This window comes from Azospirillum sp., assembly GCF_035627195.1.
Classification (GTDB): domain Bacteria; phylum Pseudomonadota; class Alphaproteobacteria; order Azospirillales; family Azospirillaceae; genus Azospirillum.
This window is the reverse complement of sequence record NZ_DASPMG010000254.1, coordinates 1-43,458: the sequence shown is the minus strand read 5'-3', so window position 1 is coordinate 43,458 and position 43,458 is coordinate 1. Positions and strand designations below refer to the sequence as shown.

The following is a 43,458-nucleotide window of genomic DNA, read 5'->3' as shown; positions in this document are numbered from 1 at the left end:
CGTCACAAACTCCAGACGCAGGGACATCTTCGACACCTCCTGGAATGGCATGGCCAAGCCCTCGCTAAGCTTCGTCCACGCCCATATGTGTCAATGATGTCCCCGAACACCTGTAAAGGATGTCTCCGGTCTATACAGCTGGCGCTCAACCCAACCTACGACAATCCCTACGCCGGCTGGATGAGGTTCCGGCGTGCCTGCTCCCCGAACACCTTTTCCACCAGGAAGTCCGGCAGTTCGTACTGCGGCAGGCAGAGGCTGGTCGAGCGGTTGTGCAGCACGTGCAGCGCCAGCCCGTGCGTGTCCGGGCGCGCGGTGAAGCGGAAGCGGTCGCGCGCCGCGCGGGCGAAGGGCGCGTCCTCCAGCGCCGGCAGGGGCGGGAAGGGGTTGGCCTGCCAGACGGACCGCCGGTAGGCGTAGCAGAAGCCGTACCCAAGCACGTTGTCGTCGCTGGCCGGCGCGTCCTCCACCACGAAGCTGCGCGAGCGGCGCGCCCAGCGGTAGTGCGGCCCGCCCCGCGCGCAGTCCCAATAGCCGAAGCAGCCGTGCACGGCGGTGTAGAGGAACCACGCCGACAGCTTGGCGAAGTCGTACCCCTCCTCCAGCCAGCCGACCAGTGTTTCCACATAGTCGGGGGCGTAGAAGTCGTCGTCGTCGAAATGGACGATGTACTCGCCCTTGGCGTGCTCGGCCAGAACGTTGCGCTTCTCGCCCACCGGCACGCGGCGGGAGGCGTGCAGGTAGGTCAGCCGGTCGCTGATCAGCGGGCGCAGCGTGGGCGAGGGCTCCGGACTGTCGTCGAAGACCAGCCACTCGACGTTAGGGTAGGTCTGGGCGGCGACGCAGGCGTGGCAGAGCTGGAGGAAGCCCTCGCGCAGGAAGGTGGGCGTGACGATGCTGACGAGCGGCCGGTCGGCCATGGGCGGTTTCCTCGGACGAAGCTTTCCGCGGGCATCCTAGCATAGCTCTTGACCCGGAGCGCGCACCCCGTCAGCTTCTGCCCCGCGCCTTCCGCGGATCCGGCGACGGTGATGAATCGACTCCAACGGTACCTCTTCCGCAACCTGCTGGTTGCGACGCTCTATTCCACGGCCGGCCTGACCGTCACCATCTGGCTCAGCCAGTCGTTGCGCCTGATCGAGATCGTCGTCGAGGCGGGCGCGCCCATGCGCCTGTTCCTGTGGCTGCTGCTGCTGACCGTGCCCACCTTCCTGGGCATCGTGCTGCCCATCGCGCTGGTGGGGGCGGTGCTGTTCACCTACAACAAGCTGACCATGGACAGCGAGATGGTGGTGATGCGCGCGGCCGGCGTCGGCCCCTTCGCGCTCGCCAAGCCGGCACTGGTCCTGGCGGGTACGGTGGCGGCGATCGTCTTCGTGCTGAACCTGTGGCTGACCCCGGCCGCGCACCGCGAGCTGGTGCGCATGGAATACGCCGTGCGCACCGACTATTCGCAGCTCTTCCTGCGCGAGGGCGTGTTCAACGAGGTGTCGGAGAAGCTCAGCGTCTACGTGCGCGAACGCGACTCCGAGGGCAACTTCCACGGCATCCTTATCCATGACTCCCGCGACCAGGAGAAGCCCGTCACCATCATGGGCGAACGCGCGGTGCTGGTGACCGGTGACGCCGGGGCGCGCTTCGTCGTCTACAACGGCGACCGGCAGGAGTTCACGCGCAAGACCAGCCAGCTGGCAGAGTTGTTCTTCGACCGCTACGCCGTCGACCTGAAGGTGCTGTCCAACAGCGGCGGCGAGCGCTGGCCGGACGCGCGCGAGCGTTCAACGGCCGAACTGTTCAACCCGCCGCCCGAGGTGCGCGGGAACGAGCGCATGATCCAGCAGATGATCGCCGAGTTGCACCACCGCTTCACCTCGCCGCTGCTGGCCGTGGCCTTCACCATGGTGGCGCTGGCCAGCCTGCTGTCGGGTGAGTTCAACCGCCGCGGCCAGACCGCGAGGGTCACCACGGCGGTGCTGCTGGTCGTCCTGCTGGAGGCGGCGATGCTGGGCCTGACCAGCCTGTCGGGCAAGAAGGTGACGTTCGTGCCGCTGATGTACGCGCTGCCGGTGCTGGTGCTGATCCCGGCCGGCTGGGTGCTGGGGCAGGGATTGCGGCGAGGGCGCCACCGGCCGGCGGCGCCGCACGGGGCGGCGGGCTGAAGGGCGGCGGAGTGCGGATTCTCTTCATCACGTCGAACCGCATCGGTGACGCGGTGCTGTCCACCGGGCTGCTCGCCCACCTCGTGGACGCCCACCCGGATGCCCGATTCACGGTGGCCTGCGGGCCGATCGCCGTGCCCCTGTTCCGAGCCGTGCCGCGCCTCGACCGGCTGATCCCGCTGGCCAAGCGCTCGCTGGCCCGGCACTGGATCAGGCTGTGGGCGGAGTGCGTTGGCGTGCGTTGGGACCTTGTGGTGGACCTGCGCAACTCCGCCGTGGGGCGGCTGGTGTGGAGTCGTCGGGCGGCGTTCCACCGGCGCGTGCCCGGCGTGCACAAGGTGACGGAGATCGGCGCCGTGCTGGGCCTGGACCCGCCGCCAGCCCCGCGCCTGTGGATCGATGAGGCCGCGCGCGCCGCGGCCGACCGGCTGCTGCCGACGGGCGTGCCGTTCCTGGCCATCGGCCCGACCGCCAACTGGACCGGGAAGGAGTGGCCGGCCGACCGCTTCGCCGAACTGGCGCGGCGCCTGACCGCGCCGCAAGGGCCGCTGGCCGGCGCCAGGGTGGCCGTGCTGGCGGCGGGATCGGAGGTGGAGCGCGCGCGGCCGGTGCTGGCGGCGCTGGGCGAGGCCGCCATCGACCTGACCGGCCGCACCGACCCGCTGGCGGCGGCCGCCTGCCTGGAGCGCGCGGCGCTGTACGTCGGAAACGACTCCGGGCTCATGCACATCGCGGCGGCGGTCGGCACGCCGACGCTGGGCCTGTTCGGGCCGGGCTACCCGGAGATGTACGCGCCCTGGGGGCCACGCGCGCGGGCGGTGACCGGCACGGTGCCGCGCGACGAGCTGCTGCGCCGCATGGAGGCCGGGTCCCAGCAGGGGCTGATGGACGGCATTTCGGTGGACGCCGCGACGATCGCCGCGCAGGAAATGTTGAGCACGTTTGCTTTTTGGTCAGACTCTTGTGATGAAGTCGGGATGCGCGCCGGGAACCCGGCGGCGGCCGGCCCGTCGCGTTGACAAGACGGTACGGATCACGGACAATCGCAGTTCGCTGGCCGGTGGCGCCGGCGGTATCGACCGCGCCACGCTGGCACGAGGATTTGGAATGAAGCCGACACCGAAATACGCAAGCCGACCGGCCTCGGACGATCCCCGTGACGTGGAGGCCTGGGCGCTGGCCGAGGCGGCGCGCCGCCTCATCGACGCTGGCCACAACGCCGACAAAAACCCGGAAGCGCTGCAGGCAGCGCTGCAGCTCAATCAACGCCTGTGGACGATCTTTCAGGCGGCGATGACCGAGGACGACTGCCCCCATCCGCACGAGTTGCGCACCAACATCGCGGCGCTGTCGCTGATGGTCGACCGCGAGACGATGGCCCGCTTGGCCGACCTCGACGGCACCAAGCTGGACGTCCTGGTGAACATCAACCGCAACGTTGCCGGCGGCCTGCTGGCGCAGAAGGAGAACGGCGCCGCGGCCGCCATCCAGGCGACGCAGCCCTCGGTGGCCACCGCCCCCGCACCGCCCCCGCAGGCGCCGCGCCCGGCGGCCCCGGCCACGCCGGAAGCCACGCCGGTCTCGCGGGAATCGCTGCGCATCTCGATCTGAGCGGCGGATTCCAGGACACGCGAGAAGGCGCGCCGGGACGACCGGCGCGCCTTCTCTTTTGGGGACTTGTCGGGCCGCGCAGCGCGGCCCAACACCCCCTTACGCAATGTAGTTGATCAGCGACATCTTCTGCGTCTGGCCAGCCACGGTGTAGGCGGCCTCCAGCGCGTTCATGCTGGCGCGCAGGCGGGCGGCGACCTCGGTCTGGTCGATGCCTTCGATGGACGCGATGCGCTCGGTCACCGTCGCCATCGCGTCCTTGTGGGAATCCAGGCTCTGCTGCATGGTCGCCATGTCGGAGGCGACCCCGGCGTGGACGTTGCGCATCATGTCCTTCGCCTGCGACATCAGTTCGCGTGACTTGGTGACATACTCCTCCCACTTGCCGGGGTTGGTGGAGGCGACACGCGCCATGCGGAAGGCTTCGACCAGCGTCTGGAACGCCGGGTCGGTGCTGACTACACCGTAGTCGAGGCCGAGCCCGTCGTCGGCCGTGACCTTCGACTTCTCCCACGCCTTGGCGTTCGTCTTCTTGGTCAGGAATTCGGTATCGTAGAAGGGCAGGTTGGGTGGCCCCTGGTAGGGAACGTCGGTGAGCGCGTTGGCCTCCGGCGGCAGGGTGGAGACGGTCACGCTGTTGTTGACCGAGCTGTCGATCACGCGGGCCGAGCTATTGAACAGCGTGGTGTAGTTCGGGTGCGCCGTCGACAGCGTGTTGGTCGAGGTCAGTGTCAGGATCCCGCCTGAATTGCTCAGAGTCACCGGTGGCGTCGGCGTCTGAGTGTTGAACTGCGTCTGCAGCTTGGCCGCCACCGCAGTCACGGTGTTGGTGCCGCCGGCGAAGTCAGCCGCGGTGACCGTGTACTTGTAGGTGTACTTCTGATAGGGCGGCAGGTCCTTCGGCTCGTTCGGGTACTGATTGTAGTATTTCTGGTTGTAGGGGTCGTCGGGGTCGCCGACCTCCACCGAGAATTCGAATGTATCGCCGATGTCGACGTTGACGCCGTTCAACGTGATCCGGTCGATCTGCGGCTGTGCCGGCGTTGGCGGAATCGGGGGTATCGCCAGTGGGTCGCCCGGCCTCGGACCTGCGTCCTGAGCCCGGACCGGCACGTTGACGGTGTTGTCCACGGTGGCGCCGTTCACCACGCGGGCCGAGATGTCGAAGGGCTTGCCCTGCTCGTTGGCGATGGCGTGGATCATGCCGTTCGCCGTCGTCACCGTCATCGGCAAGGCCGGGGTGGCGCTGGCGTTGATGTGCTTGGTCAGCGTCTGCGCGACGAAGGTGACCGTGTTCCTCATCGCCGGCGACAGCGGGCTCGCCACGGTCGTCGTCGTCGTCGTGACGCCGTCGTTGACGGTGACGTCGTGGGTCGCGCCGTTGTCCGTGTAGGTGGTGAGCACCCCGTTGGCGCGGAGCTGGTAGGAATTGCCGGACAGCGCCTGATAGCTGAAGGTCTGCCCGGCGATCGAAACCTCGAAATAGTCTTCGGTGTTGGTGTTGTAGCCGTTGAGGGTGACGACGCTGTGCTGCTTGGTGGCCAGCAGATCGCCGACCGGTTCGGTGCCGAAGCGCGAGCCGGAGAACAGGAAGCGGTCGCCGAAGCGCTCGTTCAGGAGCTGGCGCACGCTGGTCAGGGCACCCTCGACGCGGTCGCGCATCTGGTCGGCGTTCGGCCAGGTCACGGTGAAGCGCGAGTTGCCCGACGCTTCCAGCTTGTCGAAGGAGAGGTTGAGGACCGCGCCGGCGCCGGGGCCGCCGGAAATCTCGAAGTTGTAGCCGCCGTCCTGGGTCGGCGGGACGGTCTTCAGGTTGATCGTGCGCATGGTGCGCCCGCCCAGCCCGTCGGTCACCGTGATGTCGTAGCTGCCGTTCATGCCGGTCGCCGAGGGGATGGCGGTCACCGTGTACTGCGCGCCGACCGTGAACTTGGAGATGTCCTGGTTGACGCGAAGCTGCATGCCGTTGGCGTTGTCGTTGTAGGGCGAGGTGACGCTCGCCGGGCCGGGCTGGAAGGGCATCAGGTTGGAGCTCTGCCAGTCGCCGGCGAGCTTCTCCAGCTGCGTCATCGCCACGTCCGTCGCCTTCACGCGGGGCAGGGCGGTGTCGATGCTCTGGACGTAGTTGGTCCGCTTCACCAGCTCGGCGCGCAGGTCGAGGAGCTTCTGCGTCTCCGGCCCGTACGCCGCGAGGTCCACCGACTTCTTGCCGGTGGTCATCTGGCGCGACAACTCGTCCACACTGTTCTGGCCTGCCGACAGGTTGCGGACCAGACCGAGATAGCGGGCATAATTGCCCATTTGTGTGATCGTGCTCATGAGACGATGCGCTCCAACGCGTCAAACATGCTGTTCGTCACTTGCATGACTCGTGCCGAAGCGGCGTACGATGTTTGAAGCTGTTGGAGCTGGGCGATTTCCTCGTCGATGTTGACGCCCGTCTGGCCCTGGTAGCGCTCGACCAGCTGGTCTTTCGCCTCCTTGTCGAAGGTGTGCCGGTCGGCCACCGTCTTGGACGCCTGCATCAGCTGGCCGGTGATGGCGTGCGCCATGCCGCTGTAGGAGGTGTCGGTCGCCGTGAGACCGTCGGCGGTCAACGTGCGGCCAACGGCGTTCATCGCCACGACCACGCTTTTGGTGGCGGAATCCTTGAGTTTCAGCTCTCCCGTCAGGAGCCGTTCGTTCACCCCGATGGTGAAGCGGTCGGTGCCCGTGAAGAACTGCGCGTTCAGCTCGCCCTCCGCCACGGGCTGCGCGCTGTTGTAGGCGTCGGCGAAGCTGGTCGCCTCGCCGTCCTTGGTCTTGGCCACGAACATGCCGGCGTAGGCGTCGAGCTGCGAGCGCAGCTTGCGGATCACCTCGGTGGCGGGGTCGGCGCTGGCGGGCGTGGGCGGGTCGGTCAGCGAGCCGTCCTTGCGCATGTTGTACAAGGCGCCCAGCTTGCCCTGCTGGAGGTGGTCGGTGATGTCGTAGCGATTGTTGCCGACCGTCAGGTTGATTTTGCCGCCGTCGAAGGTAAGATTTGCCGGCTCGGCGTCGACCAGGGCAAAACCGGACGAGGTGAACAGGGCGACGCGGCCGTCCGGCCGCTCCACCCGGCGCACGCCGACGTATTCCGAGATCTTCTGGATCAGCGCGTCGCGCTTGTCGGCCGCCTCGTTCGCCGCGTCGCCGTAGCTGCGCAGCGAGACGATGTCGTCGTTGATGCGGTCGACCTGCGCCAGCATGTCGTTCACGTCCTTGAGCGACGTGCCGAGGTCCTGCTTCATCTCGCGGTCGAGCGCCTCCACCCCCTCCGACACGCGACGGATCTCGCGCGCGAAGATGTTGGCGGACTGGACGAGCTGGTGCTTGGCCACCTCATCCTCGGGTGAGGTTTCCAGCGTCCGCCAGGCGGCGGCGAAATTGTCGGCGTAGGTGTCGAGCAGCGGCTTGCCGCTGGTCGTGCGGAAGACGTCGCCGAGCTTGGTCATGTACTCGCTTCGCACGGCCGAGGCGCCTTCGCGGGCGATCAGGTCCTCGACCTGCCCGCGCAGGCCAGCGTCCATTTCGCGGCGGTACTCGGCCGTGACGACGAAGCCGCTGCGGTCGACCATCTGCTGCAGCGTGTGCCGCGTGCGGTTGGGGTCGTTGGCGCGGGCGACGTTGTCCGAGACCACCTTCACGTTGGCCTGGATCGTGCGCAGACTGGCGGTCGCGCTGCTCAGGGCGTCGAAGAGGGACATGGCCGGGGACCTTTCGCGGATTGGTGGCCGGGTCGGCGGTCACGCCGCCCGGCCGCTCAGGGGCCTGTGGCGCTTAGCGCTTCAGGCCGAGCACTTCCTGGAGCATCTCGTCCGAGGTCGTGACGATCTTGGTGTTGGCGGAGTAGGTGCGCTGAGTGACGATCAGCTTGGTGAACTCGTCGGCGATGTCGACGTTCGAGCCTTCCACGCTGTTGGCGATGATCGCACCGGCACCGTTGGTCTCGGGATCGTTGAAGTTCGGCTTGCCGGCCTCTTCGGTCTCGATGAACACGCCGCCCGCGTCACGCTGCAGGGCGTTGGGGTTGTTGAAGGTGACCACGGGCACCCGGGCGATGACCTTGCTTCGTCCGTTGTCGAAGTTGACCACCACGTCGCCGTGATCCTTGAAGACCACGTCCTTGAACTGTCCTCGTGGCGCGCCGTCCTGGATCAGCGTGTTCACGCTCATCTCTTCGCCGGCGTACTGTGTCAGGCCGCCCGGTTTCTGGAACTGGCCCATGTTCAGCTTGATGGTCTGCGGGCCGAAGCCGTAGTTCACGACGAAGGTGATCGTCGCGTCCTGTCCGGCCGACTGGGTGGCCGCGCTGACCGCCGTGCCCGTTCCGACGAGCGCCGTGCTGAGCCCGGTCAGCGTGCCCACCGTTTCCGGCGAGGTGCCGAACGTCAGGCCAATGTGCGCCGGTGTCTGGCCGGTCACGCAGGTCTGCTGCAACGAGAATTGGTCGGCGGCATCGCCGTCCGGCGTTTTCGATATGATGGTGATGACGCCGCCCTGGGCGGTGGCCGTCACTGGCAGCGAGGTGTTCTGGTTGATCTTGTTGGCCAGCGCCGCCGTGATGTCCTCCATCGTCATTTCCTTGCCGGTGGTTGAATAGGTCACCGGTGTGCCGTTGACGGAAAGCGAGTACATCGTGCCGATGTCGCCCGGCGTGCCCGTCAGCGTGACGGTGCGCTGCTGGCGCACGCCCGCGACGTTGGCCACCGAGAAGGCGCCGGTCAGCGTGTTGGAGGCGGTCGAGGAGTTGGAGACGCCGGCGCTCGTCGCGTCGATGGCTGTGTTGGCGCTGTTGTGCTGGATGGACAAGACGCCGCCGGTGTTCGTGGCCGTCACACCGATGTTCAGCGAGTTGATCTTGTTCGCAAGATCCTGCACCACACCGGTGATGTTGGAATAGGTCGAATAGTTCAACGCTGTCACCGTCACCGAGACGGTCTGGTCCGAGCCACCCGAGCCCGAGGTGTCGACACGGATCCGAAAGGTGTCGCCGATGTCGATCTGCGACTGTGGGAAGGTGAACTTCTGGATCTGGCCCGCGACGGTGGTCGGGGCGGTCGAGGTCGGGCCGGTCACCGTGTTGTTGGTCGGTGCCGTGCCGTCCACCTGCTGGCTCACCTTGAAGGGCGTGCCAGGGTTGGCGGCGATGAGGCGGATGATGTTGCCGTTCACCGTCTGCGCCCGCACAGGTGCCGCGGGGGAGGCCGAGTTGATGGCGTTGGCCAGCGCGCCGGCCATGCCGGTGAAGGTGCCGAGCGAGGCGACGTTGTCCGACGTCACCTTGACGCTGTAGGTGGATCCGTCGATGTTGACGCTGTAAGTCTCGCCGATGCGAATGTTGGCTTGGCCGTTTGTGGACTGGCCCGACACGGTGATGGCGTTGACCTGCGCGATCGGCGTGACGCCGGCGATGTTCTGGCCGAAGGAGACGGTGGCCGGATAGCCGGCGAAGGTGCCGTCCACCGGCTTGCTGCTCGACCCCGGCGCGTCGACGGTGAGGCGCCAGTTGTTGGCGCCCTGCTGGCGCCAGTTCATGTTGATGGTGCGCGGGTTGCCCTGCGTGTCGAAGATCTGAACGCTCGACGGCGGGATGGATTCACCCTTGGCCGGGGTGGCCGGGAGGTTGGCCGAAAGGTCGATGCTGGACGTCGATACCGGCTTGTCGATCAGGGTGTTGACCTGGATCGGCGACAGCTTGTCCTTCTGCAGCGTGCCGCTGACCGGATCGACTGCCCAGCCGTTCAGCGCGTAGCCGGCGCTGTTCACCAAGTAGCGGTTCTTGTCCAGCTCGAAGTCGCCCATGCGCGTGTAGAAGGTGCTGGAGGCGCTGACGGTGCCGGTCTGCGTCTGCACTTGGCCGTTGCTGCCGGTCCCCAGCTTGCTGACGCTGAAGAAGCCCTGGCCCTGGATGCCGATGTTCGTCGGGCTTTGCACCTGCGAGAGGTTGCCCTGGATATTGTTCATGAACACCGGCTGCGCGGTGACGCCGCCAGGTGCATGCAACCGGTCGCTCGACTGCAGGACCAGCGTCTCGAACGCGGTGTTCACCCGCTTGTAGCCGAGGGTCGACGCGTTCGCGATGTTGTCCGAGATGTGGCCGAGCGCGCGCGACTGGGCGTTCAGGCCGAGGACGGCGGTTGTCATCGAACCGAAGATGCTCATGGCCGCGGATCTCCACGCTGAAGGGCAAAACGAATTGCCTTTCTCAAAGCAAACCCGATGCCAACTTCGGCCACAGCCTTAAGCGCTTGATTTTCATGGGGTCCCGCACCCTGGGGGACGGTGCCGCGCCGGTTTTTGCCGGGGGTGGGGAAGTTTTGCCTAGTGCGACTCGCCCGCCGGTTCGGGACGGGCGGCGCGTTCTTGCCGGGCGGCCACGGCGCGCAGGACGGCGGCGGTCGTCGCCGTGACCGTGCCCCAGTCGCCCGGCCGCGACTGGCGGAACAGGCGCAGCGACGGGTACCAGGGGCTGTCCGCGCGGTCGAGCAGCCAGCGCCAGTCCGGCGCGTAGGCCAGCAGCGCCCAGCACGGCACGCCCAGCGCCCCGGCGAGGTGCACGACCGCCGTGTCCACCGCGATGACGAGGTCGAGGTTGACCAGCAGCGCCGCGGTGTCGGCGAAGTCGCGTACCTCGCCCATCACGTCCTCCACCGCGGCGCCGCCGGGCAGGGAGGGCAGGGTGGCGCGAGCATCGCCCGTCTGCAGGCTGAAGAAGCGTACGCCGGGCACCGCCAGCAGCGGCGCCAGATGGCGGACCGGCAGGGAGCGGTTGCGGTCGTTGCGGTGCCGCGGGTTGCCGGCCCACACCAGCCCGACGCGCAGTCCCGGTGCACCGTCCAGCCGACGGCGCCAGCGCTCGGCGTCCTCCTCGGCGGGGCGCAGGTAGGGCACGGCGGCGGGGATTGTCGCCAGCGTCGTACCGAAGGCGCGCGGCAGGCTCATCAGCGGGCAGTGATGGTCGGTGCGCGGCGGCGTCTCGGCGCGGGCGACGACCCGCACGTCCGGCGCCAGCGTCGCCAGCAGCCGCACCAGCAGGGGATGCACCTCCAGGATCACCCTGCCGCCGCGTTCCGCCACCAGCGGGGCGTAGCGGGCGAACTGGATGGTGTCGCCGAAGCCCTGTTCGGCGTGCAGCAGGATGCTGGCGCCTTCCAGCGGCTCGCCCGCCCAGACCGGACCGGGCAAGCGCTGCCAGCGCCACTCGAACTCGGCCAAGCCACCGGCGAGGTCACCTTGCAGCAGCCGGCTGACCGCCAGCGCCAGATGCGCGTCGGCGTCGGCGGGCCGGCGTGCCAGGACGGCGCGGAAGCAGATTTCGGCGTCACCGAAGCGGCGCAGGTCGCGCAACGCCATGCCGAGGTTGACGAGCGTCTCCGTCTGCTCGGGCCGCAGCCGATGGGCACGCCACAGCCACACGGCCGCCGCGGCGCATTCGCCGAGCGCCACCTGCGCGGCGCCCAGGTTGGCGGCAGCGTCGGCAAGGCCTGGGTCGCTCAGCAGAGCCCGGCGCGCCTCGGCCACCGCCTCGTCATGCAGTGCCAGCGCGCGCAGGGCGCCGGCGCGTTGGGAACGCGACGCGGCATCGTCCGGATCAAGGCGGACGGCGCGGCCGAGCAGCAGGGCGGCACGCGGTGGCACGCCGCGCTGGCCTTCCAGCACGCCCAGCAGGTGCAGCGCCTGTTGCACCGCCGGTTCCGCCGCGAGGACGAGCCGGTACAGCCGCTCCGCTTCGCCCAGGCGGCCGGCGACATGATGGTTGACGGCGGCGTCGAGAACTTCCACGAGTGTCGCCATCCGCCCTGTCTACACCGCGCCCCGGCGCGAAGCGAGGAGAACCATGGACGACGAGCGGTTGCCGACCGAGCTGTGGGTGATGGCGCACGTCCGCGCCGCCGACGCCCAGGGTGTGCCGATGACGGTGATGCGCAAGGGCGACCGATCGCGCGGCACCGTGCTGCTGAAGATCAACCAGCTGGACGGCCGCTTTGCCGTGCTCTCCCAGGTGCGGCGGGACGAGCGGCTGGTGTGGTCGCGCGCCACCGGCGTCGACCCGGTGGACGAGGCGGCGGCCGACGCCTACATCACCCGCCAGATCAAATACGATCCCGACCTGTGGGTGGTCGAGGTCGAGGACCGCCAGGGCCGTCCCTGGTTCGAAGGCAAGGTGGTGTAGGGCGTTCCCGGCGCGCCGGTCAGGATTTTTGACATTTGTCCGGTGCGCAACGAACGGTTGGGCGCTATCGTACGAACGAACGGCGTTGGCCGCACTGCCGAAGAGGTCGTTCGTGATCGGGCGCGTCGCACCGTACTGCATCGCCGCGGCGCTGTCGCTGGCGGCAGCCGGCGCCTTCCTGGCGCTGGACGGACTCGTGCGGCGCGGGCACGAGCAGGCTGCGTACGGCGAGATCCAGAACCGGCTGGGCGTCGTCCGCTCGCACCTGGAGGGGACGCTCAACACCTCGCTGCTGGCGTCGCGGGGCATCGCCGCCTTTTTGCAGATGCGCGGCGACATCGACGCCCGGCTGTTCGGGCACCTCGCCGAGCAGCTGCTGCACGACCAGCGCCACATCCGCAACATCGGCCTGGTGCGCGACACGCGCATCATGATGGCCTATCCGGAGCAGTCGGTGATCGGCACCGACCTGCGGAACTTCCCGGTGCAGTGGGACGCCTCGTTGCGGGCCATCGAGGCGCGCGGACCGATCGTCACCGGCCCGACGCCGCTGGCCCAGGGCGGGCTGGGCATCATCGGCCGGGTGCCGGTGTTCGGCCGCGCCTCCACCGGCGACGGCGACCGCTACATCGCGCAGATCTCCATGGCGATCGATGTGCAGGGCTTGCTCGACGCGTCCGGCGTGACGCCGGAGGCGCTGCCCATGGAACTGGCGATCCGCGGCTTCGACGCCGCCGGGACCGCGCTGCCCGCGTTTGTCGGCCCGCAGGCCCTGTTCGACAGCACGGCGGTGCGCACGGAGGTGATCTTCCCGGGTGGCCGGTGGGAGATGGCGGCCGTGCCGAAGGGCGGTTGGAACGGCATGGCCGAGGGCGTGCAGGTTCAGCGGGCGCTGGGCCTGTCCGTTCTGACGCTGCTGTGGGCGGCGCTGTTCTACGGCGCGCGCCGGGCGAGCGCGCTGCGCGACCTCAACGCCACGCTGGAGCGCAAGGTGGAGGAACGGACGCGCGCCTTGGCCGCCACCACTGCCGACTTGCTGGCCGCCAAGGAAGCCGCCGAGAGCGCCAACAAGGCCAAGTCGATGTTCCTGGCGCACATGAGCCACGAATTGCGCACGCCGCTGAACGCCATCATCGGCTATGCCGACGCCATGCGCCTGGGCCTGCTGGGCGAACGGCTGTCGGACTACAGCAACGCCCGGCTGGCCGACATCAGCAAGTCCGGCCAATACCTGCACGAGTTGATCGACGAGATCCTCGACCTGGCCAAGGTAGAGGCCGGCAAGCTCGACCTGGAGGAGGCGGTGGGGACGCTGGACGAGCTGGTGGAGGAGGCGCTGGCGGTGGCGGAGGCGCAGCCGGCCGCCGGCGGCGTGCGCATCGTCCCCGAACTGCCGGCGGGGCTTCCACCCTTGCGTCTGGACCGCCGCCGCGTGCGTCAGGTGCTGCTGAACCTGCTGGCGAACGCGGTGAAGTTCACGCCGGCCGGCGGGCGCATCACCATCGCCGCGCGGATGGAGGAGGACGGCCGCCTCGCCGTCACTGTTGCCGACACGGGAATCGGCATCGCCGCCGAGGATATCCCGATGATCCTGGAGCCGTTCGGGCAGGTGCGCAGCGCCTTCCAGCGTGACCATGGCGGTACCGGCCTGGGCCTGCCGCTGTCGCGGCGGCTTATCGAGGCGCACGGCGGCACACTGGAGATCGACAGCGCGCCCGGTGAAGGGACGCGCGTCACCCTGCGCTTCCCGGCCGAACGGATCCTGTCACCGCTCGCTGGGAAGGATGTGAGCCTGACGGCCGAATCGGGACGCTGACGGGCAGCGTCCTCAGCGCGGCGTGATCGGGCGGATGGGGCGCCGCTCAACGATGGGTGCCGGTCGGTTGCCGTACAGGCCGCCGCTGCCGGTGCGCGGACCCGAGGACGAGCGCGGGCCGGACGGCGGGCCGTCGAGCGAGGCCGAGAACGGCCGCAGTTCGAAGATCCGCTTCTCCTCGGGCAGGCTTTCGGCCAGCACGATCACGGAGTTGAGCGACAGCTTCCCTTCGGCGCCGGGGCCGCGGAAGGGCTGCAGGCGGCCGGCCTGCAGGTGGGCTTGCACCTCGTCCTCGGTGCACAGGAGCCACCGTGCGGCCTCGGCGGTGCTGACGGGCTGGTCACGCATGATCATGTCTTTCCACTGACTGCCGGTCACTATGGCGTCTTGGCGGCGTCGCAACAAGCGAAAGCCGCGCTTCACCGCCTCCGCCCACGCTTGTCAGGCGTGCGCCGTCGTCCGATACTGCCGGTCCTACCAAAGTATGGGCAAATACGGGGCAGACATGTCCTACCGCGTCCTGGTTGCGGACGACCATCCCCTGATGCGCACGGCCCTGCGGCAGACCATCGCCCAGGCGCTGGGCGACGCCGAGGTGCCGGAGGCCGCCCGGTTCGAGCAGATCGGCCCGGCGATCGAGCGTTCGGAGGGCATCGACCTGATCGTCCTGGACCTGCACATGCCGGGCATGAACGGCTTCATCGGGCTGATGATGCTGCGCTCCGAACACCCGGCGATTCCCGTTCTGGTGGTCTCGGCGTCCGAGGACCACGCGACGATCCAGCGCGCCATCGATTGCGGCGCGTCGGGCTTCGTGCCGAAGTCGGCGCCCAACACGGAGATCGGCGACGCGATTCGCGCCGTGCTGGACGGCGAGATCTGGATGCCGGCCATCGAGGATGTGGTCGACTCCGGCGACGCGCTGCCGGCCCAGCGCATCGCCGGCATGACGCCCAAGGAACTGCGTGTGCTGGCGGGCATCGCCGAGGGCAAGCTGAACAAACAGATCGCCTATGAGATGAACATCGCCGAGAAGACGGTGAAGGCGCACGTTACCACGATCCTGCGCAAGCTGGGCGTGCTGAGCCGCACCCAGGCCGCGGTGATCGCCAGCCAGCTGGCGCTCGCCCCCCCGCCGGTGGAGTGATCACCCCGCGTTCCGCCGCCCCTCGGCCAGCAACTGGCCCACCAGCGCGCGCAACGCGCCCGGCCGCACCGGCTTGTAGAGCAGTTGGAAGCCCGCCTCCTCGGCCGCCGCGCGGACGGCGGTGCTGCGGTCGGCGGTGATCAGGGCGGTCGGCACCGCCGTGCCGAAGGCCTTGTGCAGCATCGCCAACGCCTCCAGCCCGGTCAGGCCGCGGCCGAGGTGGTAGTCGGACAGGATCAGGTCGGGCACGCGGCCGTCCAGCGCGGCCAGGGCTTGGTCCACCGTGGCGCCGGTGACGACGCGACACGACCAGCCGGACAGCAGGTGCTCCATGGCCTGGGCGATGGCCGCCTCGTTCTCGATGCACAGCACCAGCGCCCCCTGGAAGTCGCGCGCCCGGCCGCGGGCGGGGAGCGTGCGCACGGTGGCCGGCTCCGCCGTCAGCGGCACCAGCACGGCGAAGCCGCTGCCCTTGCCGACCTCCGAACGCACGGTGACCGTGTGGCCCAGCATGCCGGCCAGACGCTCGACGATGGCGAGGCCGAGGCCCAGGCCACGGCCGCGGTCGTCCACGCCCTGGTCGATCTGGCGGAACTCGACGAAGATCTCCTTGCGCTTGTCCTCGGGGATGCCGGGGCCGGTGTCCCACACCTCGATGGACAGGAAGGCGCCGCGCCGCCGACAGCCGAACAGCACCTTGCCCTGGGCGGTGTAGCGCACGGCGTTGGACAGGAAATTCTGCAGGATGCGGCGCAGCAGGTTGGGGTCGCTGCGAACCACGGCGTCGCAGCCGACGGTGCGCAGCTCCAGCCCGTGCTGGCTGGCCATCACGGTGAACTCGGCGCCGAGCGGCTTCAGCAGCTCGTCGATGCGCATGGCCACCGGGTTCGGCCGCACCACGCCGCTGTCCAGCTTGGAGACGTCCAGCAGGTCGCCCAGGATGTGCTCGACCGAGCGGAGCGAGGCGTCGATCTGCGCCACGGCCGGGTCGCCGGCCCGTTCGCCCAGCGCCGACAGGAACAGGCGCGCGGCGTGCAGCGGCTGCAGCAGGTCGTGGCTGGCGGCGGCCAGGAAGCGCGTCTTGCCCTGGTTGGCGCGTTCGGCCTCCGCCTTCGCTTCCGACAGCGCGTGGGTGCGTTCGGCGATCTTGCGTTCCAGGCCTTCGTTGGCTTCGCGCAGCGCGGCGGCGGCGCGGTGGCGCTCGGTCACGTCGGTGTAGACGGCGACGAAGCCGCCGTCGGGCATGGGGTTGGTGGCGATCTCCAGCACGGTGCCGTCGGGGCGTTCGCGCGTGTAGACGTCCGGCATGCCGCGCCGGCGCGGGTCGGAGCGGCGGGAGAGCAGCGTTTCGATCTCGCCGTTCTGGCCGTACTCGCCGCGCTCGTCGATGATGCGGACGATCTCGCGCAGGCTGGTGCCGACCTGGACCGAGCTGTCGGGCAGGTCCAGCAACTCCAGGAAGCGGCGGTTCCAGATGGCGATGCGGAAGTCCGGGTCGAACACGCCGATGCCCTGGCGGACGTTCTCCAGCGTGGCGTGCAGCAGCTCGTGCTGCTTGAGGATGGCGCGCGACGCCTCGTCGATGATCAAGCGCGCGTCGGTGCGCGACAGGCGGCGGTCGGTCAGCAGGCCGGCCACCACCACGCGGGCCGACGCCGAGCCGATGGCGCCGGCCAGCAGGCGCTCGGTCAACTGGATCGCCTCGCCGTCGCTGCGCACCACCATGGTGCTGGCGAAGTTGGGCGAAGCGCCGGGGCGCACCCGCAGCAGCGCGTGGAAGGCGGCATCCGCTTTGGCGCGGCCGACGTAGCGCACGGCGAGGTCGTAGAGGTCGGCGACCGTTACCCCCTTGGGCGGGGCCGGGGTGCTGTCCTTGGGCCGGCTGCGGCGCAGCGAGACGAAGCGCAGGGCCTGCTGCGCCTCCAGCGTCGACTGGCGGGTCAGCAACGACAGCAGAACGAACAGCGCGATGTTGGGGCCCAGGCTCCACAAGGCAGAGTGGGTCAGCGGGTCGAGCCCGTCGATGGCCTTCAGCGCCGTAGGGCTCAGCGCCTCGAAGCCGAACAGGCCGGCGCGCAACGCGTCGGGCGTGATCCAGCCGGCCTCGGCGAAGGAGGGCAGCAGCATGGTGTAGGCCCAGCCGAGGAAGCCCACGCAGATGCCGGCGACGGCACCGGTGCGGTTGGCGCGCGTCCAGAACAAGCCGCCCAGCAGCGCCGGGCCGAACTGCGCCACCGCTAGGAAGGACATCATGCCGATCGCCGCCAGCGGGAAGGCCGAGCCGATCAGCCGGTAGCAGCCGTAGGCCAGCACCAAGATGACGATCACCGCCGAGCGGCGCACCGCCAGCAGCACCGGCACCGGATCGGTGCGCCAGCGCGCGTTGCCCGGCCGCAGCGACATCAGCACCGGCAGCGCCACGTCGTTGCTGATCATGGTGCTGAGCGCCACCATCTCGACCAGGATCATACTGGTCGCGGCCGACAACCCGCCGATGAAGGCCAGGAGCGCCAGCCACGGCCAGCCCTGCTGGAGCGGGATGGAGACCAGGAAGCTGTCGGCGTCCTTCGCCTCGGCCGCGAACAGGGTGAGGCCGGCCAGCGCCACCGGGACGACGAACAGGTTGATGGCGATCAGGTAGGCCGGGAACAGCCGCGCCGCCTTGCCGACGTCGCCGACGTGCGTGTTCTCCACCACCGCCACGTGGAACTGGCGCGGCAGGCACAGGATGGCGAGCGCGGAGAGCGCGCAGGCCACCCACCAGTCCGGCTGCCCCAGGTCCAGGCTCAACACCTGCGCCATTTCCGGCTTCGAGGCGGCGGCGATCAGCCCCTCCAGGTCGCCGAACACCGCCAGCGTGATGACCAGGCCGACGGCGAAGGCGGTGGTCAGCTTCACCACGGATTCGGCGGCGATGGCCATCATCAGGCCGCGGTGGTGTTCGTTGGCGTGGATGCTGCGCACCCCGAACAGCACCGCGAAGGCGGCCATCAGCAGCGCCACCAGCAGCGTCGTGCCGCCGGGCATGGCGTTGAACTCCACGCCCAGCGCCTTATCGGCCAGCACCTCGAAGCTGATGGTGATGGCCTTCAGCTGCAGCGCGATGTAGGGCAGCAGGCCGATGACCGCGGTCACCGTGACCAGGGCGGCCAATCCCTGGCTCTTGCCATAGCGGGCGGCGATGAAGTCGGCGATGGAGACGGTGTTCTCCACCTTGGCGATGCGCACGATGCGCGCCAGCAGCGGCCAGCCGAAGCCGATGATCAGGATGGGGCCGATGTAGATCGGCAGGAAGTCGAACCCGTCCGTCGCCGCCCGACCGATGCTGCCGTAGAAGGTCCACGAGGTGCAGTAGACGCCGAGGCTGAGCGAATAGAGCAGCGGGTTGCGCCGCTCCCCCGCCCGGTCTGCCGTCCGGTCCCCGTACCAGGCGATGGCGAACAGCGACGCGAGGTAGGCCAGGGAGAGGATGAGGACGAGCGAATTGTCCATGGGCGTCGCCGATCGGAACGTGCAGCCGGTCCGGAACACTAGCACAACGAAAACGGGCGGGGAAAACCCCGCCCGTTCCCGGACCGATGCCGGCTCGGCCAGATTTCGCCTTTAGTCTTCGGCGTAGATGTCGACGTCCTTGGTGTCGCGGACGAAGAGCATGCCGATGACCAGGGTCGCCGCGGCGATGATGATCGGGTACCAGAGGCCCGAGTAGATGTCGCCGGTGGCCGCCACGATGGCGAAGGAGGTGGTCGGCAGGAAGCCGCCGAACCAGCCGTTGCCGATGTGGTAGGGCAGGGACATGGAGGTGTAGCGGATGCGGGTCGGGAACAGCTCGACCAGCATGGCGGCGATCGGGCCGTACACCATGGTCACGTAGATGACCAGGATGGTCAGCAGGACGATGACCATGAAGTGGTCGACCTTGGCCGGGTCGGCCTTCGGCGGGTAGCCGGCGGTCTTCAGCGCGTCGCCCAGGCCCTTTTCGAAGGCGGCGCCGGCGGCCTTCGGGTCGGCCGGGGCGGCGTGGCTGCTCGGGCCGTGGCCCAGGGAGACCTCGGTCTTGCCGGCCGGGGCGCCGCTGCCGTCATACGACGGGATCACGGTGCTGCCGACCTTGACCTGCGCGATGGTGCCGGCCGGGGCGGCCTCGTTCGAGTACGGGATGCCGCGGCGGACCAGCGAGCTCTTGGCGATGTCGCACGAGGAGGTGAACTTCGAGGTGCCGACCGGGTTGAACTGGAACGTGCACTCGTTCGGGTCGGCGGTGACCACCACCGGCGAGGTGGCGATGGCCTGCTCCAGCGCCGGGTTGGCGTAGTGCGTGATGGCCTTGAAGATCGGGAAGTAGGTGACGATGGCGAGCAGCAGGCCGGCCATGATGATCGGCTTGCGGCCGATCTTGTCGGACAGCGAACCGAACACCACGAAGAACGGCGTGCCGATCAGCAGGGCGGCGGCGATCATCAGGTTGGCGGGCTGGGCGTCGACCTTCAGCGTCTGCGTCAGGAAGAACAGCGCGTAGAACTGGCCCGTGTACCACACCACCGCCTGGCCGGCGACGAGGCCGAACAGCGCCAGCAGCACGATCTTCAGGTTCTTCCACTGGCCGAAGGACTCGGTGATCGGCGCCTTGGAGGTCTTGCCCTCTTCCTTCATGCGCTTGAAGGCGGGCGATTCGTTGAGCTTCAGACGGATCCAGACCGAGATGCCGAGCAGGAAGATCGACACCAGGAACGGAATGCGCCAGCCCCAGGCGTTGAAGTCGTCGGCCGACATCGACACGCGGCAGCCCAGGATGACCAGCAGCGACATGAACAGACCCAGCGTCGCCGTGGTCTGGATCCAGGCCGTGTAGGCGCCGCGGCGGCCGTGCGGGGCGTGCTCGGCCACGTAGGTGGCGGCACCGCCGTACTCGCCGCCGAGCGCCAGACCCTGGAGGAGGCGCAGGACGATGAGGATGATCGGCGCGGTCATGCCGATGGTGGCGTAGTTGGGCAGGATGCCGACGATGAAGGTCGAGCCGCCCATCAGCAGGATGGTGACGAGGAAGGTGTACTTGCGGCCGATGAGGTCGCCCAGGCGGCCGAACACCAGCGCGCCGAACGGGCGCACCGCGAAGCCGGCGGCGAACGCCATCAGCGCGAAGATGAACGCAGCGGTCGGGTTGACGCCCGAGAAGAACTGCTGGGAAATCACGGCCGCAAGCGAACCGTACAGATAGAAGTCATACCATTCGAAGACGGTGCCGAGAGAAGAGGCGAAAATCACCTTCTTCTCTTCGGTGCTCATAGGCCGGACCGCGTCATTGGCCGTGGCTGCGTAAGCCATTGCGTTTCAACTCCCTCGCTTAAGATGTGGGCGCATGGACCTTCTTCCGCATGGAGCAGGGCCATGCGGCGGGTGTATTATGTGTTTCCATGATCCGTTGGCTGATCATTCGCAGAAACAGCAATGCGATTCACCCCGGACCATGGTCCAGGGTGACAACGGCTCGCCAAATTGTTCTCACATGGGACAATGGATACAGCCCCGCATCGCCGGGGCGGGACCAAGAACCGGGTATCAGGCGACCATGCTGATCGCTCTTCTCGCCGACCTCCACGCCAACCGCGAAGCCGCGGAGGCCTGCCTTGCGCACGCCGCGCGCGCGGGCGCGGGGCGTACCGTCTTTCTGGGCGACCTCGTCGGGTACGGCGGCGACCCGGCGTGGATGGTCGACATGGTGATGGCGCATATGGAGCGCGGCGCCGTCGCCGTGCTGGGCAACCACGACGAGGCGGCGGTGAAGGGCCCGTCGGAGGCGATGGTGCCGGATGCCCGCGCCGCGGCCGAATGGACGCACGCGGCGTTGAGCGCCGCGCAACGCGACTTCCTGGCCGGGCTGCCGCTGGCGGTGGAGGACGGCGCCTGCCTGTACGTGCACGCCAACGCCTGGGCGCCGGAGCGCTGGGGCTACATCAACGGGGCGTCGGCGGCGGAGCGAAGCCTGAAGGCGACCGACCGGCGCGTCACCTTCTGCGGGCACGTCCACCAGCCGGCGCTGTACCACCTGTCGCCGGTCGGGCATGCCAGCCACTTCGAGCCGCAGCCGGGCGCCCTCAACCCGCTGGGCGGCCGGCGGCGCTGGCTGGCGATCCCCGGCTCCGTCGGGCAGCCGCGCGACGGCAACCCGGCCGCCTGCTACGCCCTGTTCGACGATGCCACGGGCGTCCTCACCTTTCACCGCGTGCCGTACGACCACGAAACGGCGGCCCGCAAGGTGCTGCAGGCCGGGTTGCCGCCCCGGCTGGCCGCCCGATTACGCGAAGGAACCTGACGCGCATGCCCAAGCCCCCCCTTGCCGCCGGCGCCTTGGTCGACGGCTTCCGGCTCGAGGAGAAAATCTACAAGGGCAGCATGTCGGCCCTGTGGCGGGTCACGCACCCCGACCACGGCGGGCCGCTGGTGATGAAGATCCCGCTGCTGCGCTATGGCGACGACCCCACGGCGATCATCGGCTTCGAGGTGGAGCAGATGATCATGCCGCTGCTGAAGGGGCCGCACGTGCCGCGGTTCGTTGCCACCGGCGACTTCGACACGCAGCCCTACATCGTCATGGAGCACGTGCCCGGCGAGGCGCTGTCGGCCCGCCTGAAGGACGGCCCGTTGCCGGCGGCGGAGGTGGCGGACCTGGGCGCCCGCATCGCCCGCGCCCTGCACGCGCTGCACCGCCAAAGCCTCGTCCACCTGGACATGAAGCCGGGCAACGTGCTGTTCCGCGACGACGGCACGGTGATCCTGATCGATTTCGGCCTGTCGCGCCTGTGTGGCCGGCCCGACCTGATCGCCGAGGAATCGCACACGCCGGCCGGCACCGGCGCCTACATCGCGCCCGAGCAGGTGATGGGCACGCGCGACGACCCGCGCAGCGACCTGTTCGCCATGGGCGTCATGCTGTTCGAGATGGTCACCGGCAAGCTGCCGTTCGGATCGCCGCAGTCGGTGCGCGGCCTGCGCCGCCGCCTGTACCAGGCGCCGCCGCCGCCCCGCGCCTTCAACCCCGACTGCCCGCCCTGGCTGCAGGAGATCATCCTGCAGTGCCTTGAGGTGGACCCGCTGGCGCGGCCCGGCACGGCGGCGCAACTGGCCTTCCTCCTCCAGCACCCCGATCAGGTGACGCTGACGGAGCGGGCCACGCGCACGAAGCGCGACGGCACGCTGACCGTGGTGCGGCGCTGGATCCGCTACCTGATGCGCACGCCCACCATACGCCCTTCTGTGTCGGAGCGGCTGTCGCGCGCCCCCATCGTCGCCACGGCGGTGGACCTGTCGCACGGCGAGACGCCGCTGACGGACGCGCAGCGCCGCGTGACGCAGAGCCTGTTCCGCACGGCGCCCGGCGCGCGATTGGCCTGCATCACGGTGCTGAAGACGGCGCGCATCGGCATGGACCTGGGCGTCGACAAGGAAGGCAACAACCTGCACGTCGGTGCCCTGGTGACGCTGAAGCACTGGGCCAAGCCGCTGGGCATCGAGGCCGACCGCATCACCTACCACGTGCTGGAGGCGCCGGACCCGGCGGCGGCGCTGGTCGACTACGCGCGCGGCAACCATGTCGACCACCTGATCGTCGGCGCGCGCGGCCATTCGGCCCTGCGCCGCTACCTGGGCAGCGTGTCGTCGCAGGTGGTGGCGCAGGCGCCGTGCACGGTGACCGTGGTCCGCCCGCCGGAGCGCCATGCGGCCGAATCCGGAACCGAAGCCGACGCGGACGAGAGGAAGCCGGAACACGCCGGCGCGGATTGAGAAGGCGGCGCGGGTACCACGAAAAGAAGAAGGCGGGCCGAACGGCCCGCCTCCAGTTTCACATCAGCTCTCTAGACACGCGAAGTGCGCTGTCAGAAAGCCACGGTTTCGTTTGTGCATCAATCGGCAAAACGAACTATCCGCCACGGAAAACATCAGTTTACCCTTATGCGACAAGGGCTTAAGTGCGCTTGAGCCTGGTTACCCGAGTATGCCGAAAGGAAGGCTCCGCCGCCTGCAAACGGGCGTCGACGGCATGAATCCATGCCGACTCGGGCGTTCGAGGTCGCCCGTATAGCGCGGAAATCGCGCTTCAACCGGCGCCCGCTCCGCGATAGCATGGTAGGCAAACAAACAATCGGCCCGCTCATTGTCGGATCGCGCGGCCGGATCATACAGGGAGGTGTTTCATGGCCAAAGCCATCCCGTGGCTGTTCGCCGCGACGCTGACGGCGTCCGCATTCGTTTTCGCGGCTCCGGCAGCGGCGCAGCAGGACTGCCCGAACCGCGGCGACCTCGACCAGTTGTACTGCGACCGCAACGGTGACCTCGTCGCCGACGCGCCGACCGATCCCAAGGACTGGAAGGACCCCGACACGCTGGTGTTCACCTACACCCCGGTCGAGGACCCGGTCGTCTACGCCAACATCTTCAAGCCGTTCCAGGAGCATCTGGCGCAGTGCACCGGCAAGAAGGTGGTCTACTTCCAGGTGCAGTCGAACGCGGCGGAGATCGAGGCGATGCGGTCGGGACGCCTGCACGTGGCGGGCTTTTCCACCGGGCCGACGGGCTTCGCGGTGAACCTCGCCGGCGCCGTGCCGTTCGCGGTGAAGGGCGACGAGAAGGGGTTCCAGGGCTACCAGCTGTGGATGATCGTCAAGGCCGACAGCCCGTACAAGTCGCTGGCCGACCTGAAGGGCAAGAAAGTGGCGCACACCTCGCCGTCCTCGAACTCCGGCAATCTGGCGCCGCGCGCGCTGTTCCCGGAACTGGGGCTGACGCCGGAGAAGGACTATCAGGTCGTCTATTCCGGCAAGCACGACCAGTCGGTGATGGGCGTCCTGTCCGGCGACTATGACGCCGCCCCGGTGGCGTCGGACGTCTACACCCGCATGGCGCACCGTGGGCAGGTCGACGAGAGCAAGTTCCGCGTCCTGTACAAGAGCGAGACCTTCCCCACCTCCTCGTTTGCCTATTCCAGCACGCTGAAGCCGGAACTGGCGAAGAAGATGGTGCAATGCTTCACCGACTACCGCTTCCCGGAGGAGATGAAGAAGGCGTTCGAGGGGGCTGACCGCTTCGTGCCGATCACCTACAAGGATGCCTGGGCGGTGGTGCGCAAGGTCGCCGACGGCAGCGGCACGCCGTTCAACGCCGCCACCTACGCCAAGCAGAAGTAGCGTGGCCATGCCGGATGGAAGCACGGTGGGCCGCGTCGATGGCGCGGCCCGCGCCGGGGATGGTCCGCCGGACCACCCGCTGGTGATCCGCAACCTGACGAAGAGCTATGGCGCCGGCCGCCCGCTGGTGCTGAAGGGCATCTCGCTGGCCTTCGAGGCGCGCGGCGTGGTCGCCATCATCGGCCCGTCGGGCACCGGCAAAAGCACGCTGATCCGCTGCATCAACCGGCTGGTCGAGCCGACGTCCGGCGAGATCCTGTTCAAGGGCCGCGACGTCGCCCGCGCCGGCCGCCGGGAACTGCGCCACGTCCGCCGCCGCATCGGCATGGTGTTCCAGGAGTACAATCTGGTGGAGCGCCTGTCGGTGATGGAGAACCTGCTGTGCGGTCGCCTGGGCTACGTGCCGGCGTGGCGGGCGTGGCTGCGCCGCTACCCCCAGGCCGATATCGACAAGGCGTTCGACCTCCTGGAGATGGTTGGCCTGTCCGACTTCGTGCATCAGCGCGCCGACAGCCTGTCGGGCGGGCAGCGCCAGCGCGTGGGCATCGCGCGCGCGGTGATGCAGGACCCCGACCTGCTGCTGGCCGACGAACCCACATCCTCCCTCGACCCCAAGACGTCGGTGGAGATCATGGAACTGCTGCGGGAGGTGGCCGACCGCCGCGCCATCCCCGTGCTGATCAACATCCACGACGTGACGCTGGCGCGCCGCTTCGCCACGCGCATCGTCGGCATGTCGGCCGGTGCCGTGGTGTACGACGGGCCGCCGGGCGGCCTGACCGATGACCACCTGCGCACCATTTACGGCGGCGAGGACTGGCTGTCATGACCGTATCCCCGATCACGGGGCGGGTGGCGTTCCGGCCGAACTGGATGGCGCGGGCGGGTTGGCTGCTGCTCGCGGCGTACGTGGCGTACGCGGCGCAGATCCTGGATATCACCTGGGCGCGCTTCGTGCTGGGGTTGGACCAGGGCGGGCGGTTCCTGGGCCGGCTGTTCCCGCCGGAGTTCCAGCGGTGGGAGCTGCTGGTCGACGGGCTGACGGAGAGTTTGCAGATCGCTGTCATCGCGTCGGTGTTGGGAATCGTCATTTCACTGCCGATCGGGCTGCTGGCGGCGCGCAACCTGATGCCGTGGTGGGTCAGCACGCCGACGCGGGCGTTCGTCGCGCTGTGCCGCTCCTTCCACCCGATCCTGGTCGCCATCGTCTTCGTCAAGGCCATCGGATTCGGCGCGCTGGCCGGCATCCTGGCGCTGGTCGTCGCCTCCGTCGGCTTCGTCGCCAAGCTGTTCGCCGAGGCGATCGAGGAGATCTCCATGAAGCAGGTCGAGGCGGTGCGCGCCACCGGCGCCGGCTTCGCCAACGTGGTGACCATGGGCGTGCTGCCGCAGGTGCTGGCGCGCTTCATCGGCTTTTCCACCTACCAGCTGGACAGCAACCTGCGGAACTCCACCATGGTGGGCATCGTCGGCGGCGGCGGCATCGGTGGCACGCTGTTTGCCGCCTTCCAGCGCTTCGACTACGGCTTCCTGTGCGCCATCCTGATCGCCATCATCGCGCTGATCATGGTGGGCGAGCTGGTGGCCACGCGGCTGCGGGCGACCTTTCAATGAGTGGGCCAATGACGGCCGTAACGGAACATCGCCACTGGCAGCGGTTCACCCCGGTGCAGCGGCTGGGCCGCTTCGCCACATACCTGACGCTGGTGGCCGCCTTCGCGCTGTCGCTGCGCACGGTGGAGGTGATCCCGGAGTTCCTGTACGACGCGCCCGAACAGGTGATGGACCTGCTGAACCGCTTGTGGCCGCCGGACCTCGCCTACGCGCCGACCGTGCAGCAGGCGCTGCTGGAGACGCTGCACATCGCCACGCTGGGCACGCTGCTCAGCATCCTCATGGCGGTACCGGTGGCGCTGCTGGCGGCACGGACCATTACGCCGTCGAAGGCGCTGAACTGGCTGGCGAAGCTGGTGCTGGTCTCCTCGCGCTCGGTCAACTCGCTGGTGTGGGCGCTGCTGTTCGTGGCGGTATTCGGACCGGGGGCATTGGCCGGCGTGCTGGCGATCGCCTTCCGCTCCGTCGGCTTCGTCGGCAAGCTTCTGTCGGAGGCGCTGGAGGAGACGGCGAAAGGGCCGGTGGAGGCGCTGCGCGCCGCCGGGGCGCCATGGTTGAGCATCATGACCAAGGCCTACTGGCCGCAGGTGCAGCCGGCGTTCTGGTCGATCGCGCTGTTCCGCTGGGATATCAACGTGCGGGAATCCGCGGTGCTTGGCCTCGTCGGGGCCGGCGGCATCGGGCTGGTGCTGAATTCGGCCATGGACCTTTTCCAGTGGGACCGGGTAGCAACGGCGCTGATCGCCATCTTCGCCGTCGTCATCCTGGCGGAGGTGCTGGTGACCCACGTCCGCAAGCGCCTGCTGTAGGGAGTGTTCATGACGATCGAGCTGGACCGGCGCCTTGCCGCCGGGGCCGCCGTGGCGCGCGAGGCCGGGCGGCTGGCCCGCCGCTACTTCGAGCGCCGCGCCGACCTGACCGTGGAGCTGAAAGGCCCGCAGGACCTCGTCAGCGTCGCCGACCGCGCGGTGGAGGAGCTGATCCGCGCCCGCCTGTCCGCCCTGTTCCCCGAGGACGCGGTGGTTGGGGAGGAGGCCGGCGGACTGGCGGCGTCGCGCGTCTGGGTCGTCGATCCCATCGACGGCACGCAGAACTTCCTGCGCGGCCTGCCGTGGTTCTGCGTGGTGCTGGCGCTGATGGTGGACGGCCGCACGGAGCTGGGCATCATCTACGATCCCAACACGGACGAGCTGTACACCGCCCGGCGCGGCGGCGGCGCCTTTCTGAACGGCGAGGCGATCTGTGTGTCGGACTGCGTCGCGCTGGAAAACGCCGTGATCGGCGTCGGCCACTCGCCCCGCCACGCGCCGGAGCGGTTTCTGGAGCCCTTCACCGCGGTGCTGAGGGCCGGGGCGCAGACGCGCAACTTGCTGACCGCGGCGTTGCAACTCGCCCACGTCGCGTGCGGCCGGCTGGACGCCACGTGGGACCCGTACTTGCTGCCGTGGGACGTGCTGGCCGGCATCCTGCTGGTGGAGGAGGCGGGCGGGGCGGCGGCCTCCTACCGCCTGCGCCCGGACTTCTCCGGCGGGGCGCCGCTGCTGGCCGGGACCGAGCCGCTGGTGCGGGCGTTGCGGCCTATGGTCACCGAATGAGGGAACACCGGGCGGGGCGCCCCGTTGGGAAGGAAGCCGCCGAACGTGGCGGCCTGCTGATCCCAAACGGGGGGTGATTCCCATGGCAGACTACGAAGACCGCTGGAGGAACGACCAGGGCTGGCGACGCGGCTGGGAGGACGACCGTGGCCGGTGGGGCGAGCGCGAGCGTACCGGCTCCGGCCGCAAGCCGGGGCAGGAGCACGACTATGGCCGCGCCATGCTGGACGACATGCGCCGCTACGCGCGCGGTGACCATGACCGCGACGATTACCGGCACGACGACGATTATCGGCGCGAGGACCACGCCCGCGCGCGGTCGTACGGGCGCGATGAAGGGCGCCACGAGGGGCGCCACGAGGGGCGCGGCGGCCGCGACTGGTGGGACCGCACCAGCGACGAGGTGTCGTCCTGGTTCGGCGACGAGGACGCCGAGCGGCGCCGGCGCATGGACGAACAGCGCCTGGGCGGCCGGTACATGAGCGGACGCTATGACGACGACTGGCGCGGCGGCCACCGCGGGCGCGGCCCGCGCGGCTACACCCGCTCCGATGACCGCATCCGCGACGACGTCAATGACCGTCTTACCGACGATCCTTATGTCGACGCCTCGGACGTCGATGTCACCGTCAGCGGTTGCGAGGTCACGCTGACCGGCATGGTGGACAGCCGCATGGCGCGCCGCCGGGCGGAGGACATCGCGGAGTCGGTATCGGGCGTGACTCACGTGCAGAACAACCTGCGCGTGCGTCAGCAGGCAGGCGTCACGGCCGGCGCCCAGGGCATGGCCGACATGGGCAGCTCTGCCGGCGGCAGCACGCAGACCACCGGCGTGGTTGGCGGCGGCAGCACCCCGGCGACGGTGGACACCGCGCGCACAAACGCGACCACGCGCCGCTGAGCTCGAGGAGGGCGGCGCACGCGCTGTTACATTTCCGCGCGTGCGCCGCGCCGCGTCCAGGCTTACACTTGTCCCAGCTTTTCGACAGGAGTCGGGACATGTCCGGGTTGATGGGGAAAGGATGCCTCACGGCGCTGGCCGTGGCGCTGATGGCGGGTGCGCTGGTGGTGCCCGGCAAGGCCCAGGCGCGCGGCTCGGTCACCGTCGGCATCGGAATCGGCGCGGTGGTGCCGCTGTTCCGGCCGCACCACCATCACTATTACCCGCCGCCCCCGCCCGTCTATTACGTACCTCCGCCGCCTGTGGTGTACGCGCCGCCCCCGCCCGTGGTGTACGCCCCGTCGCCCGGCATTTCCGCGGACCCGGCCGGGCCGACGTACATGTCGCGCAGCGGGCATCTGTGCCGCGAGTACCGGACGACCATCATCATCGAGGGGCGGCCACAGCCCGCCTACGGCACCGCCTGCCAGATGCCCGACGGGTCCTGGCAGGTGGTGAAGTAAGGCCGGCGAACCAAGGGAAGACTTCAGGCCATGGCCGGCCGCCGCGCCACCGAGAAGACCGAGGCGATGGCCATGGCGAACAGCAGGCCGATGCCGGCGAACACCAGGGTCACCGCGTGGTGGTCGAGCAGGAAGCCGAACAGCACCGGCGCCACCGTCGATCCGGCGTCCAGCCCCGAATAGACGAAGCCGAAGACCTTGCCCGTGGCACCCTTGGGCGTGGCGCGCTTGACCAGGATGTCGCGCGACGGGGCCGTGATTCCCTGCGACAGGCCGGCCAGCGTCACCACCGCGACCACCGCCGTGAAGGGCAGGGCGCCGCTCGCCACCACCATCATCAGGACGGCCGCGAGCCCCAGGCCGGTTGCCGCCACCATCGTGTAGTTCGTCGTGCGGTCGGCCACCACGCCGCCCAGCAGGATCCCCATGGCCGAGGCGCTGAGATAGGCGGTGAGCACCGTCGCCGCCAGTTCCAGCGGCACGCCGTACAGTTCCACCAGCGAGGCGGTGGAGAAGGTCTGGAAGCCGACGCCGGCGGCGGCCGTCAGCAGGAAGTAGGAGAACGCCATCAGGATCGCCGGCGAGGTGATCAGGCGGGCGTAGGAGATCGGCTCCATACCGCCGTCCTTCGGCCCGGCGTGCGCGCCATTGGTGGCCAGTTCGCGGCTGAAGCGCACCAGCACCAGGACGACGACCCAGCCCATCAACCCGGCGGCGATCAGTGCCGTGCGCCAGTCGGTCAGCAGTGCCACGCCGCCGATGGCCAGCGGCGCCACGGCGTAGCCCGCCGTGCCCGAGAAGGCGTGCACGCCGTAGGCGCGTCCCAGCCGTTCCGGCGACACGCGGCTGGACAACAGCGAGAAGTCGGCCGGGTGGAAGACGCTGTTGCCGATGCCGGCCAGCGCCACCAGGGGATAGAACATCCAGAACTCGGTCACCAGACCGGCCAGCCCGATGCAGGTCGCCATGGTGGCGATGCCGGCCAGCAGCATGGGGCGGGCGCCGTAGCGGTCCACCAGGATGCCGGCGAACGCCTGACAGATGCCCGAGCACAGGTAGAAGGTGGTCGCCACCAACCCAAGCGTGACGTAGCTGACGTCGAACGCGTCGCGCAGGCGCGGGAAGAGCGGGGCGAGGGCGAGCTGGAAGAAGTGGCTGGAAAAGTGGGCGGCCCCCACCAGCGCGATGATGAGCGCGTCGCGCCCCAGAGTGGCCCGGCTTCCGGTGATGTCGCTCATGCGTCCCTGCGTCCTGCCGATCAACGAATGGTAGCAGGCTAACAGTTGGATTGCCGGTGACAGAAGCCACGGAAAGCCGACGCATGGGCGCCATGCGGGGAACGCGGCCCCGCGGAGCCCGGGATGCGGTTCAGGCGCACTCGGCCGCAGCGGCGAGGCCTTCGCGGTCGGTCAGTTCCACCAGATGGCCGTCCAGCAGGCGGATCATGCCGCTGGTCTTCAGCTTGGTGAAGGCGCGCGAGACGGTCTCGGTGGTCAGGCCCAGGTGGTCGGCGATGTCGGCCCGGCTCATGGGCAACTGCACGCGCCGGCCGCCGCCGATGGTGCGCGCGGCGAGGCGCAGCAGGAAGGTGGCGACGCGCTCCACCGCCGTCTTGCGACCCAGCAGCACCATTTGGTCTTGCGCCGCCACCAGTTCGGTCGCGGTCAGCGACAGCAGGCGGCGGGCCAGGGCCGGCTGCTCGTCCATCAACGCCTCGAACCGGCTGCGCGGGATGCGCTGGAGCACGGCGGAGGTCACCGCCTCGGCGCTGTAGAGGTAGTTCTGGGCCAGCGACAGGCCCATCATGTCGCCGTGCTGGAGGAAGCCGATGATCTGCCGGCGGCCGTCGGGGAGCAGCTTGCACAGGCGAACCGTGCCGGACACCACGCGGTAGACGTGGCGGGCGGCGTCGCCCTCGGAGAACAGCATCTGGTCGCGTCCGACCGCCTGCGTCTCGGCCATCGTCTCGAACGGGTCGGCTTCGGGGGCGCGGGCGCCGGTCAGCGCGATCACTTTGGCCGCGCCGCGCATCGCGATCGGGGCGGGAACGTAACCCGGCCGGTGCGACGCGGTGCTGTCGAGAGCGGCGAGATGTGCGGCCATTGGAAGCCTCCCCGGTGTCATCGTGTCTCTATGACGGAGAGAATAGCGACCCTAGGCCGGTCTGCGTAGTTCGGTACACTACGTAAGGAATAATACGTAGCCCCGTACGGGGCAGTGCTCAGTTGCCGTTGGCGGCGGCGGGCAGCAGGCGCTCCACCGTGTCGAGCAGGTCATCCTCCTCGAACGGCTTCTCCAGTACGGCGACGACGCCGGCCTGCCGGGCGCGCGCCAGCGTCGCCTCGTCGCCGCGGCCGGTGACCATGATCACCGGCATGCCGCCCAGCCGGGCACCGAAGCGTTCCATGAACTCCAGCCCGCTCATCGCCGGCATGTGCAGATCCAGCAGCAGGCAGCCGCCCGGCGACGCCTTGTAGGCTTCCAGGAACCCGTTGCACGACGCGAAGTCGCGCACATCGAAATCGCACGCTTCCAGAAGGGTCTTCATGGAATCGCGCACCGGCTCATCGTCATCGACGATATAGACGAGCCTTTCGCCAGCCCCGACCAAGACACCCTCCGCGCACTCGAACGACAGGAATCGCGCGCCGGCCGCCGGCCGTGTCGCGCTGAGGGAAGATAGGCCCGCCGAAGGCCCCCGCGATATACGGGGTTATCCCTATCCGGAGTGGTTTTGATTCAGATCAGGTGAGGGGATAACGCATGCCGCAACGAAAACAGGGGCCCGGCGGACCGGACCCCTGCTGCGTCGCTTGCGGTGCGTCGCGCCGTCAGGCGCCGATGCCGCCATACACGAAGTCGACCTCGCGCGGGCTGTCGCGGCGGGCCGCCTTGTAGCCGCCGAATTTTTCCCAGGCCAGTTCGTGGAAGTAGAACTTCACCGAGTTGATGGTCACCTGCAGGAAGATCAGTTGGCCGGCGGCGAAGATCTCGCCGATCCAGTACAGGTCGATGCCGATGTTCACCGTCGAGACGATGACGCGGTAGGTCAGCGCCTTGTAGAGCGCCACCGTGGTCGAGTCGATCTTCGGCGAGAAGTCCTTCTCGCGATCCTCGATGACGCGGTCGCGCTGGGCCATGTACTCGGCGTCCGACAGCTTGCCCTTGGCGCGCTGGGATTCCAGGGCGGCGAGACGCTCGTCGAACTTGTCGCGCTCGCTGGCCGGGCGGTTGCGCCAGGGCATCGGGATCGGCGCCTCGCCGGCGAGCTGGTTCTTCACGCCGCGCTCCACCGCGTCGTGGAACACAGCGCCCCACAGCGAGAAGTCGCGGATCAGCGCCATCTTGGCCGGATCGGCTTCCACCTTGGTGTGGTGCCAGGGGCTGTCCTTCCAGCTCGTCACCTTCGACGCCACGGGGAAGCCGCGCGTCTCCGGGTTGAAGTGGAAGCGCAGGTCGACGAAGTCGCGGCGGTTAGCGACGCGGTAGCCGACGGTCAGCCACGTGGACGGAACCGCCATGTTCTGCGTCTTGGCCTGGCCCAGCGTGCTGTCCCAGGTGGCCGAGAAGACCTTGCCGGCGTCCAGGCCGGCGGCCGGGCCGACGGGGATCTTCTTGGTCAGCTCGCTGACCGCGGCGGCGGCGCGGGTGAACAGGTTGTCCGTCTTCTCCGCCACCGGCATGAACTCCGGCGAGGAGATCGTGTGGCGGATGAAGAAGCAGGAGCTGTCCCAGCCCGACTTGTAGCGGGTGAAGATCGCGTAGAGGTCGTCACGTTCGCAATCCTGCGACGTGCCCCAGCCGTCGTTCACCGGCAGCGCGTTGACGTTGACTTCCGCCACCGCGTCGATCTTGTTGTTTTCGGTGCGGACGAGGACGAGGTTGAGGATGGTGCCGAAGGCGCCGAACTCGTCCTTGCCGACGTTTGCCTTGGCGATGCTGTTGGTGCCCAGCGCCGCCAGACGCCATTCGCCGGCCGGCAGCGGGATCTGCTTGCTCGCCACGTCGAGCATGCCGGAATAGGCCTGACCCATCTTGAGGTCCTGGGCCTTGGCCTGCACCGCGCCGAGCATCGTGCCCGCCGCGACGAGGGCGCCGCAGACGGAGGCGCCGATGTGGGAAAGGAATCGCATTCTCTTGTTCCTTGTCGGGATCGGTTGCACGCCGGTCGTCACTTTGCGCCCAGATTGGCGAATTCGATGACGCGGGTGCCGTCGCGGATGGTGCCGCGCCAGTACTTTTCCCAGTTCATGTCCAGGAGAACGTGGACGATGGTGTGCAGCACGATGATCGAGCCGGTGATGCCCGTCGACACGGCGCTGCTGAACGTCACGATGTAGGCCAGAACCCAGTCGACGGACGAGCCGAACACGCGGAACGAGATTGCCTTCTGGATCGAGCGGTCGAGCGCGCCGGTCTCCGCCGTGGCGGGGGCCAGCTGCTTCTCGATGATGGCCTTCTGCTGCTGGTACTGCTCGTCGGTGATCAGCTTCATCGCGCGAAGCTGGTCGAGCTTGCCCAGCAATTCCTCCAGTTCCGGACGCGGCACGGCGGCCGACGCGGCGCTGGGCATCGGCATGACGTGCTTGCCGTTGAGCTGGTTGCGCAGGCCCTTTTCCACGTAGCCGCCATAGTTGGCGGCCCACAGGTTCAGTTCCTGCACATAGGTCTTGCGGGCCGCGTTCCCCTCGATCGCGTCCTTGGTCCAGGCGTCCGCCGCGGTGGGCTGGTTGCGCGTTTCCGGGTTGAAGTGGAAGCGCACGTCGACCACGTCGCGCCGGTCGCTGGTGCGGAAGCCGACGGTCACGAAGGCGGCGGGCATGGCCAGCTTGTTGGTGGTCGCGTACTGCGTCACCTTCGACCAGGTGAGCGGACCCTTGCGATCCGGGCCGGGCTCGGTGCGCTTGCCGAAGAAGCAGGAGCCGTCCCAGCCGGACTTGAAGACCACCGCCTTAAACAGCGCGTCCTCGGCCGTGCAGTCCTTAGTGGTGCCCCAGCCGTCCATGGTGGGCACGGTGTTGGCGTTGATCTCGGCAATCGCTTCGACCGTCTCGCCCTTGCTGCGCACCAGAAACAGGTTGTCGATGGTGCCGAAGGCGCCAACGTCGGCGCCGGTCACGATCCGGTTGTAGCCGATGGCCGCAACCTTCCACTCACCTTCCGGCAGTGGCACCTGCTTGGCGTTGAGGACGAGCTTTCCAGCAACCGTCTGCCCCACCTTCAGGTCCTGCGCCGCCGCCGTCGATGCCCCCAGCATCGCCACGGCCAGAACTCCCAACCACACTCCGCTTCGAGCCATTGCCCCCTCATTCCAGCTCACTGCCGCCCGCGCGAAAGTACACCCGCCCCTGCGACACTATGTAACCCCGCTCCTACGCTGTCTCTTGCAAGCGATCTATGTCAAGTGACAGTTCACCCGAAAGGTGAGTCATCGCGTGAAAACGCCGCGTTGCCCGTGTATGGTCATGGTGCCGGTCGCAGTCCCGGTCGGGCATATGCCTTTGGTTTGGGCAGGGCGACACCACGCTGCATACGGAGGTACATCATGACGCGGTTGTGGACTGTACTGTGCGCCTTCATGGTTTGCCTTGCCGCTCCAGCCATCGCCCAGGTTGATTCGGCGGTGTCCGGTCACTATTCCGTCGCCGGGAAGCAGGTGCCGCTGCCGGCGGGGCAATGGCGGCTGCTGGGGTGGGAGACCGTACCGGCGGCGGGCAATGCGGCGCGGCCGCTGGAGCGCGCGGTGCTGGCCCGTGTCGAGGGCGGGCGGATGGACGCCTTCGTGCTCGTCACGGCGAACGCGGCGCCCGCGGATGCGGGATGGGGCATGACGCGGGACTGCACGCGCGACGACATCCACTTCGCCGCCGTCCACTACGTTTCGGCGGTGGACGGCGCCTGCACCTTCGTGAACCACGTGGTGTCCGCGGCGGCGCCGGATTCCGCCCCGGTCTGGTTGAATGCCGAGCGCGAGGCGCGCGGGCGCGGCTGGGCGATGCCGACGACGTGGCTGATGGCGGGGTTCCGCATCACCGACCGCCGCGACGTCGTCGACGTGCGGTTCCACTTCAACCCGGAGGCGTTCGGCTTCGGCCCCGGCCGTGGCCGCCCGTGGAGCGAGAGCCAGTGGGCGCAGGGCGGCGTGTCGGCCGACCCGGCGCGTGCGCGCATGATCGCAGCGCTGGTGCACTGGGCGGCCGAGGCCGCCCCGCTGATGGAGTCCGGCTTCCGCAACCGCCTGACGGGGCCGCAGCGGCTGGCCGATCCGGACCCGGTGCGCACAGGTCCGGCGCCGTCCGCCAACCGCACCGCGTCGCTGGGGGATGAGCCGTCGTGGGGCGTCGGCCTGCTGAAGACGATCAGCTGGCGCGTCATCGGCACCATGGGCGACCTGGGCGTCGCCTATCTCTTCACCGGCGATCCGGTGCTGTCGGGTGGGCTCGCCTTCACCGGCGCCATCCTCAACAGCATGCTCTACTTCGGCCATGAGGTGGCGTGGGGTTCGGCCACCGCCGGGCAAGCCGACATTCTGGAGTTCGCCACGGCCGGCATCGGCTCCTGACGGATGCCGCCGTTCCGTTGTTCGGGGCACGCTATATTCGTGTGTTCTTTACCCCGCGTCCGATATCCTCGATACATGTTCGACACACGCTCCGGCAAAGCGAGAGGCCCATGGACCTGACAACACTGACGGGCGCGCTTTTGGTCGCGTTCGGCCTGCTGAGCACCAACGCCATCCTGAACTCCGGGACCATCATGGTCGACATGACGGTGCCCGGCAGCGTCGCCAGCGACGGCATCGACGCGCCGGTCGCCGAGATGATCTTCGAGCGCGAACTGCAGAACGCCGTATCCATTCCGTCCGTCGTGCCGCGGCCGGCCATCCGCGGCTCCCGCGAGAAGACGCTGGCGGCGGCGCTGGCCGACGCGCTGAAGGTCGAGGACCTGACCTTCGCCATGCAGATGGCGATCGGCTTCCAGCCCGCCCGCCTGCAGGGCAGCGTCATCATCGAGGACAAGGCGCCCGTCCTTCTGGTCGACGGCTATTCGGGCTCGACCGGCCCCTTCACCCTTCGTGTTCCACAGAAGGAGGGGGAAACCGTCCCGGCGCTTCTCCAGCGGGGCGCCCTGGAGGCGTTGTGGAGGATGCAGCCGTATCTGGCGGCACTCTACACCTTCGACCGGGAACTGGTGGCTGGCCGTGTCGACGCGCATCAGGCGCGCGTGGAGCAGACCATCGCCGCGATGCCGGACACGCCGACCAACCCCGACCGCGCCCTGCTGCTGAACCTGCTGGGCGTTTCGGCGCTGTTCGAGAACGATGTCGAATCCGCGGAGCGGCACTTCAAGGCCGCGGTCCAGTCCGACCCGACCAGCATCGTGCCAGTGCTCAACGACGCCTTCATCGACCTCTACTACGACCGCTATGCCGAGGCCGAGGCGAAGATGCGGAAGGTTCTGTTGCCGAAGCCGGCGTCGGACAACCCGGTTCTGCTGAGCACGGCCTACAGCACCTGGGCGGTGGCCCGCTTCGGCCTGCGGGACTTGGCCGGGGCGGAAAAGCTTCTCACCCACGCCGTCACCGTCAACCCGCAAACGGCGACCGCCTACCAACTGTGGGCCGACATCCGCGAGGACGTGGGGGATATGGAGTCGGCGGCCAAGCTGAACGAACGGGCGCGCATCAACTCCGCGTACTTCGAGAACTACGCGGAGCTGGCGATCCTGTACTTCGAACCGAGCTGGCAGGATGGGCAGGTGCTGAAGCCGAACAGCTTCGGCAAGCCCCGCGCGATCACCATTTCTCAGAAAGATTGATGACGACGTCCGCGGGCTGGATCACCACCGGCCCGCGGTCGATCGGCCCGCGGTCAATCTGGGCCGTTTCCTTGGCCGGCGCCGGGGTGGGGACCTTCTCCGGGTTGTCGAAGTAGTACACGTACATCGGCGTGAACTGCTGGCCCAGCGTGCAGAAGGTGGCGAACACCACGCCGGCGAGGCCGATGGCGAGCACCGCCGGGCTGGCCGGTGCCACAAGGCCGCCGGCGATCACGTTGATCAGGTTTTCCGCACCCGCCGCCAGGGTCACGACGGTGCCGGTGGTGCCGCCGATGACGCAACCCCACGCCTTCCTGACGTCGTCCGACGCTTCGGGGCGCACGGGAATCATCGGTGTCGACAGCATCTGGCTGGTGTCGGTTTCCGGCATCGGCTGCGTCGACGCATCGGGAGCCATGGCCACCGGTATCGCCTGCATGGCGGAACTGCCGGAGGCGATGGCGTGCTCGCTTTCGATCGGCGCCATCGGCTGTACCGCCGTTGCCTGCGTGGCCGGACGGCCACGCCATGACCAGAGGTCGACGGTTTCGATATGCAATTGCCGTTCGGCCGCGGACGCGCCTCCGGCCAGCGCAGTCACGGCCACCGCAGCCAACAGTATGGACTTCAGACCCGCACGCATCGACCAATCCCCCTCGTGATGCCCCAACATGCCTGCCGATCACGCCGCGGATTCTGCGCCCGCGTGCATGTCCTGTGTGCCTGGTTCAGATCTTCTTGTACCACCGCCGCGTGCGCAGCAGGATTCCGCTGCGCCGCGGATGCAGCTTAGCACGCTCCATAACGCTTTTGACGCGCTTTTTAACGTCTTCCGGCTCCAGCGCGTTGCCGGTCATGCGGGTGTACATGCCGACGGCGCTCTTGAACTGCCGGTGGGTCACGCCGCCACGCCGGTTGGCGATCTGCTGCAGATACGCCTTTACGTGCGCGTTTACGTCGCTCTCCAGGGTGATGTCCTCGTCTTCGGCCACGTGCATCAGGATGCCGCGCGCCTGGTCCAGGTCGAGGCTGAAGTCGACGACCGCCTTCTTCAGAAGCTCACGTTCCCCTTCCATGGAGATGACGTGGCCGTCTTCGGTGTGGAGGCGGATGTAGTCGGAAAATTTCTTCTTATCGGCGGCCATGGTTTCCATAGTCAATCACCAGAGAACAGGTTTTCCCGATGCGCACCGGTCGCAACCAGAGGGCCGGCGGGGAAGGGGAGCCCGGCCACGGCGGTCGGCGGCGGTGGCGCTTGGCACAGCGGCGGCAACCCGAACTCGACCAGCAGGCGGCAGCCGATCGACACGACCCGGCTGACCAGCGCCACGGTGGTTTGCCAGATCATCCCGACCGTTTCCCACACGACGCTCGGCTGCCATTCCAGTGCGCCACTCATCACCGCGCGCGCCACCGCCTCGCTGAACTCGGGCCCCCGGCGGGTGTCGACGACGACGCCCAGGTTGGTGCACAGGGTCGTCAGGCGGTGCTCGCCCGGCGCGCCAGCCCCGGTCTCGAACACCACGGTGCGGTCACGGTATGGCAGCCGCTGCCGTTCGACGGCAGCTCCCAACTCCGGCATGGCGACGGGCAGAATGTTGACCAGCCCGTCGCTGAGCGCCTTGTGCAGCAGGTCGCCGGGCGTCAACTCGTGGCTGGGCACGATCATGGCGTCCGCATCGCCGTTGAGCAGGCGGCCGAGCGCGCGGGCTCCGCCCCGGTTTTCCAGTTCCAGCCTCTCCAGCGCCGGCAACGCACCGCGCAAAAGGCCGGCGCTGACGTCGGCATGGCTGCCCGGCAGCCCGGCGTCGACGACGACGCGCTGCCGCTGCGCCGCCATGACCAGTTCGCCGAACGACGGCCACGTGTCCTTGCGCACGAAGGTGAGCAGGCATGCCGGCAGTCCCGGATAATATTCGATGTCCTTGACGGCATCGGGCGATTTGGCGACGAGGTCCTCGTAGAGATCGCGCTGTACGAAGGCGGCGGCGTTGCGTCCGGACAGGACGCCCTGCAACGCCTGCTGCGCGCTGGGCGCCGGTTCGAGGACCAGCGGATGAGCCTGGCGCAAGGCGCGCTGCAGTCCCGGCCCCGCGGTGCGGTGGGCAATGCTGTTGTCGGGGCCGGTGGCGAGGCGCGCGGGCGCCTCCGCTGCGACGGCCTGCGTTCCGATGACCAGGGAGAGGAGAGCGGCGCCGATTGAGAGGCGGTGACGAACGAAGCTCACGACGACTTGGCTCCCAGCGCGCGGGACAGGCCTTCCTGGTACTTCGTCTCGGTCGGCGCGAGGCGCACCGCCTGCCGGTAGGAGGCGGCTGCGTCGCTGTGCCGGCCGAGGTCCTGATACATCGCCCCCTGCATGGCGTGCAACTCAGCCTCGTCCGGTTCCGCGCGGATGGCCTTCTCGATGTGAGCGAGGGCTTCCGCCGGCTGGTTGAGGGCGGCGTGCGCCACGAACAGCTCGCGGTGCACGGTGGCGACGTCGTCGTAGGACGCCAGTGCCCGCTCCAGCGTTTCCACGGCGGCGGCGTGTTTGCCGCTGCGGATCAGCGTGCGCCCGATGTTCAGGTAGCCGGCACCGAACTCCGGCTTCATCTCGATGGCGGCGGAGAACTTCTCGATCGCCTCGTCGTACCGGCCCTGCAACAGCAGCGTCCGGCCCCAGAGGTTGAACACGAGGTGGTGGTCCTTGCGCGGCATCACCTTGAAGCAATGCTCTATCAGCTCGTAGGTGCCCGGCAGGTCGCGCTTGCCGGCCTTCATCTCCTCGTCGCGCCGGTAAAGCGTCGCCACGTAGGGATCGACGACGACCATCGCATCGAACGCCGCGGTCTTGAGCAGGCGGCCAACCTCGTCCGTCCGGCCACGGTAGGTGTGGAGGACGGTGCGCCCATCGTCGATCTGCGCGCGGATGCGCAGCTCGATCACGTCGTCGCCACCGGGAGCGTTGTGAATCTCGCCCGAGAAGGCGACGCGGATCACGCCGAGGTGGCGGCGGGCCGCGTCCACGAAGATCTGGATGCCGAAATACTCGCCAAGCTGCTGGAGCGTCTCCTCCTTCGCCTTTCCGGGCAGATCGGTGGAGCGCAGGCGGGAACCGGCCACCTCGCGGATGTGCCGCATCTCATCGGCCATCTGCCGCGTCAGCACCTCGGGCGTGTAGCCCTGCTTGACGATGGCGGGCGGAACGGAGATCGGCTCGACGGAAATGCCGCCGAGGCCCGACACCACACTGACGCCGAAAAACGAAATCGCGGCCAGAAGCGAAAGCGACAGGTAATCCACGGCGAATGCGCTCCGTTACGGCGACGGAGAGGGCTCCGTCGAGGCCGCAGCATACCTCAACCGGGGTATGTATTGTAAAGGAGAGTTGGTTGCGTCCCAAAAACCTTCCACCCTGCGCCGTTCGACGCGGGCGACGTTGCACAACGTTTGGTCAATACCCGGTGAAACGGAAAGAATGTAGCAATATCAACGCAGTGTGATGTCGTTGGAATCGACCTGGCCGGACAGGCGCGAACGGATGTGCGACCAGGAAATGCCGATGGCGAGGATGCTGGCGGTGACCACCAGCGAAATGGTCACGAACAGCGGGAAGGTGAGTTCCGGAAGGATGCCGACGTCGACCAGCGTCCAGGTGATGGCGGAGAAGAACGTCGTGCCGAGCAGGATGCCGATGATGCCCAGCGCGCGCAACGTGCCCAGGAAGAACGTCGCCAGCACCGTGACGAGCGCCGTGCCGACGAGGATCTTGAACGACCAGCGGGCGTCCTCCGGATCCATCAGCCAATGGACGTAGGAGTAGCCCGTCTGGTTGTAAAAGGCGAAGACAAGGAACATCGCGAACAGCCAGCGAACGACGATGCCCTGATAGCTGAACATGACCTGGTCCTGTTAAACCGTGCGCCCGTGGCACCCCGTGCTCAGCGGGCGAACAGCTTCTCTTCCATGGCGGACTTCTCGATGCAGGCGATGCGCTGGAGCTGCAGGTACGCGGCCTTCTGGCCGGCGTAGGGGTCGACCGACACCCGCTCCATGAACTTCAGCTGGTCCCGCACGTCGATGTACTGCGCGGTATAGTCGAGAATGCGGTAGGGGATCATGTAGCTGCCCAGCACGCCGTATTGCAGCACCATGGTGGCCATGCGGCCGGCGGCGTCGCGGATGGTCGAGGGGCCGAGTACCGGCAGCACGACGTAGGATCCGCGCGGCGCGCCATAGGTGCACAGCACGTCGTCGAAGGTGCGCACCTCGCGCGGGTAGCCCATCTCCGTGGCGCGGTCGACGACACCGCCCATGCCGTAGGTGGTGTTCACGGCGAAGCGGATGCTGGACTGCTTGGCGCCTTCCCAGTCACCACGCAACGCGTTGCTGACCACGGTGATCGGTTCGCGCAGGTTCGCGAACGCGTTGGACACGCCCTGACGGAACGGCGGCGTGGTGTGCTCGTTGTAGGCTGCTGCCACCGGCTCCATCACCCACTGCTGGATCGTCCGGTTGAACGAGAAGATCGCCCGGTTGAGGGGCTCGTTCAGTTCGGGGATCTGCAACGCGGAATCGTCCGGCGCGGCGGCCGGTGCGGCGGACGCCGTCATGGGGGACAGCATGGCGCCCGCGGCAAGCGCCACCGCCGCGGCGGTCATCCGCCAACCCGTCCGCGTCTGCCGCGCGGCGGCGCTGGAAGAGACCCTGCTCGGTGAACGGAGGCGCAGGACAGGCATCAACTCCTCCCTAAAGGTGGGGTACGCAGAGGCGGGCATCGGCCGGGATCAGCGGGCAAGGCCGGCCAGCACCGCCGAAAGCTCGGTCGGCTTGGTGGCGGCCTGCAGATGGGACTTGGCGGCCTGCTCCAACGTGCGCGCGGCGGCATCGACCTCCAGGCGCAATTTCGCGTCGGCCAGCCACGCCGACGCCACCTCGGCCGGGCGGCCGCTAAGGGTCTGCACGCTGGCGACGGCGTCCTTCAGGTTGCCCGCGGCAAGCTGCGCATCGGCGTTGCGAAGCGCGGCAATGGCCGGCGTCGCTTGGTTGCGGCCCAGCGCACCGACGAGGCTCTCGAGCTGCACCGCCGACGAGTTTCGGATCACGCTGAGGTCGATCCAGCCGGGCGCGGTGCCGAGCGTCTCGCCGACGTACACTTCGTTGAAAACGCCGACAAATCGGGTGCGCAGGTCCGGCGTGCGCGGCACGCCCTTGGCGGCGCCGCGCGCCAGCACGTCGAGCGCGGCCTTGGCCTCCGGCACTCCCTTGGGGGCCAGCGCCTGGACCAGCGTCAGCGCGTCGCCGTAGGGCGCCGTGCCGGCGACCGCCTGTTGAAGCTGGCTGGTCGCGATGAGGAACGCCCGCGCAGCGCCCGCATCGGGCTTGTGCCAAGTGGCGGCAAGCTGATCCTGCCAGACGGGCAGCGTCGCGATCGCGGCGGCGGACGCCGTGGAGAGCAGCAGCCCGACGACGGCCATCACATAGAGGCCGGGGCGCTTGCGCTCGACCACCACAGGCGCCACGGCAATCGGCGGTGGCTCCGGCGCGGCCGGTGCGCTGTCGGTGCCCGCGCGCACGGCGGCCGTCTCGGGGGAATCGGTGGCGGTGTCTTGTGCCGTCATGGTGTGCCCGGTCCCGCGCTGTTGGGTTGGTGCCGGCCGTCTCCGCCCATCCAGGCATCGGGCCGGTTTGCAGTCGCCACCGTCACGATACTGGCTGATACACGCGCTGTCACCCGGTTTGTCACCCGGCGCTCAACTCTCGGCGGAAAAACCCATCATTGTCCCCGCGCAACTGCGGCGGGCAAACTGGACGGCCGCCTCCGGTTCGACTATACGAAACAAGGCCGATGCCGCTGCGCTTTCAGGTGTATGCCGTCGGATAATAATTTGGACTTGGCGATACGATTTCGGATTGGGGTGTGCGCGTGGACAAGCCGACTCAGCAGACGCCGCAGCCGGGAGTGTGCGCCGGATGACGTGGCGCCGGCTCGCCACCAACGCCGTGGTCCGCGGCGCCGCCCTGCGCCACAAGGGTCTGCGCCGCGCCTTGCTGGCGACGGCCGCGGGCGCGGTGCTGGTCCTGGCCGGCCTGTCCATGGATGCGGGCAGCGTGCCCGAGATCGTCCCGGCCAGCCAGGCGGCCGCCGCGCCGGTTCCGGCCGAGGGTGCCGGTCCGGCAAAGGCGATGCTGACCTGGACCGGCAACGACGGACGTGCCCGGCGCACCGAAGTCGACGCGGACCGGCTGCGGGCTTTCCACCATGCGCTGGCCAACCGGCTGGTGGAGCACCGGGCCATGCTGGCCGAACACGCCGGGCAGATCGCCCGCGACGAGTTCTCGCCCGTGTTCATTCAGCTCGACGCACGCGTGCCCGCCTATACGGAGTGGGTGTTCAACTGGTGGACCAGCTACATTCTGCTGACGCGCGGGCTGGTCACCGGCGTCGACCGGCTGGTGCGCGGCGATCTGGCGGGCATCCAGCCCGCCGTCCAGGAAACGCTGGCCAACTACGTCCGCGCCGAATACGCGTTGATCACGCAGCCGGACGACATGCGCCCCGAAATCGCCGCCGCGGTCAAATCGGCCATCCGCGCGCTCGATCGCGATGTCGGCAAGGTCTGCGGCCTGTATGGCCAGGACTTCCGCAATTTCGTGCTCACCCACGGCGGCGCCATCGAGGTCGCGGCCGAACCTGGGCGCTGGGCGCCGGTGGCGCGCGACGGCGTGGAACTGACCGCGTGGCCCAGCCTGTGCATCCCGCCCGCCGGCCTGCCGGCGACGCCGCCCGAGTTGTACGAGCGTGCCCTGCAGCTGGACGGGCAGATCAATTCGGTGCTGATCCGGCTGAGCCGGCCGATCGCCACCACGGCGGTTTCGCTCAGCGTGTCGGCCTCCGGCATCATGGCGTTCCTGGCCGGCTTTGGCCTGCCGGTC

At 68.6% G+C, this 43,458-nt stretch carries 38 protein-coding genes; 18 read left to right on the top strand and 20 right to left on the bottom strand.

Going from position 1 to position 43,458, the window contains the following annotated elements:
* Positions 1 to 167 precede the first annotated feature (167 nt).
* Entirely contained in the window at positions 168 to 920 is a 753-nt protein-coding gene (locus tag VED21_RS22820; RefSeq protein WP_324886355.1) for a glycosyltransferase family 2 protein, read from the bottom strand.
* A 111-nt stretch (positions 921 to 1,031) separates the two neighbouring features.
* Here VED21_RS22820 and lptF point away from each other — a divergent pair, with 111 nt between their 5' ends.
* The 3 genes from lptF to VED21_RS22805 all read left to right on the top strand — a co-directional run bounded on the left by lptF (position 1,032) and on the right by VED21_RS22805 (position 3,770).
* Positions 1,032 to 2,159 carry an LPS export ABC transporter permease LptF gene (gene lptF / locus VED21_RS22815; RefSeq protein ID WP_324886353.1) on the top strand — a complete coding sequence of 376 codons (1,128 nt, stop codon included), beginning with the start codon at positions 1,032 to 1,034 and terminating at the stop codon, positions 2,157 to 2,159.
* Between the two features lie 11 nt (positions 2,160 to 2,170).
* Positions 2,171 to 3,178: a glycosyltransferase family 9 protein gene (locus VED21_RS22810; protein ID WP_324886351.1), complete on the top strand. Its 1,008-nt coding sequence runs from the start codon at positions 2,171 to 2,173 to the stop codon at positions 3,176 to 3,178.
* An 88-nt stretch (positions 3,179 to 3,266) separates the two neighbouring features.
* Positions 3,267 to 3,770, top strand: coding sequence for a flagellar biosynthesis regulator FlaF (locus VED21_RS22805; protein WP_324886349.1), 504 nt, complete (start codon positions 3,267 to 3,269; stop codon positions 3,768 to 3,770).
* 99 nt (positions 3,771 to 3,869) lie between these two features.
* Here VED21_RS22805 and VED21_RS22800 read toward each other — a convergent pair whose 3' ends face one another.
* The 4 genes from VED21_RS22800 to VED21_RS22785 form a co-directional block, all read right to left on the bottom strand.
* Positions 3,870 to 6,089, bottom strand: a complete 2,220-nt coding sequence (locus tag VED21_RS22800; protein ID WP_324886347.1) for a hypothetical protein — start codon at positions 6,087 to 6,089, stop codon at positions 3,870 to 3,872.
* Entirely contained in the window at positions 6,086 to 7,495 is a 1,410-nt protein-coding gene (gene flgK, locus VED21_RS22795; RefSeq protein ID WP_324886345.1) for a flagellar hook-associated protein FlgK, read from the bottom strand. Before flgK ends, VED21_RS22800 begins: the two co-directional genes overlap by 4 nt.
* Before the next feature lie 73 nt (positions 7,496 to 7,568).
* The gene (locus VED21_RS22790; RefSeq protein WP_324886343.1) at positions 7,569 to 9,953 is read right to left on the bottom strand and encodes a flagellar hook-basal body complex protein; all 2,385 of its coding nucleotides are present in this window, start codon (positions 9,951 to 9,953) and stop codon (positions 7,569 to 7,571) included.
* A 159-nt stretch (positions 9,954 to 10,112) separates the two neighbouring features.
* Positions 10,113 to 11,573, bottom strand: a complete 1,461-nt coding sequence (locus tag VED21_RS22785; protein WP_324886341.1) for a glycosyltransferase family 9 protein — start codon at positions 11,571 to 11,573, stop codon at positions 10,113 to 10,115.
* 55 nt (positions 11,574 to 11,628) lie between these two features.
* On the opposite strand from VED21_RS22785, the gene VED21_RS22780 reads away from it, so the two are divergent.
* Both VED21_RS22780 and VED21_RS22775 read left to right on the top strand, forming a co-directional pair.
* Complete coding sequence (locus tag VED21_RS22780) at positions 11,629 to 11,964, top strand: DUF1491 family protein (RefSeq protein WP_324886339.1); 336 nt, start codon at positions 11,629 to 11,631, stop codon at positions 11,962 to 11,964.
* A 112-nt stretch (positions 11,965 to 12,076) separates the two neighbouring features.
* Positions 12,077 to 13,780 (top strand): ATP-binding protein, encoded by a 1,704-nt coding sequence (locus tag VED21_RS22775; RefSeq protein WP_324886337.1) that lies wholly within the window; start codon positions 12,077 to 12,079, stop codon positions 13,778 to 13,780.
* Between the two features lie 12 nt (positions 13,781 to 13,792).
* Here VED21_RS22775 and VED21_RS22770 read toward each other — a convergent pair whose 3' ends face one another.
* A complete protein-coding gene (locus VED21_RS22770) occupies positions 13,793 to 14,128 on the bottom strand; it encodes a hypothetical protein (RefSeq protein ID WP_324886335.1) in 336 nt (111 codons plus the stop codon).
* A 157-nt stretch (positions 14,129 to 14,285) separates the two neighbouring features.
* Between VED21_RS22770 and VED21_RS22765 the strand changes: the two genes are divergently transcribed.
* On the top strand, positions 14,286 to 14,927 hold the full coding sequence (locus VED21_RS22765) for a response regulator transcription factor (protein WP_324886333.1): 642 nt from the start codon (positions 14,286 to 14,288) through the stop codon (positions 14,925 to 14,927).
* Here the strand turns inward: VED21_RS22765 and VED21_RS22760 are convergent, their stop codons facing one another.
* Both VED21_RS22760 and VED21_RS22755 read right to left on the bottom strand, forming a co-directional pair.
* Positions 14,928 to 18,419, bottom strand: coding sequence for a PAS domain-containing hybrid sensor histidine kinase/response regulator (locus tag VED21_RS22760; protein WP_324886331.1), 3,492 nt, complete (start codon positions 18,417 to 18,419; stop codon positions 14,928 to 14,930).
* A gap of 111 nt (positions 18,420 to 18,530) precedes the next feature.
* Positions 18,531 to 20,213 carry an MFS transporter gene (locus VED21_RS22755; protein ID WP_324886329.1) on the bottom strand — a complete coding sequence of 561 codons (1,683 nt, stop codon included), beginning with the start codon at positions 20,211 to 20,213 and terminating at the stop codon, positions 18,531 to 18,533.
* Positions 20,214 to 20,496: 283 nt separating this feature from the next.
* On the opposite strand from VED21_RS22755, the gene VED21_RS22750 reads away from it, so the two are divergent.
* The 9 genes from VED21_RS22750 (at position 20,497) to VED21_RS22710 (ending at position 28,722) form a co-directional block, all read left to right on the top strand.
* Positions 20,497 to 21,240, top strand: coding sequence for a metallophosphoesterase family protein (locus VED21_RS22750; RefSeq protein ID WP_324886327.1), 744 nt, complete (start codon positions 20,497 to 20,499; stop codon positions 21,238 to 21,240).
* A gap of 5 nt (positions 21,241 to 21,245) precedes the next feature.
* Positions 21,246 to 22,709: a bifunctional serine/threonine-protein kinase/universal stress protein gene (locus VED21_RS22745; protein WP_324886325.1), complete on the top strand. Its 1,464-nt coding sequence runs from the start codon at positions 21,246 to 21,248 to the stop codon at positions 22,707 to 22,709.
* 410 nt (positions 22,710 to 23,119) lie between these two features.
* Positions 23,120 to 24,109, top strand: coding sequence for a phosphate/phosphite/phosphonate ABC transporter substrate-binding protein (gene phnD, locus VED21_RS22740; protein WP_324886323.1), 990 nt, complete (start codon positions 23,120 to 23,122; stop codon positions 24,107 to 24,109).
* 7 nt (positions 24,110 to 24,116) lie between these two features.
* On the top strand, positions 24,117 to 24,938 hold the full coding sequence (gene phnC / locus VED21_RS22735; RefSeq protein WP_324886321.1) for a phosphonate ABC transporter ATP-binding protein: 822 nt from the start codon (positions 24,117 to 24,119) through the stop codon (positions 24,936 to 24,938).
* Positions 24,935 to 25,723, top strand: coding sequence for a phosphonate ABC transporter, permease protein PhnE (gene phnE, locus VED21_RS22730; protein ID WP_324886319.1), 789 nt, complete (start codon positions 24,935 to 24,937; stop codon positions 25,721 to 25,723). The genes phnC and phnE (VED21_RS22730) overlap by 4 nt, the downstream gene beginning before the upstream one ends.
* 8 nt (positions 25,724 to 25,731) lie before the next feature.
* Positions 25,732 to 26,532, top strand: a complete 801-nt coding sequence (phnE, locus tag VED21_RS22725) for a phosphonate ABC transporter, permease protein PhnE (RefSeq protein WP_324886317.1) — start codon at positions 25,732 to 25,734, stop codon at positions 26,530 to 26,532.
* Positions 26,533 to 26,541: 9 nt separating this feature from the next.
* Positions 26,542 to 27,318, top strand: a complete 777-nt coding sequence (locus tag VED21_RS22720; protein WP_324886315.1) for an inositol monophosphatase family protein — start codon at positions 26,542 to 26,544, stop codon at positions 27,316 to 27,318.
* 82 nt (positions 27,319 to 27,400) lie between these two features.
* A complete protein-coding gene (locus tag VED21_RS22715; RefSeq protein WP_324886313.1) occupies positions 27,401 to 28,219 on the top strand; it encodes a BON domain-containing protein in 819 nt (272 codons plus the stop codon).
* Between the two features lie 98 nt (positions 28,220 to 28,317).
* Entirely contained in the window at positions 28,318 to 28,722 is a 405-nt protein-coding gene (locus tag VED21_RS22710; protein ID WP_324886311.1) for a hypothetical protein, read from the top strand.
* A gap of 23 nt (positions 28,723 to 28,745) precedes the next feature.
* Here the strand turns inward: VED21_RS22710 and VED21_RS22705 are convergent, their stop codons facing one another.
* The 5 genes from VED21_RS22705 to VED21_RS22685 all read right to left on the bottom strand — a co-directional run bounded on the left by VED21_RS22705 (position 28,746) and on the right by VED21_RS22685 (position 34,021).
* Positions 28,746 to 29,960, bottom strand: a complete 1,215-nt coding sequence (locus VED21_RS22705) for an MFS transporter (RefSeq protein WP_324886309.1) — start codon at positions 29,958 to 29,960, stop codon at positions 28,746 to 28,748.
* A 130-nt stretch (positions 29,961 to 30,090) separates the two neighbouring features.
* Positions 30,091 to 30,825, bottom strand: a complete 735-nt coding sequence (locus VED21_RS22700) for a helix-turn-helix domain-containing protein (protein ID WP_324886307.1) — start codon at positions 30,823 to 30,825, stop codon at positions 30,091 to 30,093.
* A 118-nt stretch (positions 30,826 to 30,943) separates the two neighbouring features.
* Positions 30,944 to 31,333 carry a response regulator transcription factor gene (locus tag VED21_RS22695; RefSeq protein WP_324886305.1) on the bottom strand — a complete coding sequence of 130 codons (390 nt, stop codon included), beginning with the start codon at positions 31,331 to 31,333 and terminating at the stop codon, positions 30,944 to 30,946.
* A gap of 220 nt (positions 31,334 to 31,553) precedes the next feature.
* Positions 31,554 to 32,855, bottom strand: a complete 1,302-nt coding sequence (locus VED21_RS22690; RefSeq protein WP_324886303.1) for a DUF2061 domain-containing protein — start codon at positions 32,853 to 32,855, stop codon at positions 31,554 to 31,556.
* 38 nt (positions 32,856 to 32,893) lie between these two features.
* The gene (locus VED21_RS22685; protein ID WP_324886301.1) at positions 32,894 to 34,021 is read right to left on the bottom strand and encodes a hypothetical protein; all 1,128 of its coding nucleotides are present in this window, start codon (positions 34,019 to 34,021) and stop codon (positions 32,894 to 32,896) included.
* A 246-nt stretch (positions 34,022 to 34,267) separates the two neighbouring features.
* Between VED21_RS22685 and VED21_RS22680 the strand changes: the two genes are divergently transcribed.
* Complete coding sequence (locus tag VED21_RS22680) at positions 34,268 to 35,284, top strand: DUF2061 domain-containing protein (RefSeq protein WP_324886299.1); 1,017 nt, start codon at positions 34,268 to 34,270, stop codon at positions 35,282 to 35,284.
* Between the two features lie 110 nt (positions 35,285 to 35,394).
* A complete protein-coding gene (locus tag VED21_RS22675; RefSeq protein WP_324886297.1) occupies positions 35,395 to 36,540 on the top strand; it encodes a hypothetical protein in 1,146 nt (381 codons plus the stop codon).
* On the opposite strand, the gene VED21_RS22670 is transcribed toward VED21_RS22675, so the two are convergent.
* The 7 genes from VED21_RS22670 to VED21_RS22640 form a co-directional block, all read right to left on the bottom strand.
* A complete protein-coding gene (locus tag VED21_RS22670; RefSeq protein ID WP_324886295.1) occupies positions 36,518 to 37,183 on the bottom strand; it encodes a hypothetical protein in 666 nt (221 codons plus the stop codon). The genes VED21_RS22675 and VED21_RS22670 overlap by 23 nt on opposite strands.
* Positions 37,184 to 37,268: 85 nt before the next feature.
* Entirely contained in the window at positions 37,269 to 37,694 is a 426-nt protein-coding gene (locus VED21_RS22665; protein ID WP_324886293.1) for a hypothetical protein, read from the bottom strand.
* A gap of 2 nt (positions 37,695 to 37,696) precedes the next feature.
* Positions 37,697 to 38,767, bottom strand: coding sequence for a hypothetical protein (locus VED21_RS22660; protein ID WP_324886291.1), 1,071 nt, complete (start codon positions 38,765 to 38,767; stop codon positions 37,697 to 37,699).
* The gene (locus tag VED21_RS22655) at positions 38,764 to 39,825 is read right to left on the bottom strand and encodes a tetratricopeptide repeat protein (RefSeq protein ID WP_324886289.1); all 1,062 of its coding nucleotides are present in this window, start codon (positions 39,823 to 39,825) and stop codon (positions 38,764 to 38,766) included. Before VED21_RS22655 ends, VED21_RS22660 begins: the two co-directional genes overlap by 4 nt.
* A 186-nt stretch (positions 39,826 to 40,011) precedes the next feature.
* Positions 40,012 to 40,422 carry a DUF6524 family protein gene (locus VED21_RS22650; RefSeq protein ID WP_324886287.1) on the bottom strand — a complete coding sequence of 137 codons (411 nt, stop codon included), beginning with the start codon at positions 40,420 to 40,422 and terminating at the stop codon, positions 40,012 to 40,014.
* Between the two features lie 41 nt (positions 40,423 to 40,463).
* A complete protein-coding gene (locus VED21_RS22645; protein WP_324886285.1) occupies positions 40,464 to 41,183 on the bottom strand; it encodes a VacJ family lipoprotein in 720 nt (239 codons plus the stop codon).
* A 126-nt stretch (positions 41,184 to 41,309) separates the two neighbouring features.
* Positions 41,310 to 42,143 carry a mitofilin family membrane protein gene (locus VED21_RS22640; RefSeq protein WP_324886283.1) on the bottom strand — a complete coding sequence of 278 codons (834 nt, stop codon included), beginning with the start codon at positions 42,141 to 42,143 and terminating at the stop codon, positions 41,310 to 41,312.
* A 352-nt stretch (positions 42,144 to 42,495) separates the two neighbouring features.
* Between VED21_RS22640 and VED21_RS22635 the strand changes: the two genes are divergently transcribed.
* Positions 42,496 to 43,458 (top strand): hypothetical protein (locus VED21_RS22635; RefSeq protein ID WP_324886281.1); only part of this gene is annotated, 963 nt, incomplete at its 3' end.

Coding starts and splice junctions, on each gene's coding strand:
- VED21_RS22770 (WP_324886335.1), bottom strand. CDS start 14,128: ATGCGTGACCAGCCCGTCAGCACCGCCGAGGCCGCACGGTGGCTCCTG.
- VED21_RS22745 (WP_324886325.1), top strand. CDS start 21,246: ATGCCCAAGCCCCCCCTTGCCGCCGGCGCCTTGGTCGACGGCTTCCGG.
- VED21_RS22755 (WP_324886329.1), bottom strand. CDS start 20,213: ATGAGCACCGAAGAGAAGAAGGTGATTTTCGCCTCTTCTCTCGGCACC.
- phnE (WP_324886319.1), top strand. CDS start 24,935: ATGACCGTATCCCCGATCACGGGGCGGGTGGCGTTCCGGCCGAACTGG.
- VED21_RS22665 (WP_324886293.1), bottom strand. CDS start 37,694: ATGGAAACCATGGCCGCCGATAAGAAGAAATTTTCCGACTACATCCGC.
- flgK (WP_324886345.1), bottom strand. CDS start 7,495: ATGTCCCTCTTCGACGCCCTGAGCAGCGCGACCGCCAGTCTGCGCACG.
- VED21_RS22790 (WP_324886343.1), bottom strand. CDS start 9,953: ATGAGCATCTTCGGTTCGATGACAACCGCCGTCCTCGGCCTGAACGCC.
- phnE (WP_324886317.1), top strand. CDS start 25,732: ATGACGGCCGTAACGGAACATCGCCACTGGCAGCGGTTCACCCCGGTG.
- VED21_RS22760 (WP_324886331.1), bottom strand. CDS start 18,419: ATGGACAATTCGCTCGTCCTCATCCTCTCCCTGGCCTACCTCGCGTCG.
- VED21_RS22675 (WP_324886297.1), top strand. CDS start 35,395: ATGGACCTGACAACACTGACGGGCGCGCTTTTGGTCGCGTTCGGCCTG.
- VED21_RS22805 (WP_324886349.1), top strand. CDS start 3,267: ATGAAGCCGACACCGAAATACGCAAGCCGACCGGCCTCGGACGATCCC.
- VED21_RS22670 (WP_324886295.1), bottom strand. CDS start 37,183: ATGCGTGCGGGTCTGAAGTCCATACTGTTGGCTGCGGTGGCCGTGACT.
- VED21_RS22820 (WP_324886355.1), bottom strand. CDS start 920: ATGGCCGACCGGCCGCTCGTCAGCATCGTCACGCCCACCTTCCTGCGC.
- VED21_RS22780 (WP_324886339.1), top strand. CDS start 11,629: ATGGACGACGAGCGGTTGCCGACCGAGCTGTGGGTGATGGCGCACGTC.
- VED21_RS22645 (WP_324886285.1), bottom strand. CDS start 41,183: ATGACCGCCGCGGCGGTGGCGCTTGCCGCGGGCGCCATGCTGTCCCCC.
- VED21_RS22650 (WP_324886287.1), bottom strand. CDS start 40,422: ATGTTCAGCTATCAGGGCATCGTCGTTCGCTGGCTGTTCGCGATGTTC.
- VED21_RS22800 (WP_324886347.1), bottom strand. CDS start 6,089: ATGAGCACGATCACACAAATGGGCAATTATGCCCGCTATCTCGGTCTG.
- phnD (WP_324886323.1), top strand. CDS start 23,120: ATGGCCAAAGCCATCCCGTGGCTGTTCGCCGCGACGCTGACGGCGTCC.
- VED21_RS22680 (WP_324886299.1), top strand. CDS start 34,268: ATGACGCGGTTGTGGACTGTACTGTGCGCCTTCATGGTTTGCCTTGCC.
- VED21_RS22750 (WP_324886327.1), top strand. CDS start 20,497: ATGCTGATCGCTCTTCTCGCCGACCTCCACGCCAACCGCGAAGCCGCG.
- VED21_RS22710 (WP_324886311.1), top strand. CDS start 28,318: ATGTCCGGGTTGATGGGGAAAGGATGCCTCACGGCGCTGGCCGTGGCG.
- VED21_RS22640 (WP_324886283.1), bottom strand. CDS start 42,143: ATGACGGCACAAGACACCGCCACCGATTCCCCCGAGACGGCCGCCGTG.
- VED21_RS22765 (WP_324886333.1), top strand. CDS start 14,286: ATGTCCTACCGCGTCCTGGTTGCGGACGACCATCCCCTGATGCGCACG.
- VED21_RS22720 (WP_324886315.1), top strand. CDS start 26,542: ATGACGATCGAGCTGGACCGGCGCCTTGCCGCCGGGGCCGCCGTGGCG.
- VED21_RS22705 (WP_324886309.1), bottom strand. CDS start 29,960: ATGAGCGACATCACCGGAAGCCGGGCCACTCTGGGGCGCGACGCGCTC.
- VED21_RS22685 (WP_324886301.1), bottom strand. CDS start 34,021: ATGGCTCGAAGCGGAGTGTGGTTGGGAGTTCTGGCCGTGGCGATGCTG.
- VED21_RS22690 (WP_324886303.1), bottom strand. CDS start 32,855: ATGCGATTCCTTTCCCACATCGGCGCCTCCGTCTGCGGCGCCCTCGTC.
- VED21_RS22715 (WP_324886313.1), top strand. CDS start 27,401: ATGGCAGACTACGAAGACCGCTGGAGGAACGACCAGGGCTGGCGACGC.
- lptF (WP_324886353.1), top strand. CDS start 1,032: ATGAATCGACTCCAACGGTACCTCTTCCGCAACCTGCTGGTTGCGACG.
- phnC (WP_324886321.1), top strand. CDS start 24,117: ATGCCGGATGGAAGCACGGTGGGCCGCGTCGATGGCGCGGCCCGCGCC.
- VED21_RS22700 (WP_324886307.1), bottom strand. CDS start 30,825: ATGGCCGCACATCTCGCCGCTCTCGACAGCACCGCGTCGCACCGGCCG.